This is a genomic window from Salegentibacter maritimus (assembly GCF_016236915.1).
GTDB classification, from domain to species: Bacteria; Bacteroidota; Bacteroidia; order Flavobacteriales; family Flavobacteriaceae; genus Salegentibacter; species Salegentibacter maritimus.
This window is the reverse complement of sequence record NZ_JAEHOK010000011.1, coordinates 1-56352: the sequence shown is the minus strand read 5'-3', so window position 1 is coordinate 56352 and position 56352 is coordinate 1. Positions and strand designations below refer to the sequence as shown.

General features: G+C 36.5%; 61 protein-coding genes (1 of these 61 only partly in view). 25 read left to right on the top strand and 36 right to left on the bottom strand.

From position 1 onward, the window contains the following. Nucleotides 1–120, bottom strand: partial view of a site-specific tyrosine recombinase XerD gene (xerD, locus tag I6U49_RS09795; RefSeq protein WP_193710830.1) — the beginning only. Its footprint begins 777 nt before the window's first position; the window shows 120 of its 897 coding nt (coding positions 1–120); its start codon is at nucleotides 118–120; its stop codon lies beyond the left edge, outside the window. A gap of 116 nt (nucleotides 121–236) precedes the next feature. Here xerD and I6U49_RS09790 point away from each other — a divergent pair, with 116 nt between their 5' ends. The 4 genes from I6U49_RS09790 (at nucleotide 237) to I6U49_RS09775 (ending at nucleotide 2761) form a co-directional block, all read left to right on the top strand. After that, entirely contained in the window at nucleotides 237–836 is a 600-nt protein-coding gene (locus I6U49_RS09790) for a porin family protein (RefSeq protein WP_193710831.1), read from the top strand. A 145-nt stretch (nucleotides 837–981) separates the two neighbouring features. Beyond that, nucleotides 982–1476, top strand: a complete 495-nt coding sequence (locus tag I6U49_RS09785; protein WP_198628536.1) for a hypothetical protein — start codon at nucleotides 982–984, stop codon at nucleotides 1474–1476. A gap of 137 nt (nucleotides 1477–1613) precedes the next feature. Beyond that, a complete protein-coding gene (aroQ, locus tag I6U49_RS09780; RefSeq protein ID WP_198628535.1) occupies nucleotides 1614–2036 on the top strand; it encodes a type II 3-dehydroquinate dehydratase in 423 nt (140 codons plus the stop codon). Further along, nucleotides 2036–2761 carry a Dph6-related ATP pyrophosphatase gene (locus I6U49_RS09775; protein ID WP_198628534.1) on the top strand — a complete coding sequence of 242 codons (726 nt, stop codon included), beginning with the start codon at nucleotides 2036–2038 and terminating at the stop codon, nucleotides 2759–2761. The genes aroQ and I6U49_RS09775 overlap by 1 nt, the downstream gene beginning before the upstream one ends. A gap of 359 nt (nucleotides 2762–3120) precedes the next feature. Here I6U49_RS09775 and lpdA read toward each other — a convergent pair whose 3' ends face one another. The 5 genes from lpdA to I6U49_RS09750 all read right to left on the bottom strand — a co-directional run bounded on the left by lpdA (nucleotide 3121) and on the right by I6U49_RS09750 (nucleotide 7456). Beyond that, nucleotides 3121–4512 carry a dihydrolipoyl dehydrogenase gene (lpdA, locus tag I6U49_RS09770; protein WP_193710835.1) on the bottom strand — a complete coding sequence of 464 codons (1392 nt, stop codon included), beginning with the start codon at nucleotides 4510–4512 and terminating at the stop codon, nucleotides 3121–3123. 418 nt (nucleotides 4513–4930) lie between these two features. Further along, nucleotides 4931–5494: a hypothetical protein gene (locus I6U49_RS09765; RefSeq protein WP_198628533.1), complete on the bottom strand. Its 564-nt coding sequence runs from the start codon at nucleotides 5492–5494 to the stop codon at nucleotides 4931–4933. Nucleotides 5495–5510: 16 nt separating this feature from the next. Further along, on the bottom strand, nucleotides 5511–5903 hold the full coding sequence (msrB, locus tag I6U49_RS09760) for a peptide-methionine (R)-S-oxide reductase MsrB (protein WP_198628532.1): 393 nt from the start codon (nucleotides 5901–5903) through the stop codon (nucleotides 5511–5513). A gap of 108 nt (nucleotides 5904–6011) precedes the next feature. Next, nucleotides 6012–6497, bottom strand: coding sequence for a peptide-methionine (R)-S-oxide reductase MsrB (msrB, locus tag I6U49_RS09755; protein WP_198628531.1), 486 nt, complete (start codon nucleotides 6495–6497; stop codon nucleotides 6012–6014). Between the two features lie 89 nt (nucleotides 6498–6586). Continuing rightward, on the bottom strand, nucleotides 6587–7456 hold the full coding sequence (locus tag I6U49_RS09750) for an alpha/beta fold hydrolase (protein ID WP_198628530.1): 870 nt from the start codon (nucleotides 7454–7456) through the stop codon (nucleotides 6587–6589). A gap of 189 nt (nucleotides 7457–7645) precedes the next feature. On the opposite strand from I6U49_RS09750, the gene I6U49_RS09745 reads away from it, so the two are divergent. Beyond that, nucleotides 7646–8464, top strand: a complete 819-nt coding sequence (locus I6U49_RS09745; RefSeq protein WP_193710840.1) for a M48 family metallopeptidase — start codon at nucleotides 7646–7648, stop codon at nucleotides 8462–8464. 83 nt (nucleotides 8465–8547) lie between these two features. Then, on the top strand, nucleotides 8548–9885 hold the full coding sequence (locus tag I6U49_RS09740) for an MFS transporter (protein WP_198628529.1): 1338 nt from the start codon (nucleotides 8548–8550) through the stop codon (nucleotides 9883–9885). 37 nt (nucleotides 9886–9922) lie between these two features. Here I6U49_RS09740 and I6U49_RS09735 read toward each other — a convergent pair whose 3' ends face one another. Genes I6U49_RS09735 through I6U49_RS09720 form a run of 4 tightly spaced genes read right to left on the bottom strand, consistent with a single transcriptional unit; the run spans nucleotide 9923 to nucleotide 12870 of the window. After that, nucleotides 9923–10657 carry a head GIN domain-containing protein gene (locus tag I6U49_RS09735; protein WP_198628528.1) on the bottom strand — a complete coding sequence of 245 codons (735 nt, stop codon included), beginning with the start codon at nucleotides 10655–10657 and terminating at the stop codon, nucleotides 9923–9925. Nucleotides 10658–10684: 27 nt separating this feature from the next. Continuing rightward, the gene (locus tag I6U49_RS09730; protein WP_198628527.1) at nucleotides 10685–11770 is read right to left on the bottom strand and encodes a hypothetical protein; all 1086 of its coding nucleotides are present in this window, start codon (nucleotides 11768–11770) and stop codon (nucleotides 10685–10687) included. Beyond that, complete coding sequence (locus I6U49_RS09725) at nucleotides 11754–12320, bottom strand: DUF4179 domain-containing protein (RefSeq protein WP_198628526.1); 567 nt, start codon at nucleotides 12318–12320, stop codon at nucleotides 11754–11756. Before I6U49_RS09725 ends, I6U49_RS09730 begins: the two co-directional genes overlap by 17 nt. Continuing rightward, nucleotides 12310–12870, bottom strand: a complete 561-nt coding sequence (locus I6U49_RS09720) for an RNA polymerase sigma factor (RefSeq protein WP_198628525.1) — start codon at nucleotides 12868–12870, stop codon at nucleotides 12310–12312. The genes I6U49_RS09725 and I6U49_RS09720 overlap by 11 nt, the downstream gene beginning before the upstream one ends. Before the next feature lie 216 nt (nucleotides 12871–13086). On the opposite strand from I6U49_RS09720, the gene lon reads away from it, so the two are divergent. From lon to hemG, 4 genes are all read left to right on the top strand, one after another. Then, nucleotides 13087–15537, top strand: a complete 2451-nt coding sequence (gene lon / locus I6U49_RS09715) for an endopeptidase La (RefSeq protein WP_198628524.1) — start codon at nucleotides 13087–13089, stop codon at nucleotides 15535–15537. A gap of 221 nt (nucleotides 15538–15758) precedes the next feature. After that, complete coding sequence (gene cmk, locus I6U49_RS09710) at nucleotides 15759–16451, top strand: (d)CMP kinase (protein WP_198628523.1); 693 nt, start codon at nucleotides 15759–15761, stop codon at nucleotides 16449–16451. A 178-nt stretch (nucleotides 16452–16629) separates the two neighbouring features. Then, complete coding sequence (gene rpsA, locus I6U49_RS09705; protein WP_198628522.1) at nucleotides 16630–18480, top strand: 30S ribosomal protein S1; 1851 nt, start codon at nucleotides 16630–16632, stop codon at nucleotides 18478–18480. Between the two features lie 120 nt (nucleotides 18481–18600). Continuing rightward, nucleotides 18601–19164 carry a menaquinone-dependent protoporphyrinogen IX dehydrogenase gene (gene hemG / locus I6U49_RS09700; RefSeq protein ID WP_198628521.1) on the top strand — a complete coding sequence of 188 codons (564 nt, stop codon included), beginning with the start codon at nucleotides 18601–18603 and terminating at the stop codon, nucleotides 19162–19164. Here hemG and I6U49_RS09695 read toward each other — a convergent pair. The 8 genes from I6U49_RS09695 to I6U49_RS09660 all read right to left on the bottom strand — a co-directional run bounded on the left by I6U49_RS09695 (nucleotide 19161) and on the right by I6U49_RS09660 (nucleotide 24780). Continuing rightward, nucleotides 19161–20015 (bottom strand): pirin family protein, encoded by an 855-nt coding sequence (locus I6U49_RS09695; protein ID WP_198628520.1) that lies wholly within the window; start codon nucleotides 20013–20015, stop codon nucleotides 19161–19163. The two genes, hemG and I6U49_RS09695, sit on opposite strands and share 4 nt — an antisense overlap. Before the next feature lie 66 nt (nucleotides 20016–20081). Beyond that, the gene (locus I6U49_RS09690) at nucleotides 20082–20699 is read right to left on the bottom strand and encodes an alpha/beta hydrolase (protein WP_198628519.1); all 618 of its coding nucleotides are present in this window, start codon (nucleotides 20697–20699) and stop codon (nucleotides 20082–20084) included. Nucleotides 20700–20868: 169 nt separating this feature from the next. Further along, on the bottom strand, nucleotides 20869–21105 hold the full coding sequence (locus I6U49_RS09685) for a hypothetical protein (RefSeq protein WP_198628518.1): 237 nt from the start codon (nucleotides 21103–21105) through the stop codon (nucleotides 20869–20871). Between the two features lie 43 nt (nucleotides 21106–21148). Continuing rightward, nucleotides 21149–21967 (bottom strand): GIN domain-containing protein, encoded by an 819-nt coding sequence (locus I6U49_RS09680; protein WP_198628517.1) that lies wholly within the window; start codon nucleotides 21965–21967, stop codon nucleotides 21149–21151. 63 nt (nucleotides 21968–22030) lie between these two features. Continuing rightward, complete coding sequence (locus tag I6U49_RS09675) at nucleotides 22031–22174, bottom strand: hypothetical protein (protein ID WP_198628516.1); 144 nt, start codon at nucleotides 22172–22174, stop codon at nucleotides 22031–22033. Nucleotides 22175–22179: 5 nt separating this feature from the next. Continuing rightward, nucleotides 22180–23907 (bottom strand): PspC domain-containing protein, encoded by a 1728-nt coding sequence (locus I6U49_RS09670; protein ID WP_198628515.1) that lies wholly within the window; start codon nucleotides 23905–23907, stop codon nucleotides 22180–22182. Then, nucleotides 23900–24244: a PadR family transcriptional regulator gene (locus I6U49_RS09665; protein ID WP_057480798.1), complete on the bottom strand. Its 345-nt coding sequence runs from the start codon at nucleotides 24242–24244 to the stop codon at nucleotides 23900–23902. Before I6U49_RS09665 ends, I6U49_RS09670 begins: the two co-directional genes overlap by 8 nt. Then, nucleotides 24241–24780, bottom strand: coding sequence for a DUF4870 domain-containing protein (locus I6U49_RS09660; protein ID WP_198628514.1), 540 nt, complete (start codon nucleotides 24778–24780; stop codon nucleotides 24241–24243). Before I6U49_RS09660 ends, I6U49_RS09665 begins: the two co-directional genes overlap by 4 nt. A gap of 144 nt (nucleotides 24781–24924) precedes the next feature. Here I6U49_RS09660 and I6U49_RS09655 point away from each other — a divergent pair, with 144 nt between their 5' ends. The 3 genes from I6U49_RS09655 (at nucleotide 24925) to I6U49_RS09645 (ending at nucleotide 26511) form a co-directional block, all read left to right on the top strand. Continuing rightward, nucleotides 24925–25377, top strand: coding sequence for a DUF4442 domain-containing protein (locus I6U49_RS09655; protein ID WP_198628513.1), 453 nt, complete (start codon nucleotides 24925–24927; stop codon nucleotides 25375–25377). Nucleotide 25378: 1 nt separating this feature from the next. Further along, entirely contained in the window at nucleotides 25379–26179 is an 801-nt protein-coding gene (locus I6U49_RS09650; protein WP_193710859.1) for a TIGR00266 family protein, read from the top strand. 134 nt (nucleotides 26180–26313) lie between these two features. Continuing rightward, the gene (locus tag I6U49_RS09645; protein WP_193710860.1) at nucleotides 26314–26511 is read left to right on the top strand and encodes a hypothetical protein; all 198 of its coding nucleotides are present in this window, start codon (nucleotides 26314–26316) and stop codon (nucleotides 26509–26511) included. Between the two features lie 129 nt (nucleotides 26512–26640). Here the strand turns inward: I6U49_RS09645 and I6U49_RS09640 are convergent, their stop codons facing one another. The 8 genes from I6U49_RS09640 to I6U49_RS09605 form a co-directional block, all read right to left on the bottom strand. Continuing rightward, nucleotides 26641–27591, bottom strand: a complete 951-nt coding sequence (locus I6U49_RS09640) for a LysR family transcriptional regulator (RefSeq protein WP_198628512.1) — start codon at nucleotides 27589–27591, stop codon at nucleotides 26641–26643. A gap of 99 nt (nucleotides 27592–27690) precedes the next feature. Further along, the gene (locus I6U49_RS09635; RefSeq protein ID WP_198628511.1) at nucleotides 27691–28107 is read right to left on the bottom strand and encodes a DUF2141 domain-containing protein; all 417 of its coding nucleotides are present in this window, start codon (nucleotides 28105–28107) and stop codon (nucleotides 27691–27693) included. A 201-nt stretch (nucleotides 28108–28308) separates the two neighbouring features. Beyond that, complete coding sequence (locus I6U49_RS09630; protein WP_198628510.1) at nucleotides 28309–29640, bottom strand: DUF58 domain-containing protein; 1332 nt, start codon at nucleotides 29638–29640, stop codon at nucleotides 28309–28311. Next, nucleotides 29640–30641 carry an AAA family ATPase gene (locus I6U49_RS09625; RefSeq protein WP_198628509.1) on the bottom strand — a complete coding sequence of 334 codons (1002 nt, stop codon included), beginning with the start codon at nucleotides 30639–30641 and terminating at the stop codon, nucleotides 29640–29642. Before I6U49_RS09625 ends, I6U49_RS09630 begins: the two co-directional genes overlap by 1 nt. Then, the gene (locus I6U49_RS09620) at nucleotides 30622–31836 is read right to left on the bottom strand and encodes a DUF4350 domain-containing protein (protein ID WP_198628508.1); all 1215 of its coding nucleotides are present in this window, start codon (nucleotides 31834–31836) and stop codon (nucleotides 30622–30624) included. The genes I6U49_RS09625 and I6U49_RS09620 overlap by 20 nt, the downstream gene beginning before the upstream one ends. Further along, complete coding sequence (locus I6U49_RS09615) at nucleotides 31829–32587, bottom strand: DUF4129 domain-containing protein (protein WP_198628507.1); 759 nt, start codon at nucleotides 32585–32587, stop codon at nucleotides 31829–31831. The genes I6U49_RS09620 and I6U49_RS09615 overlap by 8 nt, the downstream gene beginning before the upstream one ends. Next, nucleotides 32587–33444, bottom strand: a complete 858-nt coding sequence (locus I6U49_RS09610; protein ID WP_198628506.1) for a hypothetical protein — start codon at nucleotides 33442–33444, stop codon at nucleotides 32587–32589. The genes I6U49_RS09615 and I6U49_RS09610 overlap by 1 nt, the downstream gene beginning before the upstream one ends. Continuing rightward, on the bottom strand, nucleotides 33425–34402 hold the full coding sequence (locus tag I6U49_RS09605; protein WP_193710868.1) for a stage II sporulation protein M: 978 nt from the start codon (nucleotides 34400–34402) through the stop codon (nucleotides 33425–33427). Before I6U49_RS09605 ends, I6U49_RS09610 begins: the two co-directional genes overlap by 20 nt. A 35-nt stretch (nucleotides 34403–34437) precedes the next feature. Between I6U49_RS09605 and I6U49_RS09600 the strand changes: the two genes are divergently transcribed. After that, on the top strand, nucleotides 34438–35154 hold the full coding sequence (locus I6U49_RS09600; RefSeq protein ID WP_198628505.1) for an RDD family protein: 717 nt from the start codon (nucleotides 34438–34440) through the stop codon (nucleotides 35152–35154). Here the strand turns inward: I6U49_RS09600 and I6U49_RS09595 are convergent, their stop codons facing one another. Beyond that, nucleotides 35155–35913 carry a peptidylprolyl isomerase gene (locus I6U49_RS09595; RefSeq protein ID WP_198628504.1) on the bottom strand — a complete coding sequence of 253 codons (759 nt, stop codon included), beginning with the start codon at nucleotides 35911–35913 and terminating at the stop codon, nucleotides 35155–35157. Here I6U49_RS09595 and I6U49_RS09590 point away from each other — a divergent pair. The 3 genes from I6U49_RS09590 (at nucleotide 35912) to I6U49_RS09580 (ending at nucleotide 38339) form a co-directional block, all read left to right on the top strand. Beyond that, nucleotides 35912–36553 (top strand): NUDIX hydrolase, encoded by a 642-nt coding sequence (locus I6U49_RS09590; protein WP_198628503.1) that lies wholly within the window; start codon nucleotides 35912–35914, stop codon nucleotides 36551–36553. The two genes, I6U49_RS09595 and I6U49_RS09590, sit on opposite strands and share 2 nt — an antisense overlap. A 163-nt stretch (nucleotides 36554–36716) precedes the next feature. Beyond that, a complete protein-coding gene (locus I6U49_RS09585) occupies nucleotides 36717–37514 on the top strand; it encodes a lysophospholipid acyltransferase family protein (RefSeq protein ID WP_198628502.1) in 798 nt (265 codons plus the stop codon). A gap of 33 nt (nucleotides 37515–37547) precedes the next feature. Beyond that, complete coding sequence (locus I6U49_RS09580) at nucleotides 37548–38339, top strand: tRNA pseudouridine synthase A (RefSeq protein WP_198628501.1); 792 nt, start codon at nucleotides 37548–37550, stop codon at nucleotides 38337–38339. Here the strand turns inward: I6U49_RS09580 and recQ are convergent. Both recQ and I6U49_RS09570 read right to left on the bottom strand, forming a co-directional pair. Beyond that, nucleotides 38336–40453, bottom strand: coding sequence for a DNA helicase RecQ (gene recQ / locus I6U49_RS09575; RefSeq protein ID WP_198628500.1), 2118 nt, complete (start codon nucleotides 40451–40453; stop codon nucleotides 38336–38338). The two genes, I6U49_RS09580 and recQ, sit on opposite strands and share 4 nt — an antisense overlap. Before the next feature lie 68 nt (nucleotides 40454–40521). Continuing rightward, nucleotides 40522–41187, bottom strand: coding sequence for a C1 family peptidase (locus tag I6U49_RS09570; protein ID WP_198628499.1), 666 nt, complete (start codon nucleotides 41185–41187; stop codon nucleotides 40522–40524). A 308-nt stretch (nucleotides 41188–41495) separates the two neighbouring features. Here I6U49_RS09570 and ychF point away from each other — a divergent pair, with 308 nt between their 5' ends. The 3 genes from ychF to I6U49_RS09555 all read left to right on the top strand — a co-directional run bounded on the left by ychF (nucleotide 41496) and on the right by I6U49_RS09555 (nucleotide 44694). Continuing rightward, entirely contained in the window at nucleotides 41496–42590 is a 1095-nt protein-coding gene (ychF, locus tag I6U49_RS09565; protein WP_193710876.1) for a redox-regulated ATPase YchF, read from the top strand. 94 nt (nucleotides 42591–42684) lie between these two features. Continuing rightward, the gene (locus I6U49_RS09560) at nucleotides 42685–43281 is read left to right on the top strand and encodes a class I SAM-dependent methyltransferase (protein WP_232804687.1); all 597 of its coding nucleotides are present in this window, start codon (nucleotides 42685–42687) and stop codon (nucleotides 43279–43281) included. Between the two features lie 219 nt (nucleotides 43282–43500). Beyond that, nucleotides 43501–44694, top strand: a complete 1194-nt coding sequence (locus I6U49_RS09555; protein ID WP_198628498.1) for a hypothetical protein — start codon at nucleotides 43501–43503, stop codon at nucleotides 44692–44694. Between the two features lie 120 nt (nucleotides 44695–44814). Here I6U49_RS09555 and I6U49_RS09550 read toward each other — a convergent pair whose 3' ends face one another. The 3 genes from I6U49_RS09550 to I6U49_RS09540 all read right to left on the bottom strand — a co-directional run bounded on the left by I6U49_RS09550 (nucleotide 44815) and on the right by I6U49_RS09540 (nucleotide 46715). Continuing rightward, nucleotides 44815–45753 (bottom strand): ring-cleaving dioxygenase, encoded by a 939-nt coding sequence (locus I6U49_RS09550; RefSeq protein ID WP_193710879.1) that lies wholly within the window; start codon nucleotides 45751–45753, stop codon nucleotides 44815–44817. A 205-nt stretch (nucleotides 45754–45958) separates the two neighbouring features. Further along, nucleotides 45959–46282, bottom strand: a complete 324-nt coding sequence (locus tag I6U49_RS09545; RefSeq protein ID WP_193710880.1) for a phosphoribosylpyrophosphate synthetase — start codon at nucleotides 46280–46282, stop codon at nucleotides 45959–45961. A 40-nt stretch (nucleotides 46283–46322) separates the two neighbouring features. Continuing rightward, on the bottom strand, nucleotides 46323–46715 hold the full coding sequence (locus I6U49_RS09540; RefSeq protein WP_198628497.1) for a DUF302 domain-containing protein: 393 nt from the start codon (nucleotides 46713–46715) through the stop codon (nucleotides 46323–46325). Nucleotides 46716–46890: 175 nt separating this feature from the next. On the opposite strand from I6U49_RS09540, the gene pyrR reads away from it, so the two are divergent. From pyrR to I6U49_RS09515, 5 genes are all read left to right on the top strand, one after another. Then, the gene (gene pyrR, locus I6U49_RS09535) at nucleotides 46891–47430 is read left to right on the top strand and encodes a bifunctional pyr operon transcriptional regulator/uracil phosphoribosyltransferase PyrR (protein ID WP_193710882.1); all 540 of its coding nucleotides are present in this window, start codon (nucleotides 46891–46893) and stop codon (nucleotides 47428–47430) included. A gap of 8 nt (nucleotides 47431–47438) precedes the next feature. Further along, complete coding sequence (locus I6U49_RS09530) at nucleotides 47439–48368, top strand: aspartate carbamoyltransferase catalytic subunit (RefSeq protein WP_193710883.1); 930 nt, start codon at nucleotides 47439–47441, stop codon at nucleotides 48366–48368. 40 nt (nucleotides 48369–48408) lie between these two features. Beyond that, nucleotides 48409–48741, top strand: a complete 333-nt coding sequence (locus I6U49_RS09525) for a ribonuclease Z (RefSeq protein WP_198628496.1) — start codon at nucleotides 48409–48411, stop codon at nucleotides 48739–48741. Nucleotides 48742–48750: 9 nt separating this feature from the next. After that, on the top strand, nucleotides 48751–49659 hold the full coding sequence (locus tag I6U49_RS09520) for a ribonuclease Z (protein WP_198628495.1): 909 nt from the start codon (nucleotides 48751–48753) through the stop codon (nucleotides 49657–49659). 180 nt (nucleotides 49660–49839) lie between these two features. Then, nucleotides 49840–50346, top strand: a complete 507-nt coding sequence (locus I6U49_RS09515) for a CAP domain-containing protein (protein WP_198628494.1) — start codon at nucleotides 49840–49842, stop codon at nucleotides 50344–50346. A gap of 150 nt (nucleotides 50347–50496) precedes the next feature. Here the strand turns inward: I6U49_RS09515 and I6U49_RS09510 are convergent, their stop codons facing one another. From I6U49_RS09510 to I6U49_RS09495, 4 genes are all read right to left on the bottom strand, one after another. After that, nucleotides 50497–52032, bottom strand: a complete 1536-nt coding sequence (locus tag I6U49_RS09510) for an IS1182 family transposase (protein ID WP_198628493.1) — start codon at nucleotides 52030–52032, stop codon at nucleotides 50497–50499. Between the two features lie 95 nt (nucleotides 52033–52127). Then, a complete protein-coding gene (locus tag I6U49_RS09505) occupies nucleotides 52128–53990 on the bottom strand; it encodes an OmpA family protein (protein ID WP_198628492.1) in 1863 nt (620 codons plus the stop codon). Nucleotides 53991–54007: 17 nt separating this feature from the next. Next, nucleotides 54008–54919 (bottom strand): PorP/SprF family type IX secretion system membrane protein, encoded by a 912-nt coding sequence (locus tag I6U49_RS09500; protein WP_198628491.1) that lies wholly within the window; start codon nucleotides 54917–54919, stop codon nucleotides 54008–54010. Between the two features lie 12 nt (nucleotides 54920–54931). Next, nucleotides 54932–56352, bottom strand: a 1421-nt coding sequence (locus I6U49_RS09495; RefSeq protein WP_198628490.1) for an HYR domain-containing protein, incomplete at its 5' end; no start/stop codon positions are given.

Sequence of the window (56352 nt, the reverse complement as noted above, 5' to 3'; positions counted from 1 at the left end):
GTCTAAAAAGTTGATAAGTTTGACAATATCCATCCTGTAATTGGTGATTGAATTGTCTGAAAGTCCGCGTTCTATGCGTAAGTAGTTACAATAATCCCGTAGTGCTGAAGCCCATTTCATACGTTAAAGATATAAACAATTAGCCTGAATCTTAGTAATACTTTAGGTTTAGGTAACTTTTTTTTAAGAAGCCTGTTCCTACATTTGCCTCAGTAAAACAAATAAAAATAAAAGTCATGAAAAAGTCGATTTTAATTATCGCAATGGTATTGTTTGGAGCAACTACAGTGTCTGCTCAGGAATATTGGAATTTTGGTGTAAAAGGTGGTGTGAATTTCTCTACCGTAACAGGAGATTATTTTGATAGCCCAGATTCACGAACCGGGTTTAATATTGGTGTCTTAGCTGAAATACCACTAGCTGATCGTTTTTCTATTCAGCCAGAGGTATTATATTCAGCCCAGGGATTTACAGAAGCTAGTATAGATCAGGAGAATTTTGCTGATGTAGACGATAATGTAGAATATCAACTAGATTATGTTCAGGTTCCAGTTTTAGCTAAAATTTATCTTGTAGATGGACTGAGCTTGCAGGCAGGTCCGTCGTTTAACTTCCTGGTAAATGAAGAGTTAGACTTTCAACCGCTAGAAGATGGTGGGGATGTTAACCTTGAAAATGCTCAGGATTTTGAATTTGGAGGAGCCGCCGGATTGGAATATAAGTTTAACAATGGTTTCTTTGTTCAGGGACGTTACACTTATGGATTTACCGATGTTATTGAAGATACAGATATTAACAACTCAACTTTTCAAGCTGGGATAGGGTATACTTTCTAAGATAACATAATAACAACACCTATAAAAAAGCGGAGGTCTTGAACTTCCGCTTTTTTTTATACGTAAAAACCTGTAAATATTTGCTTTAGTGTGCTCTATTAGCTATTTGTGGTAACTTTAGATAAGTAACCCAAAATGTTTAATTATGAAGCGATTAGTACTTATTGTTTGTTTTGCATTAATTGGAACAACTTTTATGCAGGCTCAAAATGGTCTCCGTGTGGGAGCTAATATAGGTTTACCCGTAGGAGATATTGAAGAAATTAGTGATTTTGCAATCGCTGCAGATCTTGCTTATATGGTGGGTGTTGCCGATATGCTCTACATAGGACCTAAAATAGGATACACACGTTTTTTTATAGAAGATATAGATACTGAATTTGGAGATTTCGAAATTGACGATCCTTCTTTTCTACCTATAGCTGCTACCGGTCGAGTTTCATTGGCAAAGGGCTTTTTCTTTGGTGCAGATCTTGGTTATGCCGTTGGCTTAAACGACGGGAATGACGGAGGTTTTTACTATAGACCCCAGGTAGGGTACAACTTTGGCGTTATTGGTCTTGTTGGATCTTACACGGGTATTAGTGTAGATGGCGGCAGTTTTAATTCGGTAAATATAGGAGTTGAATTTGGTCTTTAAATACAATTAACCAACCAAAAATAACCCTTCAAAAAATGAAGTTTCCAATTTGGAATGTTTGTTTTTCTGAAGGGTTTGTTATGATTTAACTGGATCTTATTTTTACCTTTACCCTTATAACCAGTTAATCGGTAAAAATGAAGATAATGATTATTAACGGCCCCAACCTTAATTTATTGGGGACCCGGGAACCTGATACCTACGGTAACAAAAGCTTTGAAACTTACTTCTCTGAACTGCAGTTTAGATTCAAAAACACCGAGCTTTCTTATTTTCAAAGTAATATTGAAGGTGAAATTATTAGCGAAATCCATAAGGCAGATGAAGATTTTGACGGGATTGTTTTAAATGCAGCCGCATATACGCATACTTCAGTAGGAATTGCAGACGCTGTGAAAGGCATAAAAACCCCCGTGGTAGAAGTACATATTTCCAACACCCATTCCCGGGAAGAATTTCGGCATAAATCTTATATAGCACCTAATGCTAAAGGCGTCATACTTGGTTTTGGACTTTTAGGCTATGATTTGGCTATTCAGAGTTTTTTAAATGTAAATTAATGAAGAAGGCCTACCTAAACTGGAGTAGTGGTAAGGATGCCGCGTTAGCGCTATATAAACTGCAAGAGCAAAATGAGTATTCGATAGAAAAGTTGGTTACAACCGTAAATAGTGATGTTAATCGAATCTCTATGCACGGTGTTAGAATCGAAATGCTAAAAAAACAGGCTGAGAATATTGGTTTGCCGTTGCAGCAAATTAAATTAAATGGAGAAGTTTCCATGCAGGAATATACCAAGATTATGGAAACTGAAACTAATAGACTTCTGCAAGAAGGTTTTGTCTATAGTGTTTTTGGAGATATTCTGCTTGAAGATTTAAAGCGTTACCGCGAAAACCAACTGGAGAAAGTTGGCTTGAAGGCAATTTTTCCACTCTGGCAGGAAGATACCACTCAACTCTTAAAAGAGTTTATAGATAAAGGATTTAAGGCGATTGTGGTTTGTGTAAATACCGATAAACTCAATAAATCTTTCTGCGGAAGAGTCCTGGATGAGAGCTTTTTAAATGACTTACCTAAAGATGTAGATCCTTGCGGTGAAAATGGAGAGTTTCATACCTTTGTTTTTGATGGGCCTATCTTTAAAGAGCCAATTAGGTTTAAAATTGGGGAGCTGGTTGAAAAATCGTATAAACCTGCTAAAAACTCAAATGATAATTGCTTTACAGAGAACCAAAAATCATGGGATACCAGCTTTGTGTTTTGTGATTTATTGTTGGAATAAATTTTATTGGCACCGCCAAAGGGGTGTAATACCCTGAGGCTTACCTCGAAATTAAAAAATTGCTTTCAACGAATGCCTCGTGGGCTTGCCCCGAGGAAGTTTACTCAGAAAGAAGATTATTGCGAGTATACAGGTTATAGTAATAATTAGATTGCTATTTTTAGAAAAGGCTCTATTTGTCATCCTGAATTTATATCAGGATTTAATGTGTTGATATTTGTAGATAATAGAAGCTGAAACAAGTTCAGCTTGACGAAATAATAAATTTAACTAAAGGTTGTTAATTGCCAAACAAAAACCCCCGAAGCCTTAATGCTTCGGGGGTTTTTTATATAAAATTATTTTGTAAAATATGCTTTTTAAATATGAATTACTTCATCGTAAGCAGCGGCGACAGCTTCCATAACCGCTTCACTCATTGTTGGGTGAGGGTGAACTGCTTTTAATACTTCATGACCGGTAGTTTCCAGTTTACGACCAAGAACTGCTTCTGCAATCATATCGGTTACACCGGCACCAATCATATGGCATCCTAACCATTCGCCGTATTTGGCGTCGAATATCACTTTTACAAAACCATCAGACTTTCCTGCGGCTTTAGCTTTTCCTGAGGCAGAGAATGGGAATTTACCAACTTTAAGTTCGTAACCGGCTTCTTTAGCTTGCTTTTCGGTCATTCCAACCGATGCAATTTCAGGGGTTGCATAGGTACAACCAGGGATATTGCCATAATCAAGCGGCTCTACATCCATGCCTTTTATCTTTTCAACACAAAGAATTCCTTCAGCAGAAGCAACGTGTGCCAGGGCAGGGCCGTGAACAACATCACCAATTGCGTAAATTCCGTCTACATTGGTTTTATAGAAATCGTCTACAACAATTTTATCCTTTTCGGTCTTTATTTTAAGGTCTTCAAGGCCTATATTTTCAATATTGGTTTTAATACCAACAGCAGAAAGTACAATATCGGCTTCAAGGGTTTCTTCACCTTTTTTGGTTTTCACCTTTGCTTTTACTTTCTTACCAGAAGTGTCTACACTTTCTACCGAAGAACTGGTCATTACCTTAATTCCGGCTTTCTTAATGCTTCTTTCAAATTGTTTAGAAACCTCTTCGTCTTCTAAAGGCACTACATTTGGTAAAAATTCAACTACGGTAACCTCGGTTCCCATAGCATTATAGAAATGTGCAAACTCAACACCAATAGCGCCAGAACCAACAACTATCATAGATTTTGGTTGCTTTTCAAGGCTCATGGCTTCACGGTATCCAATTACTTTTTTACCATCTTGCTTAAGGTTTGGTAATTCGCGTGAACGGGCACCGGTAGCCACAATAATATTATCGGCCTGGTATTCTTTGGTTTTGTCATTTTTGTCGGTTACAACAACTTTTTTACCGGATTTTAATTTTCCGAATCCTTCAATTACGTCAATTTTATTTTTCTTCATTAAAAATTGAACACCTTTGCTCATCCCACCGGCCACATCGCGGCTACGCTTAATAACTTTAGAAAAATCCTTATCGGCTTTTTCAAGGCTTAAGCCGTAATCTTCGGCGTGTTTCAGGTAATCAAAAACCTCTGCACTTTTTAGAAGTGCTTTGGTAGGGATACATCCCCAGTTTAAACAAACACCCCCAAGGCTTTCTTTTTCCACAACTGCGGTTTTAAACCCTAATTGTGAAGCTCTAATTGCGGTTACGTAACCTCCGGGGCCACTACCTAAAACAATGATATCATATTTACTCATATTCGGAAATTTTTATTAGGCTTAATAAATCTTAGCTCGCTTAGCGAGTGAAGTTGCGAATTTAAGGAATAATCACTTAAACTGAAAAGTTTTAAAAGAGAGTATAAAGGGAAATAAAAAAGAGGCTACAGGAATAGCGTTTTTATATATTTTTATACTGAAGATTTCGCGTTTTTCCATATTTCTAAGCCAGCAATAAAATTTAGCTGATCAGTTGGGCTAGGGGAGGTGACAATAGTTTTTTATTGGCACGACCAAAGGCTGTAATACCCCTAGGTAGTTTACTCTTAATATCTAAATAAAAAAGCTGCCTGGAAAGTTTCTTAAGATCATCGCACTGAAATAAATTCGGCTTGATGAAAATAGAGCTTTTAGGCAGCTTTATTAAATTTTATAGGACCTGGGTTTTTACCCCGGTTTATTTAAGCGTACTTACTTTTTTTACATCGCTTTCTTTTAAATCAAGTGCATTCATAACGGCCTTATAATTTGCGACATCTACACCTGTAGTTTCAGCGAAAGTATCAGAAGGAAGAACTACTATTCGGAATGTTTGATTTTCGACAAAAAATGGATCTAAATTACTCAAATCGAAGTTACCATCAATTAGAACTTCCACATCTCCCGCAGTATGATTATAAACGTATTGTATAGTGCCTTCGTCAAGAAAAAAGTTCTGTGGAATTAAACTCCAAGTATCTAGATCATTTCCGTCGTTGTCTTGAAGCACTTCAAGTCGATAAACTAAAACTGCATCGGCTTGAGGGTTAGCTGTTTCCACTTCTTCTGGAATATTAATAAATTGAGAGTAAGTATTGCTATCGGAGAAATAATCAAAAGTTATAGTTTCCTCATAAGTATACCCTAATCCGTCAAGTCCATTAATACCATCTTCACCGGGAGGCCCTGGAGGTCCTTGATCTCCTTCACAGGCGGCGAATAAAAAAGTTGTCATAAATAAAATAGAAAATAATTTTTTCATAATACTAGGTGTTAGGTTATTTATTAAAATTAATACTGGCCGAGTTTACACAATAGCGTTGCCCGGTCTCTGTAGGTCCATCATCAAAAACGTGGCCAAGATGGCCTCCGCAATTAGCACATAGAATTTCGGTTCTTATCATACCAAAACTTTTATCCTGTACATATTCAATTTTTCCGTCTAGGGCTTTATCAAAACTTGGCCAGCCGCAACCGCTATCAAATTTAGCTTCACTATCAAAAAGTTTTTCACCGCAACCGGCGCAAAAATACTCTCCGTCTTCAAAATGCATATTGTATTTGCCGGTATGTGGGGCTTCAGTGCCTTTTTTTCTCAATACCCGAAATTGTTCTTCAGAAAGCTGTTCTTTCCATTCGGTTTCAGGTTTTTCTATGCTGTATTTTTTCATATTTAATTTTTTATTATTTCCGCAGCTTGTGTTAAATTATTTCAGTAGACAGAAATCTTATTTTTTTCATTTTCCTTTCAGAAAAAGGGATAAACCCTGAAGTTAATCTTAATTTTTCTCCGGTTTAAAATCCATTGCTACTCCGTTTATACAGTGTCTTTTTCCGGTGGTTTCTCTAGGCCCATCGTCAAACACGTGTCCTAAATGGCCTCCACATCGGGCACAGTGTACCTCGTTTCTTTGATATCCCAATTTAGAATCTGTACCATAAGCAACCCCGCCTTTAATAGGTCGGTCAAAACTTGGCCACCCGGTACCGCTCATAAATTTATGTTTCGTTTTGTATAATTCATTTCCGCAGGCAGCGCAAACAAAAGTTCCGGGTTCTTTAATATCGTTTAAGGGGCTGGAGAATGAAGGTTCAGTGGCTGCTTTTCGTAAAACCCGGTATTCGGCATCGGTTAATTGTGCTTTCCACTCTTTATCAGATTTGGTAACTTCAAATTTATCCTGATTTTTCTTTTGGTCTTTTTGCGCATTTCCCTGGCAACTAATTATAAAAATGGCCAGTAAAATAGGTATTATCTTTTTCATAGCTTTTAAATTTTAATTCCCACTCCGGTGCATGCTAGCGTACATGCATAAAATATCCGTTATGTGTTTTTATTTTAAAAGTACAAAGATTATACCGCGATGAACGTTGTGATTTTGTTAATTACCTTTGGATCGCCCAAAATGCGCCTATGTCCTAATCCTTTTGTGATATATAGTTCGCTGTTTTCCAACGCTTCGTGAATATCGTGGGCTGAAGAGATTTCTACATCAACATCGTTCTCATCGTGTACTACAAGGCTGGGTGTTTTCACCTCTTTAGCCGAAATAGCGCCGGAATAGCTATCTAAATCTATATCGAATTTTTTATCGAAATGGGCTTTCATCTTATCGGCTACTTTTCTATTCATCTTTAGGTTCCTGGCAAACTCACGGGTTATGTGGGTTATACTATTTGCTGTGCCAATTATTACGAGCTTTTTTGTATCAAGGCCTTCCTTTACAGCTCTAAGAGTAGCCATACCTCCTAAAGAATGCCCAATTACTGCATCAAAACGACCATACTTTTTATCCAGTAGATGGATGGCATCAATAAAATCTAACATCATGCTTTTTCGTCCGGGTGCTTTGCCGTGGGCGGGAGCATCAAAACTAACAGTGCTGTAGCCTTTTGCTTTTAAGGCTTCGGCTATTTTGGCCAACTGGGTCCCTCGGCCACTCCAACCATGAACCAATAATATTTTTTTACTGCTTTCTCCAAATTCATAGACTACTATTTCTCGCTGTGTTTTTGGAATACTAATTCGGTATTGATTGGAGAGCTCATCCATATTTTTTTCCCGTTCCGGAAGTTTATATTTAAATGGCGTTAAAAACAGCTGCGCAGCAAATCTACTGGCGGCCAGTGGGGAAAGTTTAGAAAGTAAGCTTCCTGTATACCTTATATAATTGGGTACTAATAATCTTTGTACCGGGATTTGATCTTTTTTTTGCTGACTCATTTTTTTTAATGATAAGAACGGGTAATTTACATATTTCTTATTTGCTTATGGCCTATAAATAATAGCTTTATACAGAGGTTTGTAAAATATGGTATTGTTTTTGAAAACCTGTTATTTGTTAAATGATGCTTAAAACAATAAGCAGGCTTTCGTGGCTTTTGTAATTTTAACAAAACTAAACCAATAAACATGAGACTTATAAAATCAATGAGTATGGTGGTTGTTTTACTGCTTGTAGTAGCTTGTAAGACAAACCCATTTACTGGAGAAAAGAATTTGAATTTTGTTTCTAACGATCAATTATTTCCCGCTTCGTTTGAGCAATACGATCAATTTTTGTCTGAAAATGAAGTGATAAGGGGAACTGCGGAAGCACAAATGATTAAACGTGTAGGTAATAAAATAGAAACTGCTGCCGAAAGGTATTTAAATGCCAATGGTTACCAGGGATTTTTGGAAGATTTTAGATGGGAATACAACCTGGTAAAAGATGACGCGGTTAATGCATTTGCTATGCCCGGCGGAAAAATAGTCTTTTTTACCGGAATTTTACCTGTAGCAGAAAACGAAACAGGTGTAGCCGTAGTAATGGCACACGAGATTGCTCACGCGCTTGCAGACCACGGTGCACAAAGAATGAGTGCAGCCCAATTACAACAACTTGGTGCGGTAGCAGGTTCGGTAGCGGTAAGCGGAAGAAGTCAGGAGACACAGCAAATTTTTGCTCAGGCTTATGGTTTGGGAACGCAGCTTGGAGTAATGTTGCCTTTTAGCCGTAGTCATGAAACAGAAGCCGATAGAATTGGATTGACTTTAATGGCTATAGCCGGTTATAATCCCGATGAAGCTGCCGATTTATGGAGAAGAATGGCAGCCAAAAACGACGGCCAGGCCCCACCGGAATTCTTAAGTACTCACCCGTCTAACCAAACAAGGATTAACAATTTAGAAAAATGGGCTCCGGAAGCTAAAGCCGAAGCCAGAAAATATGGCGTAACAAGTTATTAATACAAGATAACTTAGAAATTATAGTAAAAAGCTGTCTTTTAAGGCAGCTTTTTCTATTTTAGGGCTTTTTAAAAACGGTATAAATGAATGTACTTCCCAAAGGGCATAAAAAATTATTACGTGCCTGGGCTTTCTACGATTGGGCTAATTCGGTTTACAGCCTGGTAATTTCATCGGCTATTTTCCCTATATTTTATGGAGCCCTAACCATTGTTAAAGATGAAAATGGTGCTATTCTTAAAGATACTGTAGATTTTTTGGGAATAAGTTTTAATAACGATTCCCTTATTAGTTATGTGACTGCAATTGCTTTTTTGGTGGTTTCTGTATTAAGTCCGTTTTTATCGGGGATTGCGGATTATGTTGGTAATAAGAAAAATTTTCTGAAGTTTTTTTGCTATTTAGGCGCTATATCCTGTATTGGTCTTTTTTGGTTTAACTTAGAACAGTTGTGGTTCGGGTTACTCTGTTATTTTTTTGCACTTATTGGCTTTTGGGCTAGTTTGGTTTTTTATAATTCTTATTTACCGGATATTGCTTTTCCCAATCAGCAAGATAAGGTGAGTGCCCAGGGATTCTCTTTGGGATATATTGGGAGTGTTATCTTGTTGGTTATTTGCCTGGGAATGATTTTAAATTATGAGGTTCTGGGCTTTGAAAGTGAGGCTTTGCCAACACGCTTATCTTTTGTTTTAACCGGGTTATGGTGGATTGGTTTTAGCCAATACACCTATGCTTACTTACCGAAAGGAAACAAAAAAGCGACACTTACCAAAAATGTACTTTTTAACGGATTTAGGGAACTTCGTGGTATATGGATAAGCCTTAAGCACAATGCTCAACTTAAAAGATATTTAATTGCATTTTTTGTTTATAGCATGGCAGTGCAAACCATAATGCTTATCGCAACTTATTTTGGAATTGAAGAATTGGAATGGGGAGAGCAGGACGCAACCACAGGATTAATAATTAGTATTTTATTAATTCAACTGGTGGCTGTACTTGGTGCTACCTTAACTTCCAGATTGGCCATAAAATTTGGGAATATTAAAATCTTAATTTTTATCAATTTGATATGGATAGGAATTTGCGGTTATGCATTTTTTATAGTAAGTCCGCAGCAATTTTATGTAGCAGCCGCTTCAGTAGGTTTGGTGATGGGCGGAATCCAATCATTATCCAGGTCTACCTATTCTAAAATGCTTCCAAAAAATACCATAGATACCGCCAGTTATTTCAGTTTTTATGATGTAGCCGAAAAAATTGGGATCGTTATAGGGATGTTGCTTTATGGAATGGTAGCACAAATTACCGGCAGCGTACGGAATTCAATTTTATTTTTAGTGGTTTTCTTTATTGCAGGTGTAATATTACTTTTAAGGGTGCCCATAAAAAATCCTGCCTTAAAAGACAGGATGTAAGCAATTTTCCTTTTTCAAATAAATTATATCTACAAGCTTAATTTGAAGAAATGGAACCCGACCCCGAGGTTTTAAAATCCTGGTTAGTAGGATTACCTTTATATTTAATATCACCAGAGCCCATAACTTTGGCTTTTAAGCTAGAATTTGCTGAAACCTGGATATCTCCTGATCCCATCACTGTGGCTTCAACATTATCAGCTCTTAGATCATAGGCCTTAAAATCTCCCGAGCCAGTTACTTTGCAGTTAAAATCCCTGGCCTTTCCCGATAAAAGAATGTCTCCCGAACCGGTAATTTTTCCCATCAGGTTTTCTACCTCCAGGTCTAATTTAACATCACCAGAACCGGTAACCTGGGTGTTAAACTTTTTGGCTTTTATTTTATGGGTGTTCCATACATCACCTGATCCGGTTACTTCTACAGCATCTAAATCTTTAAAAGGAACAATTACTTTGATTCCTTTATTTCGGGAAGGCTTTAAATTATAGCCTTTTTCTACCGAAATTTTTAAAGTTGTATTGTTAACTTCTGTAGTAATATATTCTAGTAAATTGCTTTCGGCTTCTACAACTAAATTACCCTCACTACCCGCAATTAATTCAACATCCATAGAGCCTACGAGTGAGATTGCATCATAGTTGCCCGTATTTCTTTTTTCTGAAGTTAAATTGCCATTGCCTTTAATACTGTTATTACTGCTCCACCATTGGCATTGGGCAGGAGTTATAGTTAAAAATGATATTGATAAAATTAAAAATAGATTTTTCATGATGTGTTTTTTTTGATTGATGAATAGTTAGTTTTTATTAAAAGTTACATTTCCGTAATTGGTGTTTATATAAATAGAATTTCCGGTGTTTTCTTGTAGGTGATAGCCTTCATATAATTTACTGGTATTTTTGTCGTGACGCTTTTTAATTTCCAATTGTTCCAGGCCTTTTGCGTTTCCATATGAAGATTTTATAGTGAAATTAAAGGGGTGTTCGCCGTCGTAACCTAGTTTTACCCCGGCATAATCGGTGTTTATTTCTACTTTAGAAACACCTTTTATAAGCTTTTCTATACTGGCTGAGCCATAATCTAAATTAAGGTCTAAAGATTCAAAAACACGTCCTATTTTGGTGCTCAGGTAATCGCCATTGCCTACAATTTTTTTGGCTTTTTCTATGTTAATACTACCATAATCACAATTAAAATCAAGCTGAGCCACTTTTTTAATTTGTGAATCGGTATAATCGGCATTCACATATAGCTTTTCGGCTTCTTCAATTATATATCCGCTATAGTCTGCGTTTATTTCGGCATTTCTAACATATCCAATATGGCTATTTCGTGTATAATCAAAACTTAGTATGTTCGAGGCTCCTCTTAATTCGCCAATGTCTACTTTGCCGTAATCACAACTTATTTTCGCATTACCCAATAATCGGTCTATATAAATTCCGCCGTAATCGTTTTTAATATCTAAACTATGTCTTTCGGGAGCCTTTATCACGTAGTTAATCTCCATATTTACATTATTGGAACTATTAAAAAGTGAACTCCACCAGGACTGTTCTTCTTTTTTAAAATGGGTTTTTGCACTCACCCCCGAAGAAGACTGGTTAAACTCTATGTTTATTTCTTCCAGTTTCTTTTGTACTTTCTCTTTATCGTCACCATTGGTTTTTATGTTCACTTCAATAATCACTTTATTCTGGTCCCAGGTAGAAATATCAATATTTCCGTAGCTGTTATCAATAGTGAGTTTGTCGGTGGCGCTTACATTGTAAGATTTTGTGACTTTTTTAGTCTTGGTATGCCGGCCGTTTAAATCGCTATTACAAAAAGTTACTGCCGGAAGGAGTAAGGCTAGCGTTATAAGGTTAAATATAGTTTTCATTGCTCTGATTTTTTAGGGATTTAATATTGTCTATTTGCTCAAGCACCTGGTTTAAAAGATCTATTCTTTGCTGAAAATTAGAGATCATCGCATAAATAACTCTTTTGTCCTGGCCGCTATCTTGCAAGTCTTTTTCAAGTTTTTTGTATTCGTTCTCCAGTTTTTCCAGCTGGGTTAAAGCATCGTTTATAATAGCTTCGGTTTCCGGGCTGTTTTCGGCATTTAGGGCTTTAAGTTCAGTTTCAATAAGCTGGGTGTAAAACTGTTTTGTTTCCTTCATTTGTGGGGAAACACTTGCTAGATCACCTTTATTTTGAATAGAATTTTCATTGAATATTCCCGTGAAAACCATAAAAGCTATTGCAAGAATAGCAGCTATCGAAAATAGTGGGCCCCAAAGGTTTCTTGTAAGCCTGCCATGCTTCTGCTTTTTCGATTGGCTATGTTGCTCTTCGAGCTTTTTCTTAAACCTGTCTTTGTGCCCTGAAGCCGGCTCTGAAATATCAAAATCCAGCTCCTTAAAAAGCGTATTTATATCGTCATTTTTCATCTTTCTGTAATTTTTTTCTTAAACTTTCTTTAGCTCTTGAAACCGTAGTTCTGCTATTTGCATAACTAAGATTTAAAATGCTGGCAATTTCTTCATAATCATAGCCTTCAATTAAGTGTAAGGTTAGGGCGATACGGTAATTTTCCTTAAGGCTTTGTAAGGTTTTTAAAATCTTTTTTACCTTTTCATTTTTTGAATCCTTTTCAAGAATAATTCCCTCGCTTTCATTTGCTTCATTTTTTAACTCATCGTTATAGCTTACTTCATTTAATTTTACTTTTCGGTTAAAAGAAGTAATACTTAGGTTGATGACTATTCTTTTTAACCAGGCACCAAAAGTGGAAGCCTCCTGTAAACTATCTATTTTTGAGAAAGCCTTTAAAAACGCTTCCTGCATAATGTCTTCTGCTTCAGCGGTATCTTTAACAATTCGAAGTGCTGTATTATACATAGCTTTATAGTAGCGTTCATACACTTCCATTTGTGCACGCTGGTCGCCTTTTTGGCATTGTGCAACAAGATCATTAATATGTGTGATGGTTGAAATCAATTAAAAAACTATCTGGCTTCTATAATAAAGATAGCTCGTATTTTGATTTGTTACAGTTTTCAGAAAAAAAATATAAAAAACACGCTGGCATAAGAATTGACTACTTGTAATAGAAATTGCTTTAAAAGCCGCATAGCACATTAAGAACAAGGCTTTGCCAAAATATAAAAGATTAAGAACCATAGGCTGTTGTGACAGTTTGACCTAAAATAAATTATGGCTAAAACAAAATTAACAAGTTTTGACAGTTTGTCATTACAAGATATAGATCAGGATGCAGATTTAATTCCCTTAATGACGCCTGAAGATGAAGAGGAGATAAACCGTGAAGAATTGCCTGAAACATTACCAATTCTTCCTTTAAGAAATACTGTGTTGTTTCCGGGGGTTGTAATTCCTATAACGGCAGGTAGAGATACTTCAATTAAATTAATAAATGAGGCCAATAATGGTTCAAAGATAATTGGGGTTGTTGCTCAAAAAGACGAAGAGGTAGAAAACCCTACGGCTAAAGATATTTACCGTACCGGGGTAGTAGCACGTATTTTGAGAGTGTTAAAAATGCCTGATGGGAATACTACGGTGATTATTCAGGGTAAAAAGCGTTTTGAAATAGACGAAATTGTAAAAGAAGATCCTTATTTAATGGCTAGCATTAAGGAAGTTCCGGAGGCAAGGCCAGATATTGCCAATAAAGAATTTCCTGCTATTATAGATTCTATAAAGGAACTTGCACTTGAAATTATTAAAGGGAGCCCAAATATTCCTAGCGAAGCTTCTTTTGCTATTAAGAATATTGAAAGTTCTTCGTTTCTAATCAATTTTGTTTCTTCTAATATGAACCTTGCAGTAGAGGATAAACAAAAGCTACTGGAAACAAACGATCTTAAAGAACGTGCCCTGGCGACTTTACGACATATGAATGTTGAGTTTCAAAAACTGGAACTTAAAAACGACATTCAGAGCAAAGTGCAAAGCGATATGAGCCAGCAGCAGCGCGAATATTTTCTTCATCAACAAATGAAAACCATTCAGGAAGAACTTGGTGGGGTATCTCATGAAGATGAACTTGAAGAAATGCGTCAGCGTGCCAAGGATAAAAAATGGGGCGAAAAAGTGCAAAAGCATTTTGATAAGGAGCTTTCCAAGATGCAAAGGATGAATCCGCAAGTTGCCGAGTATTCTATTCAACGAAATTACCTGGACCTCTTCTTAGATTTGCCCTGGAATGAATTCAGCAAGGATAAATTCGACTTAAAACGAGCCAAAAAAATACTGGATCGCGACCATTATGGTCTAGATGATGTTAAGAAGAGGATTATTGAATACTTAGCGGTTCTTAAGTTAAGGAACGATATGAAATCGCCTATACTTTGCCTTTATGGTCCTCCCGGAGTTGGTAAAACTTCGCTTGGTAAATCTATGGCCGAGGCATTGGGTAGAGAGTATGTAAGAATTTCTCTTGGTGGTTTGCGTGATGAGGCCGAGATACGTGGACATAGAAAGACCTATATTGGTGCCATGCCGGGTAGAATTATCCAATCGCTTAAAAAGGCAGGAACCAGTAATCCTGTTTTTGTTTTAGATGAAATAGATAAGTTAAGTATTGGCCACGCCGGTGATCCTTCTTCGGCTTTATTGGAAGTTTTGGATCCTGAACAAAACAGTGAATTCCACGATAATTTCTTAGAAATGGGATTTGATCTTTCTAAAGTAATGTTCGTGGCCACGGCAAATACACTAAATACCATTCAGCCCGCACTTAGGGATCGTATGGAAATTATAAACGTTACCGGTTATACCATAGAAGAAAAGGTAGAAATAGCCAAACAGCATTTACTTCCAAAGCAATTAAAAGAACACGGTTTAACCAAACAGGATATTAAAATTGCCAAGCCACAATTAGAAAAAATTGTGGAAGGTTACACCAGGGAATCAGGTGTTCGTGGCCTGGAAAAACAGATCGCAAAAATGGTGCGTCATGCGGCCAAAAATATTGCGATGGAAGAAGAATACAATATTAAGGTTACTAATGAAGATATTATAGAGGTTTTGGGAAGCCCAAGGCTGGAGCGCGATAAATATGAAAACAACGAAGTTGCCGGAGTAGTAACAGGTTTGGCCTGGACACAAGTTGGTGGTGATATCCTTTTTATTGAATCTATACTTTCTAAAGGGAAAGGCAATCTAAACATCACTGGAAACCTAGGGAAAGTAATGAAAGAATCGGCTACCATCGCGATGGAGTATATTAAATCTAATGCCGAAGAACTTGGTTTAGACCCTGCGGTATTTGAAAAATATAACGTACATATTCACGTGCCCGAAGGTGCTACCCCAAAAGATGGGCCTAGTGCCGGGATTACCATGCTTACTTCTTTGGTTTCTTTATTTACACAACGAAAGGTAAAGAAAAGCATTGCCATGACCGGAGAGATAACCCTAAGGGGGAAAGTGCTTCCGGTAGGAGGAATTAAAGAAAAAATCTTAGCAGCTAAACGTGCTCGTATTAAAGAAATTATTCTTTGTAAAGAGAATGAACGTGATATTAAAGAGATTAAGGAAGAGTATTTAAAAGGACTTACATTTCATTATGTAAATGAAATGAGTGAAGTTATAGATTTGGCAATCACTAACCAAAAAGTGAAAAACGCCAAGACGCTTTAATTAGTTTAAAAGCTGTCTAGAGAGCTTTATTTTTAAAATGTCATTCTGAATTTATTTCAGAACCTAACACGATTCTAATTGTTTTCATGTTAGAAGCTGAAACCAGTTCAGCTTGACGTTTAAAATAAATAGGACTTTTTAGACAGCTTTTTTATTTACAGCGAAAATTTCAGGGAGAGTAAAGCTTTACCTAATTTTGCCATTCCTATAGAAACTAAATTATGAGTAAAAAAATAACTATTGCCATAGACGGTTATTCTTCTACCGGAAAAAGTACCGTGGCCAAACAACTTGCAGCAGAGCTTGGATATGTATATGTAGATACGGGTGCTATGTATAGGGCTGTTACCTTATACCTTATGCGTAAATTGTTGGTGAGTGATACCCATTTTGATAAAGAAGCCATATTAAGGCATTTACCGTTTATTAATATCAGTTTTGTATTTAATAAAGAGGTGGGTTATGGTGAAGTGCATTTAAATAAAGAAAATGTTGAAAAGGAAATTAGGCTAATGGAGGTTTCTCAGCAAGTGAGTAAAGTTGCAGCAGTGCCCGAGGTTAGAAAGATGTTGGTAGAAATTCAGCAGGAAATTGGTAAAAATAAAGCAGTGGTTATGGATGGTCGTGATATTGGGACGGTGGTTTTCCCTGATGCCGATTTAAAATTATTTATGACCGCTTCTACTGAAAAGCGCGCAGAACGTAGGTATAACGAATTAAGAGATCGTGGAGAGGACGTTAAATTTGAAGATGTATTGGCCAATGTTAAGGAGCGGGATTACCTGGATACTACACGAGACGATTCGCCATTAATAAAAGCAGAAGATGCTATAGAAATTGATAATTCTAATTTGAATTTGAAAGAACAGTTTGAAAAAGTAGTAAAACTGGCCAGAAATAAAATTGAAGAATAAGCGAGCTGTTTTTAAACTAATTAAGGTTTGAGAAAAGAAAAATAAGTTGTATTTTTGCAGCCCTTTTTGGCGAAGAATCGGAAAATCAAAAGGGGTTGAAAATCAAAATCATAACTACTTCTGTGTTTCATTTGCTTAATTTTTCCGAAGAATACAGGATACAAATTTTTTATCAGCAATGGCTGAAGATAACAAAAAACAGGACGTTCAGGACGAAAATCTTGACGTTCAACCGGTAGCTGGAATGGCTACATCATCGCAACCTGCTCCTTCAGAGCAACAGGAAAACCCTGAGAAATTTCTTAAAGAATTTAACTGGCACAATTATGAAGAGGGGATAGACCCAATTGATGATGAGAAGTTAGAAGAATTTGAGCAATTGGTTGCAGAGAATTTCGTAGACACTTTAAATGACGAAGTTGTAACGGGTAAAGTAATTAATATTACCGATCGTGATGCAATTATAGACATTAACGCAAAAAGTGAAGGCGTTATCTCACTTAACGAATTTCGTTACAATCCAGATCTTAAAGTTGGTGACGACGTTGAGGTTTTGATAGATGTTCGTGAAGATTCTACAGGACAATTAATTCTTTCTCACCGTAAGGCTCGTGTAATCCAGGCCTGGGATCGTGTAAACAAAGCTCACGACGAAAGTCTTATCGTAAACGGTTTTGTAAAATGCAGAACTAAAGGTGGTATGATCGTAGATGTATTTGGAATTGAGGCATTCTTGCCAGGTTCTCAAATAGACGTGAAGCCTATTCGTGATTACGATGCTTATGTAGGAAAAACAATGGAATTCAAAGTGGTGAAAATCAATCACGAATTCAAAAACGTTGTGGTTTCTCATAAAGCGCTTATTGAAGCTGATATCGAAGAACAGAAGAAAGAAATTATCGGTCAACTTGAAAAAGGTCAGGTACTTGAAGGTACTGTTAAAAACATCACTTCTTACGGAGTATTTGTTGATCTTGGAGGTGTTGACGGACTTGTTCATATTACCGACCTTAGCTGGTCTCGTATCAACCATCCAAATGAGATCGTTGAGCTTGATCAGAAACTAAATGTGGTAATTCTTGACTTTGATGAAGCGAAGACAAGAATTCAATTAGGTCTTAAGCAGTTAAGCAAACACCCATGGGAAGCTCTTGACGAAAACCTTAAGGTTGGAGACAAAGTAAAAGGTAAAGTAGTTGTAATCGCGGATTACGGTGCATTTATTGAGGTTGCCGATGGTGTTGAAGGTCTTATCCACGTTTCTGAAATGTCTTGGAGCACGCACTTGCGTTCAGCTCAGGATTTCGTAAATGTTGGAGACGAAGTTGAAGCTCAAATTTTAACTTTAGATCGCGAAGACCGTAAAATGTCTCTTGGAATTAAGCAATTAACTCCAGACCCATGGACAGATATTACTACTAAATATCCTGTTGGTTCTAAACACAAAGGAATTGTACGTAACTTCACCAACTTTGGTGTATTCGTAGAATTGGAAGAAGGAATTGACGGACTTATCTATATCTCTGACTTATCATGGACTAAGAAAATTAAGCATCCATCAGAATTTACAAATGTAGGTGATGAGCTTGAGGTTGTAGTTCTTGAGTTAGACGTAGATGGTCGTAAATTAAGCCTTGGTCACAAGCAGGTTGAGGATAATCCTTGGGATAAATACGAAACTGAATTCGCTGTTGGTACAAAACATACCGCAGAGATTGCAGAGATTGTAGACAAAGGAGCGACTATAGAGTTTAATGAAGATATCACTGCATTTGTTCCAACCAGACATCTTGAAAAAGAAGACGGTAACAAATTAACCAAAGGTGAATCTGCAGAATTCCAGATCATTGAATTCAATAAAGAATTCAAGAGAGTGGTAGCATCACATATGGCTATTCACAAAGAAGAAGAACAGCAAATTGTTAAGCAGGCAGCTAAAAAAGCAGCTTCGCAAAACAATGACAAAACCACTATTGGTGATGTTAATGCCGATCTTCAGGCTTTAAAAGATAAAATGGAAGGGAAGTAATTCTCTAAATTTATCATAAATAAAAACCTCCTTAGTTCTTGCTAAGGAGGTTTTTTTGTTTAATTATGTAGTGTAAATTCTCGCTGGTTAAATATTCATCTTTTAAAAATTTAATACCTAATGAAGCAAAAAGTTGGAATAATTTATTCTTCTGTAGATGGGCATACGCTAAAGATTTGTAAAAAACTGTATGATGTATTTAACGAGCAGCAAATTCAGGTAGAGCTTTATGCTGTAGATGATTTTAAAGCCAATTTAGCCGATTTTCATACTGTGGTTATTGGAGCCAGTATTCGATATGGAAAACACAGCGATAAAATTTTTGAATTCCTTAAACAACATAAACAGTCTTTAAGCGGAATAAAAACTGCCTTTTTCTCGGTTAACCTCGTGGCCAGAAAAGAAGATAAAAACTCGCCCGATACGAATCCTTATATGATTAAATTCTTGAAGAAAACGAATTGGAAGCCGGACTTTATAAGTGTTTTTGCGGGAAAACTCGATTATAAATCCTATTCATTTTTAGATAAGCTGATGATTAAATTAATTATGAAATTAACGCACGGACCAACAAAAACAGAAAAGCCTATTGAGTTTACAAATTGGGAAAGAGTAGTGGCTTTTGGTCGTGAAATATGCGAGGATTACCATAAATCTAATTACTTAAACCAGGAAGAAGTTTAGCCATTCCAATTTCCAAAAACCCCATTTTGATAATCCAGAAAGGCCTGTTGAATTTCCTGTTGGGAATTCATAACAAAAGGCCCCTGGGCTACAATAGGTTCATTAAAAGGTATTGCATGCCCTAAAAGTAAAATACTTTCTTCTAAAGCCTCAATCTCCATACTTTCGCTATCATTTTCAAATTCTACCAGATTATGAATTTTGGCTTCCTTGCCATTTACCAGTAGTTTTCCTTTAATTACATAAAAGAATATATTCCTTTTTGCAGGAATTTCTACTGAATATTTACCACCTTTATCAAAATGTAAAGTAGCTAGCTGAATGTCGTTTAAAGGTTGAAAAGCTGCTTTTGTATTTTCCCAATTCCCTGAAACGGCAGCTAAGCTAACTTTTCCATTATCTATATTTACCTCCGGAATATCTTCTTTTTGGAGTCCCCTGTAGTTAGGTTCCGTCATTTTATGTTTGGCAGGTAGGTTTACCCAAAGCTGAAGAAGTTCTAATTCTCCACCATTTCTTTTAAATTCTTCAGAAGATATCTCAGCGTGGATAAGTCCTTTTCCCGCGGTCATCCACTGCACTCCTCCGGCTTTTATTACACTTTGCCACCCAGTGCTGTCTTTATGGATAAGATCACCTTTTAAGATAAAAGTTACAGTTTCAAATCCGCGATGGGGATGTGGTCCAAAGGGTAATCCATTATTGTTCTCGGGATATTTTTGATATCCGTGGTGATTTAGGAATAAAAATGGATCAATATGATCTATAGTATTTGTGGGCAAGGCCCTATAGGTAATAAGGTCAGCAATTGGTGAGCTTACCGCTTTGTGTATTTTCTTTATACTTCTCATAGTCTTATATCTGGTTTACTCGGTAGGCGATATTTATCCCGATAGTTATCGGGACTGCGAGGCATTTTACTTAAATATAAATTGATTGGCGAGTTTTAGTTCATCTTCAGAAATAGTGTGCGGCCTATTTTTATAGATCTCAACTTCAACATTCGCATTCATCTTTTTTAAAATTTCAGCAGATTCTTTTACACGGCTTACAGGGACATGAGCGTCTGGATCTCCACTTCCTATAAAAATTGGAGTTCCTTCAAAATTACCCGAATAGTTTTCGGTATAAATTTTATCACCAATAAGTCCGCCTGTAAATGCAGCTACCCCTCCAAATTTCTGGGCATTACGTGTTACAAACTCCAGGCTTAAACAAGCACCTTGCGAAAAGCCGGCAAAATATATATTTTCTGAAGTGATTCCTGTTTCTTTGATGTCATTTAATAATTCTTTAAGCAGTTCTAGTGATGAAGCATAGCTTGGTTGGTTTTGGGCAACAGGAGCCAGAAATGAATTTGGATACCAGGTGAAATCTTTAGCCTGAGGAGCTAAAATTGCAAATTCCGGAGTGTTTAAGTGGTTGGCCAAAGAGAGAAACTCTTTGGCGCTTCCGCCACGGCCGTGTAATAAAACCAGGACTTTCTTGGCTACACGTAGTTCTTCGCCTGCGGTATATATCTCTTTTGTATGCATTTTTTAAATTTTAATTTAAGATACTAAATACGCATAAAAAAAGCCCCGGAAATGGGACTTTTAAAATAATTTTTAGATTTGACTCGATAATCGGGACCTAAGTTGTTAGTCTTGCCCCAAAAGCAAAAAACTTTATTTAATGCCATGTTGACTTACTAAGAGTAATTCACTAGTTGTCGTCATTATCAATTTTTACTTTTTTCTTTATCTCGCCATCATCTTCTTTGATTTTGATCTTTTTGTCATCGGTCTTTACCTTAATTTTATCTTCTTTTACCTTAACCTTTGCATCTTCTTCTTCGGCCAATTGTTCTATTTCAGATTTTTCCTCTTCCTGCTCTCTACAGGATACAAAGCTTAAACTTAAGGCCAATAGTATTAAAACAGATTTTAAAGCGATTTTCATAATTATTGGTTTTAATGGTTTAGTTAAATGTATTTAAAAAAGTTTAATCTTTTTTAGATAACACTGCATTTTCAGAAAATTCTAACAATTCTACTTTAGGATTAGCATAAAGGTCTATTTCACTTCTATTTTTTGCGGTAAGGGTTAATGTTTCTAAAACCTCGATTTCGTTTTTAGATTTACCCTCGGCAATAACTACGGCCGTTTTTGCGCTTAATTTTTTCCCATCGAACACTGAAGAATGTTCAGAACGAAGCTGAAGATCATTTACTTCTCCTTCAATTTTAGCTTTTGCTTTTTCATACGTATCAACCTTAAATTTTTGGGCATTTACCAGTGCTTCCATTTCACTGGAACCATTAAGCTGAAAATAAGCATTCTCTGCCGTAAGGTTTAACTCTATTTCAGCATCTTCTTCGTTGTAAAGGTCGAATTTAGTGGTTGTAAGAGTTAGATATATTTTTGCACCTTCTTTAGCAGTTATTTTAAGCTCCTCGGCGTAAAGCTCTCCTTCGGCTTCTAATTCTATGTTTCCTCCAACGTTTATTTGCTGAAGATTTTTAGGATAGGTAATTGTGATTTTCTGAGATTTACTGCGGCCTATTTCTTTTGAGGGCTTTATAAATAAAGTACCGTTTACCACTTCAGAACGAATTATGCTGTGCAGGTTATCATCAGCTTCAACTTCTATCATTGCGGTATTTCCATTTTTAAGTCTTACGTCAGAATTCCCAATTAACTCTACACTATTAAAGTCTGGTAGACGATTTTTTTCAGTAGTAACATTGCCGCTTCCTGTTATTTTATTACTGCCACAGCTAGCCAGCAGGATAGATCCGAAAAGTAAAAGTAGTTTTTTCATCAAAAATATTTTTAATGGCAAAGATAATAAAAAAGCCTCCCGAAGGAGACTTTTAAGAATTGCTTAGCATTCGTAAACGCTTATAGTGCACTTTCTGGCTAAAAATTGATGACATTCTATATAATCTTTAACCATCTTTTCATTTTCTACTACCGGCTCTCCTAAATTAAAGACCACCAATAGTACCTGTAAAATTAGTTGAATCATAATTTTTAATTTTGGTTATTGGTTTCGTCGTTTTCAACCGGGGTCTTATATATTTTTACCCCGCTGGTATTAAGTTGAATATTAACTTCTTCTTCCCCGGAATTAATTCGGGCGTTAAAATCACCTTCTTCGTCCCATTCATCTTCACTTTCCATATCCCATTCTTCAATTGGGCAGTCTTCACATATAGCTTCATCTTCGGTGATTTTCAGGTATTTTTCTTCATCACCGGAAATTAATATATCTCCCCAATAATCGGTGTTTCTATGAAAGCTACCGGTGTTATTATCTGCAAAGAGCGTAGTGCCTTCCGGAAGGTAGAGCGTAACCTTTACTTCCTGATCCCGAAACTTATATTGAGCAGGGGAAGTAAAAAAACCGTCTAATAATAGCTCACCTCCGCTAAAACTTGTGTTATAGGTAATATTCTCAGCTCGGTCTTTTGCCTCTTTGTAATCTTTGCCCTCTGCCGACTTTATTACTTCTAATTTTGCAAGTGAATCTTTAGTAGCTTTTACAATGAGACGAACATCTGAACTATACAATACTTTTTCATCGTTTTCATCATATTTTATTTTGAATTCTGAACTTCTGTAAATGCTGGAAGAGTAATTAGAATTTCCCTGCATTGCGAGGTAAAGAGTATCGTTTGCTGAAATAGGAAGCGTTTCAGTAACAACTTGTTCCCCATCAAATGCACGATGTGTTGCCTGTTGTATTCCTATAATTGCAGCTCCAACCAGGGCGAGTATCCAAAGTCCAAGCAGTACCAATTTTGCAGGAGTTCCAATAGACTTTAATTTGCCTACCAGGATTTTTAATCCTAAAACAAAAAGGAAGAAAAACGGAATTCCTACAATTAAAAAACTCAATAGCCATAATAGCCAGAGTGGGGCACCACTAACCGCCATTTCTACATAACTACTCCAGGGAGCGTCTATAATACCAAAGGTCCCTACGGTGAACAAACCTACAAACAGGCTAATTAATACAGAACCTGCCAGTATTATTAGAACAATACCTATTAGTTTGACAAAAACCTTTAAAATAAAGGCAATTACATCACCAATTGCCGTTGCGGCAGAGGTCGCACCGCTTTTGGCCTGATTGCCGTATTTTTGATAATCTACATCTTTTACTTTTCCGGTAACATTGTCAAAACCCTCACGAATTTTTTTTTCAATATTACTAATGGTTACTTCTTCGCCACGCATAGCCAATTTATCGGCTGTGCTTTTAGCTTCCGGAACAAAGATCCAAAGGGCAATGTAAATTAGAATAAAAGCCCCACTGGAAAAAATAGTAAGCAATATCCAGAGTAAACGCACCCAAATAAAGTCGATTCCCAAATAATGTCCCAGTCCTGAAGAAACACCACCTACATAAGAGTGTTCGGTATCTCTAAACAGTTGTTTGCCTGGAGACTTTGTGGTTTTGGCCGCGGCCGGTTCATCTTCAAAGATTTCTTCATCTACCATATAATCTTCGGGTTGACCCATGATGGCAATTACTTCTTCTACTTCTTTAAGTCCTATAACCTGGCGGTCTTCTTTCTTTTTCTCATTAAAAAGTTCAGCAATACGCGCTTCAATATCAGCTATAATTTCATCTCTTCCCTGGGTATTGGTAAAAGAACGTTTTATGGCGTCCAGGTAATGCTGCAGTTTGGTATAGGCATCCTCATCTATATGAAAGAATATACCGGCAAGATTTATATTTACTGTCTTATTCATGATTCTTGTTTTTTTGAGTGGTTACAATATTAACAGCGGTTTGCAGTTCGTTCCAGGTGCCGGTAAGCTCCTTAAGGAAGAGTTTTCCGGTATCGGTAAGTCCGTAATATTTTCTTGGTGGTCCGCTGCTGGACTCTTCCCAGCGATAACTAAGAAGTCCTGCATTTTTTAGCCTGGTCAATAAAGGGTAAATTGTACCTTCAACCACCAGTAATTTGGCGTCTTTAAGCGTGTCTAGAATTTCGGCTACATACGCATCTTCATCTTTTAATACCGAGAGAATGCAGTATTCCAATACACCTTTACGCATTTGAGCCTTGGTGTTTTCTATCTTCATAGCGTTTGGTTTTTAGGGTTGTTAAACTGTTCATTTTTTGATTGTTGATGGTTAGTAAATTGATGATTATTTGAATCTTTTCCAATAAAGTTGATGCAAAGAGGAAAAGAGTAATTTTCTCCGTTACTGGCTTTTATACTTGCACTTATCACAGCAAATATTTCCAGGAAAAATAAGGCAGCCAGTAAAATGGCAAATACAGCAATGGTAACAACTATAGAGATTGCCTGCCCAAGTTCGTTTATATATAATTGTTCGGCTCCAATTACGATAGGCATATCAAGACCTAATCTAAGGGCCTGGAAAACCACAATGGCCAAACCTATGGAGAATAAAAGAATGGTATAAAGAAAAAGACTAATTTGAAAATTGATTGCTTTTCTGCCATGCTCATCTATAAAAGACTTTTCTTTTTTAGTTAACCATAAGATCAATGGAAAAATAAAATTCCCCAAAGGAATGATAAACTTCGAAAAGACCGACAAATGCAAGATTGTGGCCATTGTTTTTTCTTCTTTTGCTATCTTTAAATCCATAACCTAATAATTTATATAACAAATATATATCTAAAAGAAGGTATTTTGCAAAGCATAGTACTAAATATTAACATAAATTTATGATTTTTGTAGTCTAAGGATATTGATTAATTTGAATACTTTTATTAAACCAAATACTTCATAATGACATTAAACAAGAGTAAACTCAATAAATTTTTAATGCTAAAACTGCCCAGTGCCTGGATTTGTGGAGTACGGGTTGGTGAGATTGAAGAGAATACCTGTAAAGTAACTGTAAAGCATAAATGGATAAACCAAAACCCATTTAAAAGTATGTATTTTGCAGTGCAGGCAATGGCAGCCGAATTAAGTACCGGGGCTTTGGTTATGGGGAAAATTAGAAATTCGAATAAAAAAATTTCTATGTTGGTAGCCCAGAATCGTGCACAGTTTACCAAAAAAGCCACAGGAAAAATAAGCTTTTACTGTTATGATGGTCATTTAATAGATGAGGCCATCAATAAAACATTAGAGACAGGAGAGGGGCAAACTTTCTGGATGAAATCTACCGGGATGAATAGCACGGGGCAACAGGTTGCCGTATTTGAATTTGAATGGACTATTAAAGCAAAATAATATGAATGCACATGAGATAGATTACCAAATTTTTGGCGAAGAAATGCAATATGTAGAACTTGAACTGGATCCGAGGGAGGCCGTAATTGCCGAGGCTGGCAATTTTATGATGATGGACGATGGCATAAAAATGGATACTATTTTTGGAGATGGGGCGAAAGAAAATGAAGGTTTTTTAGGAAAAGTATTAGGGGCCGGAAAACGTTTGCTTACGGGAGAAAGCTTGTTTATGACAATTTTTAGTAATGAAATTCAGGGAAAAAAGCGTATTAGTTTTGCCTCGCCGTATCCCGGAAAAATTATTCCTATAGATCTTACACGTTACGGAAATAAATTTATTTGCCAAAAGGATGCTTTTTTGTGTGCCGCTAAGGGGGTTGCAGTAGGTATTGAGTTTAGCAAAAGGTTGGGGCGTGGCTTTTTTGGAGGTGAAGGTTTTATAATGCAAAAACTTGAGGGAGACGGGATGGCATTTGTTCACGCAGGAGGTACTATGGCCAGAAAAGAATTATCTCCAGGTGAGAAATTAAAAATAGATACCGGGTGTATAATTGGTTTTACCCAGGATATAGATTATAATATAGAGTTTGTAGGCGGAATAAAAAATACAATTTTTGGGGGAGAGGGACTTTTCTTTGCAACCCTAACCGGCCCAGGAACCGTTTATGTGCAATCTTTACCTTTTAGCCGTCTCGCTAACAGGATTTGGCAGGCAGCGCCACAAGGTGGAGGAAAAGATAAAGGAGAAGGTAGTATTCTAGGCGGGATAGGAGATGTTATTAGCGGCGATCGAAATTTTTAGAATCGTTAAACACTTGTGAAACTAAAGGATAATTAGAAATTTTTAGTATCTTTAGAAAATTCTAAAATCTACAGCCTATTATTAAATTTCTACTCTTTTTTTTAAACCTAACGCTAATCTAAATCTTTCAAATTATGGCGAGAGCGATGTTTGAATACACCAAAACTGTGCTTGACAAAGTTAGTTTTGATCCTAATCTTTTTTGTAGGGAAGTGAAAAAAGCACTTCATAGACTATTACCTCACGAAATAGAGGAATTACGTATCTGGATAACTGCTTTAACCACTAAGAATCCAGAGCTTAATCAATGTTTAATTCTTTTAAAAACATAAAAAAAGCGGCTTTTGGGCCGCTTTTTAATCTCTAATTCAGTTTTAATTACTTCCTTTAATGGCCGGAGGTCAAGTGGCATTTTTCTAAAAAATACCAACTGGATTTTCTTTCCATTAGTTATACTATTTCTAAAAGGTTTTGTTTTTGTTTAACGGGCTTATAATATTTACATTATGAAAAGTAATAGCTCCTTTTACAACCCCGGCAATAGTACTTCTAATAGCTTCAATAATTTGCATTTTTAATTCACTTCTATTGTAGATAAGGCTTACTTCCCTGGCGGGAACAGGGTCTTTAAACATTCTTAGGTTTTTCTTTTCGTTGTCCTTTAAATCTAGTGTATGTAGATAAGGTAGAAGTGTCATGCCCAATCCTTCATTTGCCAATTTGATTAAAGTTTCAAAACTACCGCTTTCCAGTTGAAAGTGATCTTCGTCATAATTTCGGGACGACTTGCATAAATTAATAATTCCATCTTTAAAACAATGCCCATCCTCTAAAAGAAGCATATCATCTATATCAAGATCGTTTATTTCAATTTTATCTTTATGGTGTAACCTATGTGCATTTGGAATATAACCAACAAAAGGTTCGTAATAAAGTACATTTTCCTTAATGCCCGGTAATTCCAAAGGTGTTGCCGCAATGGCAGCATCTAGATGCCCTTCTCTTAAGCGCTCAATAATGGCTTCGGTGTTTAGCTCCTCTATTTTAAGCTTTACCTTAGGATATTTTTTAATAAAATTATTGATAAACATGGGCAGTAAAGTAGGCATTATCGTGGGGATTACTCCCAACTTAAAAATACCTCCTACAAAACCTTTTTGTTGATCTACGATGTCTTGGATTCTATCGCTTTCGTTTACAATATTTCGGGCTTGTTGTACAATTTTTTGGCCTGTTTCGGTTAATTGAATAGGCTTTTTTGTTCTATCAAATATTTGTACATCCAGTTCTTCTTCAAGTTTTTGAATTTGCATACTTAATGTAGGCTGGGTAACAAAAACCTTTTGAGCCGCTTTGGTGAAATTTTTATGTTCCGCCACAGCCAATACATAATGCAGTTGTGTAATTGTCATAAAATTGAAAGCTTATTAATACTGCAAATGTATTGGTTTTTTCTATTATAAATTAATATAGATATGATTTTATCTATGTTAATTTCATATTCTTTGGCTTTAAAATGTAAGGTTTATGTCTTTTTGGGAACCATCAAATTGAAATTTCGCATCTTCCCATAGAGGTGGGCCGTATAAATTTATTTGATTGTTAGAGATTCCATAATTTTCTTGAGAAACACCATTTGTATCAAAATCCATTCGTTCATTTCCATTCTTATCATGATAGGCAGATATGGCATAGGTGCCAGGTGGAACTTCAGTAAAGCTTACTTTAGCTATTCCGTTTTTAATTAAAGTTACTTCTCCCTTTAGGGGCTCTTTTTTCAGAAAATTAGCTTCCGTGAAAAGTCCGAAATATATTATTCCTTTTTCCGAAGAGAGGTTGTCTACGTTTACGGTAATAGTTCCTATTTTTTCCTGGCAAAAAGCTAAGCTGCTAAGGAATAGGCTAATTAAAATGGCAATTGTTTTCATAATAACATAGTTTTTATTGGTTTATATATCAAAACTATATAGATGAACGCTGCCTGCTTATTATTTTTTACCGAATTGTGAATTTTGAATACTGAACTGTGATTTTTTTATTTAGTACCTGAAAATGTAAATAATCATCTGGGATATAGGCGCAATTGAAGCAGTTTATTATTTTGTTTCTCGTTTTGCGCAATGAATAGCCTAAAGTATTCCGCGTGCTTTTATTTCAAGATATTTGTTAATTGCGTTAATACTAAGGTCTTCAGGTTTGGTAAGTAGGGTGTTAATGCCGTGTTTTCGTAATTCAGCGGCCATTAATTTTTTATCGTGCGCAAAGCTTTCAGCGATTACCTGGTGGGCTAAATCGGTAGTGTTGTTTGGCTTGCTTGATATAACCTTATCTAAGGCTGTATTTTCAAAAAATATAACTACCAGCACATGTTTTTTATTGATGGCTTGTAAATATGGAAGCTGTCTTTTTAATGCCGAAATATGCTCAAAATTAGTATAGAGCATAAGTAAACTACGTTGCGGAATGTTTTTACGCAAATTGCTATATAGCATACTAAAATCTGAATCGGGGAACTGTGTATTAATAGCATATAAGCGTTCCATAATTTGTTGCAACTGACTTAATTTTGCATTGGCTTTAAGTATACTTTCAATTTTTTTGGAAAAAGAAAGCATACCTACTTTGTCTTTTTTCTTAAGCGCAATATTAGAAAAAGCAAGGCTACTGTTAATAGCATAGTCCAATAAGCTTAAACCATTAAATGGCATTTTCATAACCCTACCGGTATCTATTATGGAATAAATTGGTTGTGCTTTTTCATCCTGAAATTGGTTCACCATAAGATCGCCATGTTTAGCAGTAGCTTTCCAGTTTATGGTCCTTATATCGTCTCCCGGCACATATTCTTTAATTTGTTCAAATTCCATAGTATGACCAATCCTCCTAATTTTCTTTAAGCCTGGCTGTGATAAACGATTATCTATCGCCAAAAAGTCCAGTTTTTTCATTTGAATGAATGAAGGGTAGACTTTAAGCATTTGGTCTTTCCCAAAAATACTTCTGCGTTTTGCAAGTCCTATTTTGGTAGAGGTGTAGATATTAAGTTTTCCGAAGAAATATTCACCACGGGTAACCGGCCTTAGGGAATAGCTGAATTTCTCGGTAGCACCGGCCGTAATTTTTAATTGTTTAAAAAAATCTCGCTTTTGAAATTGTATGGGAACTTCATCTATAATTTCTACTATAACCGAAAATCCATAATGATTCTCCAGAATAATTTCTACGTCGTTTTCATCAGAATTTGAAAACTTCTGAGGTAGAATTCTTTCAGCGTTTACCTGGTTGTTTTTATAAAGACTTACTAAATCGGCTAGAAAAAAGAAGAATAAAATCAAGCTTAAAACCCAGGTTATCGCATATAGGTTCTCAAAGAAATAAGAGAATAGAAAAAGTAATGCGAGCGTAAATATCGCATAGAAAAAACGCTGGTTTAGATATAAAGATTTGAAGAATTTTAGCACTAACGTGGAATTTCTACAGATTGGGAAATCATTTCTATTACTTCTTTAGCGGTAACCCCTTCCATTTCCCTATCAGGACTAATAATAAGTCGGTGGGCCAATACAGGATTTAGTACTTTTTTAATGTCTTCAGGAATCACAAAATCTCTTCCGTTAATGGCGGCAAAAGCTTTTGAAGCGTTCATTACAGCTATAGAAGCCCGGGGAGAAGCGCCAAGATAAATATGTGAGTGATTTCGGGTTTTTCCTACAATACTGGCAATATAATGCATCAGCTTTTCTTCAATAATTATTTCCTGGATTTGATCCTTTAATTCTTTTAGGTTTTTAGGGTCTAAAATTGCTTCAATTTGAGAAATAGGTTGGGAGCCTTTGCGCTCATGATGCGTTTTTAGTATAGCAATTTCATCATCAAGTCCCGGGTAGCCTACTTCAATTTTAAACAAAAAACGGTCTAGTTGCGCTTCGGGTAAAGCGTAAGTACCTTCTTGTTCTATTGGATTTTGTGTGGCCAGTACCATAAATGGTGCCTCCAAATTATGCTGAACCCCGTCTATGGTAATTTGACGTTCTTCCATGACCTCAAAAAGAGCGGCCTGGGTTTTAGCCGGGGCACGGTTAATCTCATCTATTAAAACAATATTAGAAAAAATGGGACCGGGTTTAAATTCAAATTCGCTTTTTTGAGCATTTAAAACCGATGTTCCCAAGACATCGCCCGGCATAAGATCTGGTGTAAATTGAATACGGCTAAAATTGGTATTTAGGCTTTTGGCGAATAGTTTGGCCGTTAAGGTTTTGGCAACACCGGGAACACCTTCAATTAAAACGTGGCCGTTGGAGAGCAATCCGGCTATTAGCAATTCTACAAATTCATTTTGCCCAACAATAACCCTGGCTAGTTGATTTTTTAAATTTGAAACCGCTTCTTTGAGATCGTCTAAAGGAATACGACTATCAAAATTTAGGGATTCGGTTTCTTTATTTTCCTGATTTTCCATTGGAGTGCGATTTAAAATTATTTATGGCTTCGGCAAGTTCTAAAAAGTCAGTTTTGCCGGCATTCTTCTTAGTAGAAAAGTGTTGTATTTTTTTAAATAGTTTCTTCCCGTCAGCAATACTGTTTCCAGATTTTGCTGCCAGTAAAATATAGAATTCTTCGTCTATATTTTTGGTTGAAATTCTATAATTTATTCTAATATACTCTAAAAATAAATTGATTTTTTGAGAGATTAATTTAGCATATTCTTTTTCCTCCAGGTAGAGATCGCCAAGGGTTTTGGCGTATTCATAACTCTGGTTTTTTAATGGGTTTACAATTGGAATTGCGCGTTGCTTTCGCTTTCCTTCAAAAAGAATAAAAAGGATGCAGCCTGCCAATAAGAAATAATAAGCCCATTTAAGTTGGTTTTGGCTAAGGAGCAAATAAAGTGGGGAAGCGTAAAAACTTTTTCCCGCCTTGTAATAGTTGTCTAAAAATACGGGATTCCTTTTGTTTATGTAGGCTAAAATTTTCTCTGCATATTCATAATTCTGTTGTGATAGAAGAAAGTAGTTACTAAAGGCCTCAGGAGTACTATGCAGGTAGATTGTTCCTTCTCCAAACCTTGCACTTATAAAATTAGGCTGTTTGTTGCCTTCATCGCCCTGAATATTGATTAGCCCATGCACATGAATATTGCTACTATCTCTTTGCTCAAAATAAAGAGGTGAAAATTCATTGGTAAATTTAAATCCGGTCTCGTTTTTTAAAGCGGTGTTTTTAAAATTTAGTTCGGGTTTTGAGCTTAGATCGTTTTTAGGAATAAAGACTTTGGTTTCCAGTTGAAGCGTATCCAGTAAAGCCGGACTTATATTTCTGGCCGAAACAAATAATTCGTTTCCTTTACTCGTCCAATTAAGTAAAATATCCAATTCATCTGTATCGAAAGCCGCAGCATTATTCAGGAAAAAATAAGTGCCGTTCTTAAGACTATCGGTAAGTTTTTCGAAAGGTGGAATGCTTACTTCTTCCAGATCCCATTTTTGTGTACTCTTCCAGCTTTCGTAAAAAACCAAACTTCCAAGCGGTATTTTATCATCGCTCATATAACTGGGCGTCCAGTTTACGGGTTCGGGCTCGGTAGCTTCAAGGTAAGTTAGGAAAACAACCAGGAGCAGGAAAAAACCAAAAAATACTTTTGATGTTTTATTCATGAATTCCCGATTTTAAGCTTTCTTCCATTTTCTTAAACTCCCCATTTACCTTTGTAAAACGTTCTTTAGACAGGTTAAAATCTCCATACCAGATAAAATCGTACAAGCGGGTAATTTTAATGAACTGTTCTTTTATTTTAGTTTCCTTTATTTCATTAATATAATCTTCGTTTGTTTTTTGAAATCGATAAGATATGTGTTTGTTTTTGTCCAGTATGCGAAGACTTTTTAAATATAAATATCGAACCGCCAAACGGTAATTTTCATCATCGATTGCCCGATCGATTAGGGAGGAAATATCAGCTGTTTTTACAATTTCTTCTTCTTTTTGAAGATTTATAGTTCCCTTTATAGGCTCTGCCATAACGGCATTTGCAGGGTTTAAACGAATAAAAAGCCAGGTAATTACTACAATTACCAAAACAAGTAATAGATAGGGCAGGGCCTGTAGAACAGCACTCCAAAAAGCATTGGTTTGGTAATCGCCAAAAAGCCATTGCAAAAATGCGTTCCATTTTAAGTTTAGCCAACGTTTTAAGCGGGTCCACCAGGAATCTTCTTCAATTTTTTTTAAATAATCAAATGCTTTTTCAGTTTTATATGCTTCAATTTTTTCCGAATCAAAATCAGCTTGCTCCAGTGCGGGCTCGAGTGTGCTTTGACTCAAGTCTATCGCATTAGTACCCAACTGTTCCTGCGGAATAAAGTTTCCGAAGAAAAATAAATTTAAAAAAAGCAGAAATTTAATCATTAATCGTTTTTGCCAAGATTTTCAATGCTTTCGTAGGCACCGGTAAAATATTTTTGCTCATTTAGGTTATAATACACAAACGCAACCCCAATTGGCGTGATGGCATAAAGTAAATATTGAATGGCTGAAGATATAATAGTTAAGCTTAGGTAAACCCAGTCGAATATATCGGCGACGTTAGGGCCAGAAGCGGCGTTTTCTTCCATTATCGTAAACATTTTAATAAAGCTGTAAATAAGCACCGGAATTTGAAAAACAAAGCTTATAACATACACGATAAGCCAAATAAGAAATAAGCTTATAAAGCTCATCCACCAGTTGTTTTTTATTAAATGAAAACCTTCAGAAATACTACCGCCAATACTTTCGTTTTTAAAAACAAGAACGGCGGCTGCAATACTTAAGGGAACACTCAAATATATTCCGGGGATAATAAAAATTATAAGTCCAACGAAAATTAGAATCCAGGTAATCGCTCCAAGCCCAAACATTTTTCCCAGGTCTGTTTTAACACCCTTTTTAATTTCGTCCTGGTTTATCTCTCCTTTATTGTGTACATATGATTTTACAAAATGAAAGGCTGCCACATTCATAACAGCAAAATATAAAAGAAGGCCAATGAACAGTGAGCCAAAACTTATAAAAAAACCACCATCCTGGTTAAACATAAAGGTATTACCTATGGTGCTGTAGGTGTAATAGGATACCGCAGCAATTAAAAGTAAAAAAGCAGGCCAGATTATTTGTACAATACTTTTAAAATAGGCTTTATAGTTTTCGCGAATAAATTTGAAGGTATAACTAATAATGTCTCCAATTTCCCGCTCTTGCTTAAAATTAATGTAATCTGGCTTCATGAATTTGTTTTTTATGTAAAATATGAGGGTAAAAAATATAGTAGAATAAAATAAGGGCTAAAGAACTACCAATTATTAAAATGGCCAACCAATCTGGCATTTGGGTTTGTCTGGTTACAAAACCCTCCAGGAAACCGGCAATAATAAAAAAGGGAACAGTGCTAATTACAATTTTAAGTCCGTTTTTCACTCCTTTGGTAAACGAGTTTAGACGAGTGTAAGTTCCCGGAAATAGTATGCTTTTTCCAAGTACCAAACCGGCGCATCCTGCAATTATTATTACTGAAATCTCTATAGTTCCATGAATCCAAATGGTTCTGGCCGATTCCCATAACAGACCCTGATCGTAAAAGAAATATTGAAAAGAGCCTAGCATTATCGCATTTTGCATTAAGATAAAAACCGTTCCTATGCCCGCTAGAACCCCCATACTAAAGGCCATTAAAGAGACTCGTATATTATTTATAGTAATACCCAGAAACATATCTGTAGCTGCCATTTTTTTGTACACCGCCATAGGATCACCTTCGGCGATATTTTGCAGGGTCATATTTACATAAGCATCTCCTAAAATACCTCTTACAAAAGTATGATCTGAGGCTGCTGAAAATGCACCTACTGCAGAAAAAAGGCTGAAAATTAAAAAGCTAAGTAATAATTGTTTCTGAAAATTGTAAAAGAATAACGGGAATTCTTTTGTAAAAAACGTGATAAAACGGTTTTGGGATTCCTTTTTGTTCTTATAAATCCTTTGATGTGCAGAAGCGGCTAATTGATTTAAATAAGTAGTAGTGTTGCTTTTAGGGTAAAATGTTTTAGAGTAGCTTAAGTGGTCGCTAACTTCAATATAAATATCAGAAAGCTGTTCGGCCGGTACCCTGTTGTTTTTATTTTGAAGCAGGCTTTCAAACCTCAGCCATTTATCCTTATTTTGCTTTATAAAAGCAGCCTCTCGCATGTTTTCTTTTATTAAGACTCAAAGAAACAGATTAAATGGATAATTTTCAAATAGAAACCGCTCAAAATATTAGTATTAATCAGAATGTTGCCAGCGTGGGCGACCGTATACTGGCATTTGTAGTAGACGTATTTATTATAGGTGTTTATATAGTAATTAGTTCACTGGCACTGGCAGGTACCGGGTTAGATACTGCGGGCCAATGGGTTTACTATTTGGTAATGGGGCTTCCAACCTTGCTTTATTATTTGTTGTGGGAAAGTTTATATAATGGGCAAACCCCTGGTAAGGCCGCTTTGCAAATTAGGGTGGTAAAGTTAGATGGTAGCAGGCCTGCTTTCGCTGAGTATTTAATTAGATGGCTACTACGTTTTATAGATATTTCCCTTAGTAGTGGAGCTATTGCAGTAGTGACTATTTTACTTAATGGAAAAGGACAGCGTTTAGGTGATCTTGCGGCAAAAACAACGGTAATTTCAGAAAAACCCAGAACTAATTTAAGTCGAAGTCTAGGAGTAGACCTGCCCGAAGGCTATCAACCCAAATATCCCCAGGTAAGCCTTTTAAAAGATGCCGATGTGCAGAATATTAAAAATTTGTATCAAACCGCTAAAATAAATCGTAATCACCAACTTATTTTATCGCTTTCAGATAAATTGGCCGAATTACTGGAAACCCAACCCCAGGAAGCCCCTATGGAATTTGTACAGCAAGTAATTAGCGATTATAACTATTATACACAGCGGTTGTAATTAGTCTATAATTTCAATATCCATTTCTACATTGTCTATGGGCCATTCAGACTGGCCGGTTTTAACTTTTGCGATTTTTTCAGCTACATCCATTCCTTTGGTAACACGCCCAAAGACAGTATGGTCGTTATTTAGGTGCGGGGTTCCATTTTTATCCATCACAATAAAGAACTCGAAGGGAGAAGAAGCTTTACTCACATTTTGTTCGCTGTATTTTGCTGCTGAAAACGCTCCATAGGTATGTTTATGCCCGGCTTTAAATTCGCTTGGAATAAGGTAATCGCCAATTTGTGAACGTTTTCTTGGGGTAGCTATATTATCTGAGTTTCCACCCTGAATTACAAAGCCGGGGGCTACACGATGAAAAAAGGTGTTGTTGAAATAGTCTTTTTTTACCAACATTATAAAATTAGCACGATGTAAAGGCGTGTCGTGATAAAGCTTTACTTCAATATTTCCAAAACTGGTAATTATGCGAATATGGTTTTCTGGGTTTTCTTTTCCATATGCTGTTAAAAATGGAATTAGTTGCTCTTGTGGAATAGGGAATCTATCATCGGTTTCTTTTTCATCTTTAGTAGCTTTTGCTTCTTTTTTAGAATATTTAGCTTTTAGAGAGTCTATTTTTGAAGTTTTCTTAGTAACTTCTTCTTTGGTAGAGCCACTTTCCAGGGTGTTTTTACTGGAAGATTCCTTATCTTCACAGCTTGCAAAAGAAAGAATTAGGAAAAGATATAAGATAGAAAGCGAGGTTTTCATGGATTTTAAGGATTTTAAAGACAGGGTACCAAAATTAAAAAAAATTGGACTTCCGGGAGAAAAGGCGCATCATAAATTAGTGCCGGGGAATCGTCGTGAGGTTATGAAAAACCTGGATATTAATAGTCTTAAGCCTAATAAAGCGGGTGTTATGGCAGTTTTTTATCCTAATAACCTGGGGAAAACGCATTTGGTATTAATTCTAAGGAAAACCTATAAAGGAGTTCATTCTAATCAAATTGGTTTTCCCGGCGGGCGTGTAGAGCCCGAAGACGAGAGCCTTGAGCAAACCGCATTACGGGAAACCGAGGAAGAGGTTGGGATCCCCCGGAATAAAATAGAAGTAATAAAGGAACTTACTCGTTTGTATATTCCGCCCAGTAATTTTTGGGTGCAGCCTTATTTGGGCTTTATGCAAGAAACCCCAACTTTAATTGCACAGGAGAGCGAAGTAGAACGCATTTTAGAGGTAGATTTAGACCACTTTTTAGATCATTCTAATTTTGTGACCGAAGAATTAAGTACCAGCTATGCCAGCAGAATGCGCGTGCCGGCGTTTAAACTAAATGAACAAATTGTATGGGGAGCTACCGGGATGATGCTTAGCGAAATACGAGAAATATTTAGAAAGAGCTTCTAAAACCTAAGAATTGCTATATTTGCGCGGCTTAATTTTTATTATATAATCGATATTTAAATAGTGTTCGCGCTGTTTCAAAATTAATTGGTTAGATATCGTGAACTGGAATCTTAACCTAATGGAACTATAGGTTTACGGGAAAGTAAGAATTGAAATTTAAACTATGGGATTAGTAAAGAGAAATCCGTTTGGACACATTTTATTTCTGAAAAAGTGGCTTATCCGTATTTTTGGATTGCTAACCCACCGTCGTTATCGTGGTTTTAATGAATTAAACATTGAAGGTTCAGAAATCATTAAAAACCTTCCCGAAACAAATGTGCTTTTCGTTTCTAACCATCAAACTTATTTTGCCGATGTCACAGCTATGTTCCACGTTTTTAACGCCAGTTTAAGCGGCAGGGTAGATACCATAAAAAACATTGGGTACATCTGGCAGCCTAAACTTAATATTTACTATGTAGCTGCCAAAGAAACCATGAACGCGGGTTTGCTTTCCAGGGTAATGGCTTATGCAGGAGCTGTAAGTGTAGAGCGTACCTGGCGGGCAAAAGGGCAGGAAGTAGAGCGTAAGGTAAATCCTAACGATACCAAAAATATAGGGGTAGCTTTAAAAGACGGTTGGGTAATTACTTTCCCTCAGGGTACAACCAAACCTTTTAAACCTATTAGAAAGGGGACAGCCCATATTATTAAACAATATAAGCCTGTTGTAATCCCTATTGTAATAGATGGCTTTAGACGATCTTTTGATAAAAAAGGAATCAGGATTAAGAAACGGGGTATTCTACAAACCATGCAAATTAAAGAGCCGCTTCAAATAGATTATGAAAATGATTCGGTAGAAGAGATTGTAAACAAACTGGAATACTCCATAGAGCAGCACTCTTCCTTTATGAAGGTGATTCCGCCGGAAGCTGTAAAGGAAATGGAAGAACTAAACAAAAAAAGGAAATATTAATAACTTTATTTCAAACCCCCGAAATAGATAGATTTGCAACCCAGGCGTTATTTTTACTTAATTAAAATTCAGTATTTAGGTTATCGGTTACACGGTTGGCAAAAGCAGCCCGATGTAAAAACGGTAGAAGAGTTAATCACTAAAACCCTTAGATATGTGTTGCCTGAAGAAAAATTTAAAATTTTAGGCACCAGTAGAACCGATGCCATGGTATCTGCTCAGGAATCGGCTTTTGAGCTGTTTTTAGATTACCAGCCATTAAACGATTTAGATGAATTCTTAAAAGAGTTCAATCTTAATTTGCCACAGGATATTCGGGCACTTTCTATAACCGAAGTAGATGCAAAGTTTAATATAATTCAACATCCAAAACTTAAGGAATATGCGTACCTGTTTAGTTTTGGAGAAAAAAACCATCCGTTTTGTGCACCTTTAATGGCGAATTTTCAATTTGATTTGGATATCGAATTAATGAAAAAGGGAGCCAGGCTTTTTGAAGGTAAACACCAATTTAGGAATTACTGTGTGCGGGTTTCCAAGAACAGTAAATTTGAGCGCGAGATCATAAAATCTGAATTAGTAGAAAACACCGAAATAACCGCCAGTTTTTTTCCTGAGAAATCTTATATTTTTCATATTCATAGCGCCGGTTTTTTAAGACACCAGGTAAGGCTTATGATGGGCGCTTTATTACAGCTTGGCAAAGGGGAATTAAGTTTAACAGATCTTGAAAACAGCTTAAAACCGGGCGTGCAAATGCAAATGAACTATGTTGTGCCGGCTTCAGGATTGCTTTTAAATAAAATTGGCCTGGAAGATTTTTAAACCTCTGCTTCCTGTTTTTCCAGGACAGTTAAAGCCAACCGAATACTACCGTAATCTATGGCACCTTCAAAATGTTCAAAATACACTTTTAAACCTTCGGGGTTTTTTAGTTCGGCTTTTGCTTTTTCAATAGCTTTAAAATCGGCTTTAGAAATATATTTTAATGGGTCTACTGCTTCATTTTCAACATATAGTTTAGCTAAATGCGAATAAATGGTGGTAATAGACAATTCCCGTTTTTGGGCTATTTCCTCTAAACTTAAACCTTCATTTAATAAATTAAGGGTTGCCTTGTAGGTATTTGATTTTTTTCTCTTTTTGTTAGTTCGTTTGGCTTTACTGAAAGCGATAATCTCTTTGATGAACTCATAGCCGTAATCCTGCATTTTTTGTCTTCCCACACCATTAATTTGAAGAAATTCATCATCGGTCATAGGGCGGGACTTCTCCATTTCCTTTAAGGTTGCATCATTAAAGATAAGGTAGGCAGGGATTTCTTCTTCCCGGGCAATTTTTAAACGCAATTGCCTTAATTTTTCGAAAAGGGAATTATCGGAAGAATTTTCTTCAACAATATTTTCTTCACGACGTTTGAGCTTTTTTCGATCGGGAACTTCGGCAAGTTGTACTTTTTCACCTTCAAAAAGCACATTTTTTGCCATGGAAGTGAGCTGTAGGTTATTGCCCCTGTGAAAAGCAATCTCTATATAACCAAGGTTAATAAGTTGAATAATATACTGTTGCCAATGATGCCAGGAAATATCTTTGCCTATACCAAAGGTTTTAATTTGCTGATAATTTTTGCTGAAAACTGCTTCGTTTTGTGAACCGCGAAGCACATCTATCACTAAAGTAATAGGTTCATTCTCCTTTAGCCTGAAAATACAGGAAAGGGCTTTTTGAGCGATTACTGTTCCATTAAAAAACTGCGGCGGATTCTTACAAATATCACAGTTGCCACAATCTTCTTGTTTTAACTCTCCAAAATAGCTTAATAATATTTTTCGCCTGCAGCTTAAAGCTTCCGAATATTGTTTCATTCGGTCTAGCTTTGCTAGCTGCACCTCTTCATTTCCTGAGTTTGAAGCAAATTTTTGTAGCTGCACCACATCGGCATAACTGTGAAAAAGCAAAGTATCTGAAGGCAACCCGTCCCTACCGGCCCTACCAATTTCCTGGTAGTAACCTTCCAGGTTTTTGGGCATGTTGTAATGAATTACCCAGCGAATATTAGATTTATCTATTCCCATCCCAAAAGCGATAGTAGCACAAATAATCTTTGAGTGATCGTTGATGAAATTATCCTGAATTTCAATGCGTTTTTCTGCCGGTAAACCGGCGTGGTAAGCTTCAGCCTCAAAACCTTTTCGTTGCAGTTTTTCAGCGATTTCTTCAGTGTTTTTCCTACTTAGGCAATAAATTATTCCGCTTTCTTTTTTACGTGTTTTAACGAAATTAGTTATTTGTTCAAAGCGTTTAATTCCGGCCCTCACATCTAAACTTAGGTTTTTCCTATCAAAAGAAGCGATGTGCTTTTTAGCCGTGGGTATATTTAATTGCCGGCAAATATCTTCGCGCGTCGCTTTATCGGCTGTAGCGGTTAGCGCAATCATTGGGGTAGTGGGGAATCGGTTTTTTAAATAACCCAACTGCGTATAAGCCGGTCTAAAATCGTGTCCCCAGCTAGAGATACAATGGGCTTCGTCTACTGCAATCAGGCTAATTTTTCCATCGGTCATAAACTTATCAACAAACTGTAGGCTTTCCGGGGCTACATAAAGCAATTTTAGTTCTTTGGAATCAATTTTTTTAAAGATTTCCTGTTGCTGGCTTTCTGTTTGGCTGCTGTTTAAAAAAGCGGCGGGAATGCCATTGGCAGTAAGCCCATCTACCTGGTCTTTCATTAAGGCGATAAGCGGCGAAATAACAAGGGTAATTTCAGGAAGCAAAATAGCAGGAAGCTGGTAGCAAATAGATTTACCGCCACCGGTGGGCATAATTACCAGGTTATCTTTTCCTGCAAAAACCGAATCTATTATTTTCTTTTGGAGTGGTCTAAAACTATCGTAACCAAAATATTCTTTAAGCGTATGTAAAACCCGGGTATCTTCCATAGCTGCAAAGTTAGTTTAAACTAATAATTAGCAAACAATGCCAGGTAGAAATATGGAAATCACCTATTTTAATATCGGGTTAACCTAGATTGAAAAGCAAAGGTTTTTATTTCGGCCACCATATTTTCGCCGCTTAAAGCTTTATAATCAGATATTCGAGTTTGCTTTGCGGCTTCAATTGCAGCTTCTCCAGGCTGGGTACTACATTCATCTTCTGTATAGGGAAAAATATCCAGTGCGGCCACGCCCTGGTTTTTAATTAAAGCAAGCGTTTCAGAGATAGAAGTCCCACCGCAGTCATCGGTTGTAAGTTGGTTGTAGGTATATGATGGGCTCAGAATATTTGCTTCAGAATAGGCAAGGTCCGATTCAATTTTTTCCTGAAAAGATTTCATGTAATAGCTGGTGGCCCAGGAAGCACAGGAACCCAATTCACCCTGATTGCCAACCGGTGGTAGAAATTCAGATAAATCAAAGCTTTCGGGTAAATCTTCGGGAATATTTAGCGCTTCCAGTAGGTTTTCAGTATCTATAGTGTAGTTTCCATTGCCTTCACAGTCTAATCCTGTAGCATATACTTCGCCATCTTCAGAAATAAACTGATTTTCGGTTTCCTGCGGTATTTCAGGACTTTCCGGGTTATTGCTACCGGAAGTATTTATATCGTCCCTGTCCGTATAACAGGAAATAAGACTTAATCCAATTGCTAAAAATAGTAGTTGAAGTTTTTTCATAATGGTTCCGGATGTTTTTATAAGTATTTAAGCATCAATGATTGCACCAATTTATTTAACTGCTGTGAGATATCTTTAATGATTTCAAAATAGTAGATATATTTATATGTTGAGCCTTTAATTATGTAATCCTAATTTGTCGCAAAACTTAAATAGCCTCATTATATGTTCACGGTTAATTATAAAAAAATGAATTCTTTAGGACACCCTTATTTTTAAGCTCTTTAGCTTATTAAAATACTATTTAAAAAGAAATTAGTGGCTGCCATGGAAAATATGTACATTTGCAGCCGCAAAAAATCAATACTATGAAAGCCGGAATTGTAGGATTACCAAATGTAGGAAAGTCGACACTTTTTAATTGTCTTTCTAACGCCAAGGCACAAAGCGCAAACTTTCCTTTTTGTACCATAGAACCTAACGTGGGAGTGGTGAATGTTCCAGATCCAAGAATCCAACGTTTAGAACATTTAGTAAATCCGGAAAAAGTACAACCGGCCACCGTAGAAATAGTAGATATTGCCGGTTTGGTAAAAGGAGCCAGCAAAGGCGAAGGCTTGGGGAACCAGTTCCTGGGAAATATTAGGGAGACCGATGCAATTTTGCATGTTTTACGTTGTTTTGAGAACGATAATATTGTACACGTAGATGGTTCTATAGATCCTATTCGGGATAAAGAAACCATAGATATGGAACTTCAGCTGAAGGATCTTGAAACCACCGATAAAAAGTTGGAGAAAGTAAAGCGTGCCGCCCGTACCGGGAATAAAGAAGCACAAAAAGAACTGGAGGCTTTAACCAAAGTAAAAGACGGTTTAGAAGCCGGAAAATCTGTTAGAGCTATTGATCTTACCGAGGATGAAAGAAAGGAATTTATAAAACCATTGCAATTTATTACCGATAAGCCGGTAATGTATGTTTGCAATGTAGATGAAGGTTCTGCGGTATCTGGAAATGAACACGTAGACAAGGTTAGGGAAGCGGTAAAGGAAGAAGGTGCTGAGGTTTTGGTGCTTGCCGTAGGAACTGAGGCTGATATTACCGAATTAGATGATTATGAAGAGCGCCAAATGTTCCTTCAGGATATCGGTCTGGAAGAGCCGGGAGCAGCTAAGTTAATTCGTGGAGCTTATAGTCTTTTAAATCTTCAAACTTATTTTACTGCCGGGGTAAAGGAAGTACGTGCCTGGACTATTCCTGTAGGTGCTACCGCGCCACAAGCTGCCGGAGTAATTCATACCGATTTTGAGAAAGGCTTCATTAGAGCTGAAGTAATTGCTTACGAAGATTTTGATACCTTAGGGAGCGAGGCAAAAGTAAAGGAAGCTGGAAAAATGCGTGTAGAAGGTAAAGAATACATCGTAAAAGATGGTGATGTAATGCACTTTAGGTTTAACGTATAATTCTTTATTAATTCTAAATATAAGTTTAAGAGCCGCTGTTTAAGTGGCTCTTTTTGTTTCCTATTTTCTTAATTTAGAGGAAACAGGAAGCCTTATGAAAGATAACTTTTCTTCACACTCTTCAGCTTATGCTACTTATAGACCTACTTACCCTAAAGCTTTGTATCAATTTTTAAAGGAAAAATTGAATACTACTGAAAATGTCTGGGATTGTGGCACCGGAAATGGGCAGGTGGCTGCAGAATTGGCAACTTTTTTTAAAGAAGTACAGGCTTCAGATATTAGTTGCCAACAATTAAAGCATGCAATTAAAAAAGATAATATTCATTATTCTTTACAAGCCGCAGAAAATACAGATTTCTCAGATAATAAATTCGATTTAATTACAGTGGCACAAGCTATTCACTGGTTCGATTTTGAGCAATTTTATAAAGAAGTAAACCGTGTTTTACAACCTAATGGTCTCATTGCGGTAATAGGTTATTCTTTATTTAGAAGCAACCCTGAAACCAATGCAGTTATTCTTAAGTTTTATCGTAATATTATTGGCGATTTTTGGGATAAAGAAAGACGCTACCTGGATGAACAGTATCAAACGATTCCTTTTCCATTTCAGGAAATAAAATCCCCGGGATTTCAGCAGGAATATACCTGGTCTTTTGAACATTTAGTAGGCTATTTAAACACCTAGAGTGCTGTAAAGCATTACGAAAAAGAAAAAGGAATAAACCCTGTAAACCTCATAATAAAAGAACTTAAGACTTCTTTTGGAGCTAAAAATAAGGTGGTATTTCCAATTCTTAGCAGGTTAGGAAAGCCTGTTAATTAAGATATTAAATAGAACTGGCACAAAATATGATTATCTTCGGGTCGTTAAAAAATGCTTACTAACGATTAAAAATTATCTACAATGAATAAATTGGGTTTTGTTTTTTTGTTTGTATTAGGAACGCTTTTTCAAAATAGTTTTGCGCAAAGCTTTGCCGAAGACCAATCGGTAACCCAACAAGTGCTTCAGGAACTTAACCGTGAGCGAAGCTTGTTAAGTCAGAACCTGGAGTTTAGAATTAAAGAAATCGACTCTAAAATTAGTAACCTGGATGAAAGTATACAGAACACGAATTCCTCGGCCGAAAAGGTTGAAAAGCTATTGGAAAGGGTAAAGTTCCTGGAAGAACGCCAGGAAGAAATAGACAAAAATACCATTAGTGTTTACAAATATAATTACAGTTCGGCTGTATTAAATCTGGCTTCTATGGAGCGGGAAATTAAACCTTTGAATCTTTTTAACGCTTCAAGAGAGTTTTATGCTACATTAGATGAGGTGAGTAATCCTATGCATTATGAAGGCTACCAGGAATGGTTTGGTGAATTTAGAAAGTTTGTAGAAGAAGAAAAGAAGAATGATGCCAGGCTTTCCGCCCTAAGCCATATTTTGTCTGTCACCGGAGATCTTGCACAAGGTACGCCCTTTACAGGAATGTTCGCAGGAACCGTTTTTGACGGAATTGGCAGCTTTATAAATTCGTTGGGTTGGGGCGATAAAAAGCTAAAAAACCAAAGTACAGAAATGTTGAAGTTAACCACAACTGTCGCACAATTTACCCATGATAAAGATCTTATAGAGACCGAATGGGAGTCTATAAATAAAAACCTGGATGAATTAAAAGAGCTTCAGGAAAAGGCAATGCAGGAAAACCTGGTGCAAATTCTTGAGATAGATCCAAAGGAGTTTGATAAAAAATTCACCAACGAAACCGATGCAAAAAAGCGTACCCAATATATTCTAGACATTTCAAAAATAGCAGAAAATAAGATTGTGCAAGAGAAAGCGAAGAACCCTGAAAACTGGAAGCAGGATTATCACGATCAAATGATTGCAGTGCAGAATTTAAAAATAAGGTTTGGGACTATTACTTTTAGAATTCTTGAAAACCTAAAGAAGTATGACTCTCTTATCAAGAAATATGAAAACGATGAATATTTAAAAACCAAGATTGTAGATTTAAAGAATAAACTGAATACGGTAAGAAACAGTTTTGAGTCTACTTTTAATCCGCAAGAGTATATTAAAGCCTCTAATGAGATGTATGTAGTAGAGTAGAGGATTTCTTAGTAATAAAGACTATCTGAAAATCATTAAACGTAATCCTGATTTTATTTCAGAGTTTGCACCGATTTTTCATCGGAGATCTAAAATTTTCAGATAGTCTTTTAGTTTTATCTAGTGTTTTAATTCCGGAAGAAGTTTTTCAATTCTATCTCTGGAACCTTCATATTGCGAAGGCAGTTTGAGCGCGCTACCAAGCTCTTCCAGGCTTTCATCCCTTGTGAATCCCGGATTATCGGTTGCAATTTCAAATAAGACTCCCCCGGGTTCTCTAAAATAAAGTGAGAAGAAATAATCCCTATCTATTTTTTCAGTGATTTGAAGGCCTTTTTCTCTAATCTTATCTCTAAAATACATTTGAGTTTCTTCATTTTTAACCCGAAAAGCAATATGATGATTAGTTCCACCGGCGTTAATACCGCGCTCAGCAGTAGGATCCTGATGGATGTCTACTATGGCCGCATTTTCTACGGTATTGGTCTTATATCGGTAAAAATCATCTTCCTTTTCCTCGAGTTCATATCCAAAAATATCGGTAAGAATACCAGCCGTAGGACCTACGTTATTAAGGGTAAGGGTAACGTTATGAAAGCCTTTTATGGCAACATCGCTATTAATCTCATCTGTTTGCCAGGCTTGCCGATCATCACTATGTTTGGGAACTACCAATTTTAAATTAAGACCGTCGGGATCACGAAAAGCTAAATATTCTTCACCAAATTGTTCTCTGGTTTTACCATATTCCACTCCATGTTTTTCAAAGCGTTCTTTCCAAAAATCCAGGCTTCCTGCGGGAACAGAATAACCAATTTCTGTAGCCATGCCTACACCATTTTTGCCTTTTTTAACTCCTTCCCATGGGAAAAATGTGAGGATGCTGCCGGGTGTTCCACTTTCATCTCCAAAATAAAAATGATAGGTTTTGGGATCATCAAAATTCACAGTTTTCTTAACCATTCTTAATCCCAGTATTTTTGTGTAGAAGTCGTAGTTGCGTTGCGCATTTCCGGCAATTGCCGTAATATGATGCAGACCAAGTATTTTGTGTTCCATGTTTTTTATGCTTAAGTAAGCAAAAAGTAACTAAAACAAGGTTAAAGTAATTATAAAAGTAAAGTTAATATCAAACTTAAATAGATTTGACCTTATGGAATTTTAGTGGAAAAAGTGAATTGTAGGGGATGGTGGCATAAATAACCCGAATAGGTGTCTTTTTGCTTAACTGAAATTCAATATCCTTATTGATGGCCCTTTTTCATTAAAGGTGTTTATGAAGCCGTTTTACAATATTATACGTGTTGGAATCTGAATATGTGCCAAAGGCATTTACTAAAACACCCTTTATTTTATGATTATGGGAGGAAATTGCATATACAATCATTTCGTCTCCGGGATCTGTCATCCCTTCAAACCTATAAATTTCATCTATCTCAAACTCTTCAGGCGAAAGCTGCAGGCTACGTGCGGTATCTACTAGTTTATCGTTTTCCGGCTCTAATTTAAAGTCGGTAGTATATCCGCGAGACGCCAAACCATTAATAGCCTGGCTAACTGTTTCGTAATTGTGTCTTTTTACTACCATAATCAGGATAATTAATTATTATAATGAGCTTGAAGATAATTTAGTTCAATGAAGCTATTATCTTCTTAAGTTTTTGCTGTACTTCTGTGGCTATTTCCTCGAGAGAATCATTTTTTGCCGCTTGCATGGAAGAAATTGGATCTACTGCAGAAACTTCAATTTCACCATTTTCGTTTTCTTCAACAATTACATTGCAAGGCAGAAAAACGCCAATCTTATCTTCGCTTTTTAATGCTTTATGCGCAAATACGGGATTACAGGCACCTAAAATCCTGTATTTTTTAAAGTCTACATCAATCTTTTTTTTCAGTGTTTCTTTTACATCAATTTCAGTAAGTACCCCAAACCCTTCTTCTTTTAAAGCTGCAGTTACTGTTTTTATAGCTTTATCAAAGTTTTTTTCTTTTAACGTAGTATTAAAATAGTAGCTCATAACTTAAATTTTATAGATTAAATTGCAGGTTTAATTTACGAAGAAAATTATATAGTCTATAGTTTTTTTCGGAAACTGTTCTAAAAAAAGATTTATAATCTGAAGCTCATTGAACTTTAGAAAAAGATAAAAAAGCTTACTTTTGTGGTAGAAATTCTACTTTTTGCAACTAATTATGGGTCAAAGAATATTACTGAATGCCGATGAGATAAATATTATTCTCCACCGTCTTGCCTGCCAGTTAGTTGAAAATCATACCGATTTTAAGCATACGGTTATAATTGGAATCCAACCCCGGGGTGTTTTTCTTGCCGAAAGAATTATAAAAATCCTTCAAGAAGAATATGGGATCACAGATTTGAATTACGGGCATTTAGACATTACTTTCTATCGGGATGATTTTAGAAGAGGAGAGAAACCTCTTGAAGCCAATAAGACTAAAATAGATTTTATAGTTGAAGATAAGAAAGTTGTTTTTATAGACGATGTGCTGTATACTGGCAGGAGTATACGAGCGGCGCTTACAGCAATACAATCATTTGGCAGGCCCGCCGAAATAGAATTATTAAGTTTTATAGATAGAAGATTTAGCCGTCATTTACCAATACAACCTGATTATAATGGGAGGCAGGTAGATGCCATAAATGAAGAAAAAGTAATAGTAAACTGGAAAGAAAACGATGGGGAAGACGTGGTTTATCTGGTTTCTAAATAAGTAAATATATGAGCGAATTAAGTGTAAACCACTTACTTGGAATTAAATATCTTAATGAGAAAGATATTGAGCTTATTTTTAAAACGGCCGATCATTTTAAGGAAGTGATAAACCGGCCTATAAAAAAAGTCCCTTCGCTAAGAGATATTACCATAGCTAATTTATTTTTTGAAAATTCAACCCGTACCCGCCTTTCGTTCGAGCTTGCTGAAAAACGATTAAGTGCAGATGTTGTTAATTTCTCGGCAGCTTCTTCTTCGGTTAAAAAAGGAGAAACGCTTATAGATACCGTAAACAACATTCTCTCCATGAAGGTTGATATGGTAGTTATGAGGCATCCAAACCCCGGTGCAGGTATATTTCTTTCCCGCCATGTAAATGCAAGTATCGTTAATGCTGGAGACGGGGCCCACGAGCATCCTACCCAGGCACTTTTAGATTCTTATTCTATTAGAGAACGTCTTGGGGAAGTAAGAGGGAAAAAGGTGGTTATTGTTGGGGACATTCTTCATAGTAGAGTGGCACTATCTAATATTTTTGCACTGAAATTACAGGGAGCCGAGGTGAAGGTATGTGGTCCAAAAACACTTATACCAAAACATATAGAATCTTTAGGGGTAGGTGTGGAGACCAATCTTAAAAAAGCTATAGAATGGTGTGATGTAGCTAATATGCTTAGGGTTCAAAATGAGCGTATGGATATAAGTTATTTTCCAAGTACCCGCGAATATGCTCAACAATTTCAGTTGAATAAAAGCTTATTGGAAAGTCTGGATAAAGAAATAGTGGTAATGCACCCGGGACCAATAAACAGGGGGGTAGAAATTACCAGTCAGGTTGCTGATGCCGAAAACGCTATTATTTTAGATCAGGTTCAAAATGGAGTTGCCGTTAGGATGGCGGTAATATATTTACTTGCTTCTAAAATTAATAGGTAGAGGTTAGGCTTAAATAATTTTAAATTTAAAGATTGAACTTATGAAGATTTTAGAGAAAGAAAATTATATCTTAATAGAACCCCTGGAAGCCCCAATTGTAGATTTTGTTTCGCTTCTTACCCAGAGACATACCGAATTTGAGAAGAAGAATCTAGTAGTTAATCTTCTGGCTTATAAAAACCTTAAGAAAGATGAGGTGCTGGGTTTTTTAGAAATCTCTAAAATTCATCAAGCACAAAATAAATCTTTTGTTTTGGTTAGTAACGCCATTACTATAGACGAATTGCCTGAAGACATTATTATGGTTCCTACATTGAGAGAAGCCGAAGATTTAATTCAAATGGACGAAATTCAAAGAGACTTAGGGATATAAACCTTTTCTATGAAGCTCAATATCCTTGGTTGTTATGCCGCTACCCCGCGTAGCTTTACCAATCCCAGCGCTCAGGTTCTGGAAATGAAAAACGAGTTGTTTTTAATTGATTGTGGTGAAGGAACCCAGGTACAACTAAGGAAGAATAAAATAAGGTTCTCTAAAATAAAACATATTTTCATATCTCACCTGCACGGGGATCATTGTTACGGACTTGTAGGCCTTATTTCCACCTTTAGATTATTGAACCGGGAAAATGAGCTGCATGTTTATGGCCCAAAGGGAATAAAAGAGATCATTACGCTACAATTAAAATTGTCTAATTCCTGGACAAATTATCCACTTTATTTTCATGAATTAGAAAGTAAAGAAGCCCAAATTATTTATGAGGATGAAAAACTAAGTGTAGAAACTATACCATTGGTGCATAGGGTATACACTAATGGTTTTCTTTTTAAGGAGAAGCCGGGAGACCGTAAACTACTTATTGATAAAGCAATTGAATATAATATAGATGTTGCTTTGTATAGGAGCTTAAAAAAAGGAAAAGATGTTAGGTCAGAGTCAGGGGAGCTTGTTCCCAATCATCTGGTAACTGCTAATCCAGAACCACCAAAAAGTTATGCTTACTGCAGTGACACAGCTTTTAACCCAAAAATGATTCCACAAATTAGTGGTACTACAGTTTTGTATCACGAATCTACATTTTTAGAAGATAAAGCTGAGTTGGCATTTCCTACCAAGCATAGTACCGCAAAAGAAGCCGCACAGATTGCCAAAGAAGCGGGGGTAGGGAAATTAATCTTAGGACATTATTCTACACGCTATACCAATATCAATTTATTTAAAAAAGAAGCTACAAGCATTTTTAATAAAGTTGATCTAGCCGATGACGGTAAGGTTTTTATCTTTGAATAGCACTTCCACTTTATTTTACTTACATTTTTGACTAGCAGGTGTTTAAACATCTCGTTTTTAGTAGGTTTAATCCTACTAAAAATGTTAAAATGCAGAAAAAATCGATGAAATGTACATCCGCCTATGCATTTAGTCGATAAAAAATGTACTTTTAACTACCCAAGTCTAATATCATGACCTATGAAAAAAAGTACATTTAGATTTTTTGTACTTGTTTTGCTGGCTGTATCGACAGTTTCTTGTGCAAAAGAAAGTATAGAGGAAGAAGTAAATTCTTACAATCACACCGCTGAAGAAAAAGTGCATTTTGATTATTCTGAAATTGAAAACACTATTTTAAAACTGGTGAATGAACATAGAAAAACATTAGATCTTAAACCACTACAGCCAATTGCTGAAATCTCTTTTGAAGCAGAGAGCCATAATTATTATATGTTAGAGGTGGGGAAAGTTAGTCACGACAATTTTGGAGTGCGCTACGAAAATTTAGTAAAGACAGTAGGAGCTAAAGCGGTTAGCGAAAATGTGGGATATGGTTATCGTACTGCAGATGCTGTTGTAAAAGCCTGGCTAAATAGTAAAGGACATAAAGAAAATATTGAAGGTAATCACTCTCATTTTGGCGTGTCGGTAGTAGATGATGCAAACGGACGTAATTATTTCACCAATATATTTATAAGAAAGTAGAGTAATTATTTTTTATAACTTGATTAAGCTAAAAAGAGGCCGTCTAAAAAGCTTTTTTAGGCGGTCTTTTTTTATCCTTTTTTTGGTAGTTTTAATATTTTTTAGTTTCAGTTATTCGTTAAGGGTTAAAAGTTAATAGGATGTTTCTTTTCACTGTACTAGAGTGAACTTTTTAAGGTTATGAGCTATCGCTATTAGGCCTATTTCAGTGGTTACTTTATCCATTCCCCGGAGCATAAATCGCTTAAAACCCATGTTTTGCTTGATATTTCCAAAGACGGCTTCCACATCCCAGCATCTTCTTTTGCGATGAGCTATTCCCTCTTCACTTAGTAATAGGTTCCTGGCAGTTTCCTTAAGACGAATCAGATTGTGATTACGCTCGATAGTCCTGTTTCCTTTGGCTTTATGACAGCTGCCCCGCAAAGGGCACCCCTGGCAGTTGATAGCCTGATACCGATGGATTTGCTGCTTAAAACCGGTAGTTGTTTTCTTCTCATAACTATTTACTTTATTCATCGCCTGGCCCATCGGGCAATAATACGTATCGGTTTCTTTATTATAGAATAGGTTGTCCGGATGGAATGGATTTTCGTGGTGCTTTTTATCGCGTTGCTCTTTATGGAAGTAGTTGTATTTTACATAAGCAGTAATTTCCTTTTCTTCCAGATCGGTATAATTCTCTTCACTGCCATAGCCGGCATCTGCGGTAAGGCTTTGAGGAATTTGATCATAGGAGTCTATATGATCTTGTAGGTGATCTTTTAAAGTAGTGGTATCGGCGGTGGTTTGGGCTAAAGTATAGTTGGTGATGAACTGGTTGTTGGTGGAGGCTTGAAGGTTATATCCAGGTTTTAACTGCCCGTTCTGCATATAATCATCTTTCATCCGCATAAAAGTGGCATCGGGGTCGGTCTTGCTATAACTGTTACGTTTGCCCAGGATAGCTTTCTGCTTTTGGTATTTCTTCAGGTTTCCCGGCCAGTTCTTCTTGGCATAGTTGAGCTTTTGTTTTACTTTTTTATCCACCTCCTTATCTTTTAATGCGTCATTAATGGCATCAATGGTTTTGGCTACTTCATCTGGGTCGATAGCCTCAAAATCAGGCTCATTGGGAAGCAGTTGTTCCTGGTCATATACCTTTTCCACATAAGACCATAGTTCCCGAAGCTGTTTCTTAATACGCTCCTTACTGTTCTTGATGGATTTACCCCATACAAAAGTAAAGCGATTGGCATTGGCCCCTATCTTAGTGCCATCCACAAAGAGTTCTTTTAAAGATAATACGCCCTGGTCGGCCAGTAAAAGAACCACCTGATTGAAAATATTTTTGAACTCCCCTTTTAAGCGTTTGCCCCTAAAATCATTAATCGTATTATGATCGGGTTTACTTTGACCACTAAGCCACATAAAATGGAGGTTCTCCAAAAGGGCTTGTTCTATTTTACGCGAGGAATACATATTACGCAGGTAGGCATAGATGGTAACTTTGAGTAGCATCCTAGGATGGTAACTGGAGGTGCCACCACCTTTATAGCTTCGCTCTAAGTCGGCGATGTCGATTTGATCAATTATAGTGTTGACAATTCGAACGGGATGATGGGCAGGTACCAAATCATCATAACTGGGAGGTAAAAGACTTAACTGCGATTGGTTATAAGTCTTAAATACAACTTTGGCTTTCATACCATGAAAATAATACTATCCTGTATTATTTTCAATAAAAAAGAGGTTGACTTTTCAGACAACCTCTTTATAATTTTTAAAATAAGCATAATAGCTTAATCCATGTTTACAACACTAAACATAGAACGCCGGTTTAATTGATGCTGCTCTCTGGAACATCTATCACAAGCTATTGCAGGTTCACGTTCACCATAGCCTTGCTCCTTAATACGGTTTTTATCAATTCCTTCGGCAATTAAGTAATCACGAGTTGCTTTAGCTCTTCTTTCGGCCAAAGCTTCGTTGTAAGCTTCACTTCCCCGTTTGTCGGTATGCGATCCAATTTCAATTACCAGATCGGGATACTCATCACGCATTAATTTTACCAGTTTATCTAACTCTTTTGCGGCATCAGGTCTAATATTGCTTTTGTCAAAATCAAAGTATATATTGTTTATTTCTGCCAAATACTCTACATCGGCCACAGGTTGAAGAGCAATATTATATTCCATTTCTACTTTATCTTCCATGTTTTTGGTGCTTAAAGTAGCCTTGAAACTCTTATACTCTATCTGTTTTGCTTCCAGGGGAATACTTATATTTCTGTTTACTTTTGTTTTGTAATTTCCATCGTTATCAGACTCCAGAAAGGCAATTTGTTCGTTCTTTTCATTGAAAAGCCTAATAGTGGCCTGCGCAATAGGATTGCCATTCACCGCATCGGTAACTTTTCCTTTTAAAATTAGTGGAAGCAGGCGATTAAATGCGTATACATTATCTGAGCCTTCACGGTTTGAAGCTATAAACCCGGCATTAGTATCAGATTCGCGAAAATAACTAAAGTCATCTAAGTTGCTGTTTATAGTTTCTCCAAGATTGGTAATTTGGGCGTTCCCATTTTTTAAATCAATTTTAAAAATATCTGCCAAACCATAACCTCCGTGACCTGATGAGGAAAAATATAGTACTTCATCTTCATCTATAAAAGGAAAGGTTTCATCTTTAGCTGTATTAATTTTTTCTCCCAGGTTTTCAGGAACTCCAAAATTATTATTTCCATTTATAGTAACTTTATAGAGATCGGTGCCACCCTCACCACCGGGCATATTAGATGTGAAGTAAAGTGTCTTTCCATCTTTGGAAACCGATGGATGTCCTACAGAATAGGCGTCACTGTTAAATGGCAGTTCCTGGATATTCGTCCAGGCTCCACCTGAGTTTTGAGCAGAATAAATCTTTAAATGATTTGTAGCCTCTTCGTCACGTTTTCCTTCTTTGTTATTATAATAGTTGTTTCTGGTAAAATAAAGCGTTTCACCGTTAGGACTAAAGCTTAAAGGGCCATCGTGTAATTTAGTATTGATTTCTTCTGAAATTGAAGTAGCTTCATTTTGAGGGTTTAGCTCATAAATATCCAGGAATGGCTCGTCATTCCAGGAATATTTTTTGTCTGAATTATTCGTGTTTCTGGCAGAAACAAAATAGGTTTTCCCCTCATACTTTACCGCTCCAAAGTCACTGAATTCTGAATTAAACCCGGTTTTTGTGAGTGTATACGTAGTTTGAACCTCCGGATGCTTTGCGTTAAGTATTTTACTAACTTCAGCAACAACTTTTCCATCGCTATCAAGATATTTTTGTAGCCATTTTCGTGACTCTTCATATCTTTTAGCTCCACGTAATGCCCTGGCATAGTCATAATAATATTCGGCAGAACTATTTAAAGAATCCTCTAAAATGTCTTCATAATAGAATACAGCATTCTCCGGACTTCTTAATTTCATGTAAATCTCGGCCAGTTTTATCCTATTTTCCCTGGTATTATAGTCGTTTTCAATAAGATCCTTATAAACTTCTACAGCTTCAGTATAAGCGAGATTATTATAAAGTTTATCTGCTCTCTTTTGTTTCCCATATTGTGCTTGCACCGACATGCTAAACACGAAGAAAAATAGGCTTAAATAGTATAGTTTTTTCATAATTAGCAGCTTTTATTTTAGAAGAATCGGGGTGATTTATAGCGTGTTTTTTGGAACCTGAATTCATAAATAAGTAAGATTTCATGAGATCCCGAGGTATATGGTCTAATATCTGAAATAGAGTATTCATAGGCATAACCGGCCCTAAAACCATCAAAGAGTTCTATATCCAGGAAAGCCCCCAGGGCATCGTCTAACCTCCAATTAGCCCCCAGATAAAATTTCTCATTAAAAATCATTGTTCCAGAAAAATCTACTGAAAGTGGGGCACCGCTGGTCATCTTAAGTAAAGATGTGGGCCTAAATTTTAGGTTTTCGTTTAGATCAAAAACATAACCACCTGTAAGGTAATAGTGAATCTGTTCCATAGCTAGAAATTCATTAAACTCGTGGTTGTTGTTATTGATTAGCTTTGGTGCCGATGCCCCTATATACCAATTTTGGGAAGATAGATAAAAACCAAGCCCAAAATTGGGTGTCCATTTATTAAATCTATCTTCAAAAAAGGGATCATTTAAAACCTGCGGATCGTTAAATAGTTCCCGGTCGAGATTGTAATAGCTCATTCCGGCTTTTAAACCCATAGCTAAAGAGACATCATTATTGAAATCTAAACGATAGGCAAAATCACCATATGCATAGGTGTAATTTTCATAGCCGGTTTTATCGTTTATTACCGAAAGTCCCAGGCCTACTTTATCGTTGGTAAGCGGGGAGTGGATGGAAAGCGTTTGGGTTTTTGGTGCCCCACTAACGCCGGCCCATTGATTTCGGTTTAATGCCGTTATGGAAAATCCATCCCTGCTACCGGCATACGCCGGGTTTATAGATATAGTATTGTACATATACTGGGTAAACTGCGGCAATTGCTGCGCTAATCCAGTTATGGAAGATATAATACAGAATAGGAGTAGGTATATATATTTCATGATGTTCTGTTTTTATTTTGTTCCTAAATAGATGTAACCTTGTATTGGTTCAAATCCGCTATTTCTAATTTCCAGGATATAGAAGTAAGTTCCGGATGGCAATTGATTAGAACTCGTTGCCGAATTTGTAGCATAGCCATCCCAATCGTTTTGATAATTAGTGGCTTCATATATTTTATTTCCCCATCGGTTAAAGATCATCAAGTCATAAGTAAATCCACATTCACTGGCAAAATCTATTGTGAAATAATCATTGCGATTATCCCCGTTTGGCGTTACCGCTTTCGATATACTGGACTTAATATCTTCCAGGCTACATGGTAATACCACACAATCATCATTAATGTTCACCGTTACGCTTGTGGTAGAGTTACAAATACCATTGTTAATTTGATATTCAAAAGTATAAGTGCCAACCTGTAACAATGCCGGGTCAATAAAATCTTGAGTTAAAGCACCGGTTTGCTCAGTATCTACCCAAACTCCGGAGTCATCATATTCACCTTCCAAAAGTTCAAAAAGATTAAAGCTTGAGTCTTCTATACAAAGGCTTATAGTACTTGTCTCAATTTCAGTTGCAATAGGTTCTTCTAATATAACTTCTGTAGCTTCAGATACCTGGCCAAATTCATCCTTTGCGGTTACCTGGTAAGTTCCCGGTTCAAGATCTGTAAATTCCTGTATCGCTTCATAGTTTTCACCATCTATACTATAGGTAAGTCCGTTTTCAGTATTTATTAGGATTACCCCGGTTGGTGTTAAACAGTCTGGTTGAATAAGGTCAACTTCCGGAGCAGACGGTATCGGTGGAGTTTCTTCAATAATTACCAGGAATGAACAGCTAACAGAATTTCCGGAAGCATCAGTAACCTGATATGTTACTACGGTCTCTCCTACAGGGAACTCTTCGCCGGAAGCAAAGCCTTCTATGAGTTCAATACTGGTTCCTGAACAGTTATCTGTAACTGAAACCCCTTCATAATTAACAACAATAGAATCTGTTCCATTTTCAACACTTAGTTGAATATTATCGGGGCAGGTTAATACCGGAGCTTCATTGTCTATTACATTAACTACAAAACTAGAGTTTACTGAATTACCATTCACATCAGTTGCCGTATATGTTATTTTTGTTTCTCCTATCGGAAATTCAGCACCAGAAGCTAAGCCCTCAGTAAGTTCTATGCTTTCTATGCCACAATTATCATTAGCCGAAGGAACCGAATAATTAACAGTTGCCCCACAGCTATCGGGATCTGTATTTACTGTAATATTTTCCTGTTCAGCAATTACCGGCGCCTGATCGTCAGTTACCGTTATGGTTTGTATTACCGGTTGAGCCTCGTTTCCATTATCATCTGTCACGGTCCATGTAATATTGGTGGTTCCCACGGGGTATTCCGCATCTAATGGCTGGTTATCATCCCTTGTTC

Excerpts from the sequence above, each read along its gene's own strand:
- I6U49_RS09790 (WP_193710831.1), top strand. The coding sequence starts at position 237 with ATGAAAAAGTCGATTTTAATTATCGCAATGGTATTGTTTGGAGCAACT.
- I6U49_RS09785 (WP_198628536.1), top strand. The coding sequence starts at position 982 with ATGAAGCGATTAGTACTTATTGTTTGTTTTGCATTAATTGGAACAACT.
- aroQ (WP_198628535.1), top strand. The coding sequence starts at position 1,614 with ATGAAGATAATGATTATTAACGGCCCCAACCTTAATTTATTGGGGACC.
- I6U49_RS09775 (WP_198628534.1), top strand. The coding sequence starts at position 2,036 with ATGAAGAAGGCCTACCTAAACTGGAGTAGTGGTAAGGATGCCGCGTTA.
- lpdA (WP_193710835.1), bottom strand. The coding sequence starts at position 4,512 with ATGAGTAAATATGATATCATTGTTTTAGGTAGTGGCCCCGGAGGTTAC.
- I6U49_RS09765 (WP_198628533.1), bottom strand. The coding sequence starts at position 5,494 with ATGAAAAAATTATTTTCTATTTTATTTATGACAACTTTTTTATTCGCC.
- msrB (WP_198628532.1), bottom strand. The coding sequence starts at position 5,903 with ATGAAAAAATACAGCATAGAAAAACCTGAAACCGAATGGAAAGAACAG.
- msrB (WP_198628531.1), bottom strand. The coding sequence starts at position 6,497 with ATGAAAAAGATAATACCTATTTTACTGGCCATTTTTATAATTAGTTGC.
- I6U49_RS09750 (WP_198628530.1), bottom strand. The coding sequence starts at position 7,456 with ATGAGTCAGCAAAAAAAAGATCAAATCCCGGTACAAAGATTATTAGTA.
- I6U49_RS09745 (WP_193710840.1), top strand. The coding sequence starts at position 7,646 with ATGAGACTTATAAAATCAATGAGTATGGTGGTTGTTTTACTGCTTGTA.
- I6U49_RS09740 (WP_198628529.1), top strand. The coding sequence starts at position 8,548 with ATGAATGTACTTCCCAAAGGGCATAAAAAATTATTACGTGCCTGGGCT.
- I6U49_RS09735 (WP_198628528.1), bottom strand. The coding sequence starts at position 10,657 with ATGAAAAATCTATTTTTAATTTTATCAATATCATTTTTAACTATAACT.
- I6U49_RS09730 (WP_198628527.1), bottom strand. The coding sequence starts at position 11,770 with ATGAAAACTATATTTAACCTTATAACGCTAGCCTTACTCCTTCCGGCA.
- I6U49_RS09725 (WP_198628526.1), bottom strand. The coding sequence starts at position 12,320 with ATGAAAAATGACGATATAAATACGCTTTTTAAGGAGCTGGATTTTGAT.
- lon (WP_198628524.1), top strand. The coding sequence starts at position 13,087 with ATGGCTAAAACAAAATTAACAAGTTTTGACAGTTTGTCATTACAAGAT.
- cmk (WP_198628523.1), top strand. The coding sequence starts at position 15,759 with ATGAGTAAAAAAATAACTATTGCCATAGACGGTTATTCTTCTACCGGA.
- rpsA (WP_198628522.1), top strand. The coding sequence starts at position 16,630 with ATGGCTGAAGATAACAAAAAACAGGACGTTCAGGACGAAAATCTTGAC.
- hemG (WP_198628521.1), top strand. The coding sequence starts at position 18,601 with ATGAAGCAAAAAGTTGGAATAATTTATTCTTCTGTAGATGGGCATACG.
- I6U49_RS09695 (WP_198628520.1), bottom strand. The coding sequence starts at position 20,015 with ATGAGAAGTATAAAGAAAATACACAAAGCGGTAAGCTCACCAATTGCT.
- I6U49_RS09690 (WP_198628519.1), bottom strand. The coding sequence starts at position 20,699 with ATGCATACAAAAGAGATATATACCGCAGGCGAAGAACTACGTGTAGCC.
- I6U49_RS09685 (WP_198628518.1), bottom strand. The coding sequence starts at position 21,105 with ATGAAAATCGCTTTAAAATCTGTTTTAATACTATTGGCCTTAAGTTTA.
- I6U49_RS09680 (WP_198628517.1), bottom strand. The coding sequence starts at position 21,967 with ATGAAAAAACTACTTTTACTTTTCGGATCTATCCTGCTGGCTAGCTGT.
- I6U49_RS09675 (WP_198628516.1), bottom strand. The coding sequence starts at position 22,174 with ATGATTCAACTAATTTTACAGGTACTATTGGTGGTCTTTAATTTAGGA.
- I6U49_RS09670 (WP_198628515.1), bottom strand. The coding sequence starts at position 23,907 with ATGAATAAGACAGTAAATATAAATCTTGCCGGTATATTCTTTCATATA.
- I6U49_RS09665 (WP_057480798.1), bottom strand. The coding sequence starts at position 24,244 with ATGAAGATAGAAAACACCAAGGCTCAAATGCGTAAAGGTGTATTGGAA.
- I6U49_RS09660 (WP_198628514.1), bottom strand. The coding sequence starts at position 24,780 with ATGGATTTAAAGATAGCAAAAGAAGAAAAAACAATGGCCACAATCTTG.
- I6U49_RS09655 (WP_198628513.1), top strand. The coding sequence starts at position 24,925 with ATGACATTAAACAAGAGTAAACTCAATAAATTTTTAATGCTAAAACTG.
- I6U49_RS09650 (WP_193710859.1), top strand. The coding sequence starts at position 25,379 with ATGAATGCACATGAGATAGATTACCAAATTTTTGGCGAAGAAATGCAA.
- I6U49_RS09645 (WP_193710860.1), top strand. The coding sequence starts at position 26,314 with ATGGCGAGAGCGATGTTTGAATACACCAAAACTGTGCTTGACAAAGTT.
- I6U49_RS09640 (WP_198628512.1), bottom strand. The coding sequence starts at position 27,591 with ATGACAATTACACAACTGCATTATGTATTGGCTGTGGCGGAACATAAA.
- I6U49_RS09635 (WP_198628511.1), bottom strand. The coding sequence starts at position 28,107 with ATGAAAACAATTGCCATTTTAATTAGCCTATTCCTTAGCAGCTTAGCT.
- I6U49_RS09625 (WP_198628509.1), bottom strand. The coding sequence starts at position 30,641 with ATGGAAAATCAGGAAAATAAAGAAACCGAATCCCTAAATTTTGATAGT.
- I6U49_RS09620 (WP_198628508.1), bottom strand. The coding sequence starts at position 31,836 with ATGAATAAAACATCAAAAGTATTTTTTGGTTTTTTCCTGCTCCTGGTT.
- I6U49_RS09615 (WP_198628507.1), bottom strand. The coding sequence starts at position 32,587 with ATGATTAAATTTCTGCTTTTTTTAAATTTATTTTTCTTCGGAAACTTT.
- I6U49_RS09610 (WP_198628506.1), bottom strand. The coding sequence starts at position 33,444 with ATGAAGCCAGATTACATTAATTTTAAGCAAGAGCGGGAAATTGGAGAC.
- I6U49_RS09605 (WP_193710868.1), bottom strand. The coding sequence starts at position 34,402 with ATGCGAGAGGCTGCTTTTATAAAGCAAAATAAGGATAAATGGCTGAGG.
- I6U49_RS09600 (WP_198628505.1), top strand. The coding sequence starts at position 34,438 with ATGGATAATTTTCAAATAGAAACCGCTCAAAATATTAGTATTAATCAG.
- I6U49_RS09590 (WP_198628503.1), top strand. The coding sequence starts at position 35,912 with ATGGATTTTAAGGATTTTAAAGACAGGGTACCAAAATTAAAAAAAATT.
- I6U49_RS09595 (WP_198628504.1), bottom strand. The coding sequence starts at position 35,913 with ATGAAAACCTCGCTTTCTATCTTATATCTTTTCCTAATTCTTTCTTTT.
- I6U49_RS09585 (WP_198628502.1), top strand. The coding sequence starts at position 36,717 with ATGGGATTAGTAAAGAGAAATCCGTTTGGACACATTTTATTTCTGAAA.
- recQ (WP_198628500.1), bottom strand. The coding sequence starts at position 40,453 with ATGGAAGATACCCGGGTTTTACATACGCTTAAAGAATATTTTGGTTAC.
- I6U49_RS09570 (WP_198628499.1), bottom strand. The coding sequence starts at position 41,187 with ATGAAAAAACTTCAACTACTATTTTTAGCAATTGGATTAAGTCTTATT.
- ychF (WP_193710876.1), top strand. The coding sequence starts at position 41,496 with ATGAAAGCCGGAATTGTAGGATTACCAAATGTAGGAAAGTCGACACTT.
- I6U49_RS09560 (WP_232804687.1), top strand. The coding sequence starts at position 42,685 with ATGAAAGATAACTTTTCTTCACACTCTTCAGCTTATGCTACTTATAGA.
- I6U49_RS09555 (WP_198628498.1), top strand. The coding sequence starts at position 43,501 with ATGAATAAATTGGGTTTTGTTTTTTTGTTTGTATTAGGAACGCTTTTT.
- I6U49_RS09550 (WP_193710879.1), bottom strand. The coding sequence starts at position 45,753 with ATGGAACACAAAATACTTGGTCTGCATCATATTACGGCAATTGCCGGA.
- I6U49_RS09545 (WP_193710880.1), bottom strand. The coding sequence starts at position 46,282 with ATGGTAGTAAAAAGACACAATTACGAAACAGTTAGCCAGGCTATTAAT.
- I6U49_RS09540 (WP_198628497.1), bottom strand. The coding sequence starts at position 46,715 with ATGAGCTACTATTTTAATACTACGTTAAAAGAAAAAAACTTTGATAAA.
- pyrR (WP_193710882.1), top strand. The coding sequence starts at position 46,891 with ATGGGTCAAAGAATATTACTGAATGCCGATGAGATAAATATTATTCTC.
- I6U49_RS09530 (WP_193710883.1), top strand. The coding sequence starts at position 47,439 with ATGAGCGAATTAAGTGTAAACCACTTACTTGGAATTAAATATCTTAAT.
- I6U49_RS09525 (WP_198628496.1), top strand. The coding sequence starts at position 48,409 with ATGAAGATTTTAGAGAAAGAAAATTATATCTTAATAGAACCCCTGGAA.
- I6U49_RS09520 (WP_198628495.1), top strand. The coding sequence starts at position 48,751 with ATGAAGCTCAATATCCTTGGTTGTTATGCCGCTACCCCGCGTAGCTTT.
- I6U49_RS09515 (WP_198628494.1), top strand. The coding sequence starts at position 49,840 with ATGAAAAAAAGTACATTTAGATTTTTTGTACTTGTTTTGCTGGCTGTA.
- I6U49_RS09510 (WP_198628493.1), bottom strand. The coding sequence starts at position 52,032 with ATGAAAGCCAAAGTTGTATTTAAGACTTATAACCAATCGCAGTTAAGT.
- I6U49_RS09505 (WP_198628492.1), bottom strand. The coding sequence starts at position 53,990 with ATGAAAAAACTATACTATTTAAGCCTATTTTTCTTCGTGTTTAGCATG.
- I6U49_RS09500 (WP_198628491.1), bottom strand. The coding sequence starts at position 54,919 with ATGAAATATATATACCTACTCCTATTCTGTATTATATCTTCCATAACT.